Source organism: Sphingomonas sp. MJ1 (PH-R8), assembly GCF_048058635.1.
Taxonomy (GTDB): domain Bacteria; phylum Pseudomonadota; class Alphaproteobacteria; order Sphingomonadales; family Sphingomonadaceae; genus Sphingomonas.
The window spans coordinates 1-56,976 of record NZ_JBBEFX010000004.1 but is presented as its reverse complement, the minus strand read 5'-3'; the positions used below and the strand labels follow the sequence as shown (position 1 = coordinate 56,976).

The window sequence follows — 56,976 nt, the reverse complement described above, 5'->3', positions numbered from 1 at the left end:
GTCGAGGCCAAGGAAATCCATCCGAACCCGAAGGACAGCGACCAGAAGCGGGATGCGTCCGGAACCGCGTCTTCCACCCAGTCCGGCCCCGGCGCCCCGTCCGTGGCCCGCAACGGCTCGATGCATGCCCAGGGTGGCGGCGCGCAGTTTGCGCCTTCGCGCGGCACCTTCGAGGAAACCGACTTCCACCAGCTGGAGGAGGATCGATTTGCCGCAGAGACCGCAGAGATGCTGCGCAAGCGCGCGCTCAGCAACGAGTTCGACAAGCTGATCATCGTTGCGCCGCCCAAGACGCTCGGCGAACTGCGCAAGCATTACCACAAGGAAGTCAGCACCCGCCTGATCGGGGAACTGGACAAGGACCTGACCGGGCATCCGGTGGATCAGATCGAGCGCCTCCTGCTCGACGCCTGACGCGCACGAGCCCCGAAAGAGGAAGGGCCGCGCGAGGCGATCGCGCGGCCTTTTCTATGCGGAGGTTTCGGCCTGCGACTTGCGGGCGAAGCGGCGGCGGCCGACCAGCGCCGCGGCGGCGCCGCCGAACAGCAGCAGCATCGGCGGTGCGGGCACCGGAGCGGGCGGTCCCGGAGGTCCTGGAGGACCGGGCGGATGGCCATGCGAGCTGCCGGAACTGGTCGACGTCGAACTGGACGTCGAGGAGGAACTCGAGGTCGAGGACGAGGTGGACGTCGAGGATCCGCCGCTGCTGGTGGAGGTCGACGATCCGCCGGTGGAGGTCGACGTCGAGGACCCGCCCGTCGAGGTCGAGGAGCCTCCGGTCGACGTCGAGGTGGACGAGCCACCGGTGGAGGTCGACGAGCCCCCCGTAGACGTGGACGAGCCGCCAGTCGAAGTGGAGGATCCCCCCGTTGAGGTTGAGGATCCTCCACTCGACGTCGAGCCCCCGCTCGAACTGGAACTCGTGGTCGAGGAGATGACGATGCCGCTCGACCCGCCGGTGCCCCCGACGAAGCCACCGCCCCCAAAGAAGCCGCCGCCGCCGTAGAAGCCACCACCACCGGTGCCGCCGACGACCACAGGACCGCTGCTCCCGCCGCTCGGCGCGATCGGCACCTCGCCGCTCGAACCCACATAGACGGGGGGCGGGACCGACGGTTCCGGCGCCCCGGCGACCGTCACCACGGGCGGCGGACAGGCGGCAGTTGCGACTACCGGGTTGCGAAGCAGCCGCTTGGTGGGGCGGGGAGTCTCCTGGCGCGCGACTCGCTTCTTCGGGACGATGCGTTTGGTGATGCCGTAGCTGGTCGGATTCTCGGCCACGTGCACGGCGCCGCCTCCGACCAATGCGCCCCCACAGGCGCATGCACAGAGTTTCGCCAAGGCCATACGAACCGACATAGTGCCACTCTTCATCTTTGGCAGGAGTCGCAGCCGTCGGATGACGGCGGCGCTACGCTCGCACGCACCGGGTCCGGCGCACCGTGCGGAGCGAGAGACCATTAACGCATCTATAACCATATAGTGGCGTGCGTTTACAGCCTTCTTGGCGCCGCCGGGGCGCTTGTGTCGTTATGGTACGGACGCGGAAGTGTTCGCAGGTCGGAACATCTGCAAGCTTCCAAGTCATGATCGGCGGTATCCAGAATTTCCCCGAAGTCGATCGGGATAAAAGCTAGTGTTCCTGCGGCTTTGTGGCGCTTGTGATGGCTTGTGCTTGTCAGTATAGGCGCGCCAGGCACAGGCGGTTCCCCCGCCAGTACGTTCGGGCGGGAGACCGGGGTGGAGAGTGGGGATGGCAAGTGTATTTGATTTGACCGGGCAATCTGACACACCGCCCGTTGCGGCCAATGACCAGGTCGCCGATGGCTATCGTCCAAGTTCGGACGAGCCGTTCATGAACCTGCGGCAGCAGGCATATTTTCGACAGAAGCTGCTCGCGTGGAAGGAAGCGATCCACCGCGAGGCACAGGGCACGCTTTCCCAGTTGCAGGTGGACTCGCTTCGCGAAGCGGACCTGACGGACCGTGCATCGAGCGAAACCGACTGGTCGATCGAACTGCGCACCCGCGATCGCCAGCGCAAGCTGATCGCAAAGATCGACGCGGCCCTTCGCCGCATCGAAGATGGCGAATATGGCTATTGCGAAGTGACGGGAGAGCCGATCTCGTTGGGCCGGCTGGAAGCGCGGCCGATCGCCACCATGACCGTCGAGGCGCAGGAGCGACACGAGCGGCAGGAGAAGATCTCTCGCGAGGAGTAGGCCTCACATCGCCGCACCGTTAACTTTTGGGTAAGGAGTTGCTGGTTGAGGTCTGCCGAAGCACGCGTTCGGAGTAGATAGGATCAGCGAGGATATTTCCCCCGACGGCCAGCACAAGCGCGCCCAGGATCGCGACAGCCTCCTGCTCACTGCCACGCTGCGGCGGGTGGGGCGCGGCGATCCGGTGCCGGTGCGGATCAGAAACCTTTCGGCAGGCGGCCTGATGGCAGAGCACGGGCCGGTGCTGCCCGTAGGAGCCGAAGTGGAGATCGATCTGCGAGGCGTGGGCCTGGTGCGCGGGACGGTGGCTTGGTCCACCGAAGGGCGCATCGGTGTCGCCTTTGTCGAAGAGATCGACCCGAAGGCTGCACGCAAGCCGGTCACCGTTCGCAAGCCAGAAGCACAACCGCTCAAGCGTCCGCTTTGATCCTGCAGCTTTGGTGAGGTCCCCGCGCTTTGCGGGCGCAGGGGCATGCGGGGGTCGTGGGGCGCGGATCTTTCGACCCGCCCCCGAAGGCATCACTGCGCCGTCATCTCTTGCTTGATCTGCAACTTGCGCTTCTTGAGCGTGGCGAGCGTCTCCTGATCCGGGGACGGGCGTCGCGACTCGGCCATGATCTGGCTGTCGAGCAGTGCGTGCTTCGCCTCAAGCGCGGCGAGATGGCCAGTCTGCATGGATGCAATCCTCTGCTGTTGGGGTTGGGGGAGGAGCATTAGAACACGCGATTCTCCGCTTGTCTCCGCACTAGCCGTGCGCTTTCGACGCGCCGTGCGGAAAGTGCAGACGGAGCGTTGCACCCTTCCTCGACACAGGCAATGGTTAGCGGATGCACGATCCCGAGATCACGACCCAGCTGGAGCACCTGCGCGTGGAGCATCGCGACCTGGATGATGCGATCGCCGCGTTGGTGGTGCAGGCAAGTCCCAACCAGTTGCAGATCGCCCGGCTCAAGCGGCGCAAGCTGCGCCTGCGCGACGAGATTGCGGCCCTGGAAGACCAGCTGATCCCCGACATCATCGCCTGACCCGTGCGCGTTTCAGAACGGGACCGCATCCTTGTTCTTGATCATATCGCACTGCAACCAGCTGTGGCATCTCCACGGGCCATGGATCGCTTCGCTCCGCCTCCTGCGCTGCATCACCGGCTGATCGGCCCGCTCCACGTCGAGGCGATGCTGCTCGCTGACGAAGCGCGGGCCTATTTCGACCTGGCCGGCAAGCGCGACCGCGGCCGATTGGATCCGATCGCGCGGGTCGCCTTCTCCTGCGAATCGCTGAAGCTGACGACGCGGCTGATGCACGTGACCTCCTGGCTGTTGACCCAGCGGGCTCGGGAGACCGGAGAAGTGGAGGCACGACCCGTTCTCACGAGCAGCCGCGCAATCGGGATCGCGCCGGAGACTGCCGAGGATGTGCTCGCGCTGCTTCCGGAGCCGGCCCGTGTGCTGATCGAGGCCAGCATCGACCTTTACCGGCGGGTGGAGCGGCTGGATGCCGCTCAAGGAGCGGATGCTGCAAGCCCCGCGCGCGTCATGCTCGACAGGCTCTCCGCCAGCTTCTGATCGGGGCCCCGGGCTACAGCAGCCCGGCAACTTGCCCCAGCAGCACGCAGTTCAGCGTGATGACTGCGGCACAAATCGCCCACGCCGCGATCTTCATGACCGGCCCGTTGACGAAGCTGCCCATGCGCCGGCGGTCGCTCGTGATCTGCACCAGCGGATAGACGGCGAACGGAAGCTGAAGGCTGAGCACCACCTGGCTCGCCAGCAGCAGCTGTGCCGTGCCGCTCGCGCCATACCAGGTCGCAACCACCGCCGCCGGCACGATCGCGATCAGCCGGGTGATCATCCGCCGCATCCACACCGGCATCCGCAGGTCCAGGAAACCTTCCATGACGATCTGGCCGGCGAGCGTGCCCGTCAGCGTGGAGTTCTGCCCGGACGCGAGCAGGGCGATGCCGAACAGGATGCTTGCCACGCTCGCGCCCAGCATGGGCGTCAACAAGGCGTAGGCGTCCTGAATCTCGGCAACATCGGTTCGCCCGGCGGTATGGAACGTCGCGGCGGCGAGCACCAGGATCGAGCCATTGATGAAAAGCGCCAGCATGAGTGCGACGGAACTGTCGATGGTGGCGAGCTTCACTGCCTCCTTGCGCCCTTCCAGCGAGCGATCGAAGCGCCGGGTCTGCACGATCGAGGAGTGCAGGTAGAGATTGTGCGGCATCACTGTCGCGCCGAGGATGCCGATGGCGACATAGAGCATGGCCGGGTTGGTGACGATCTCCGGCTTGGGGATCAGCCCGGCGGCGATGCCGGCAAGGCTCGGCTGCGCCAGGAACAGCTCGACGGCAAAGCACCCGGCGATGATGATCAGCAAGGCGACGATGAACGCCTCGAGCTTGCGGAAGCCATATTGCTGGAGAAGCAGGATCAGCATCACGTCGACCGCGGTCAGGCAGACGCCGAGCGCAAGCGGGATGCCGAACAGGAGCTGGAGTGCGATCGCGGTGCCGATCACCTCGGCAAGATCGCAGGCGATGATCGCCAGTTCGCAGAGCACCCAGAGCATCCAGCGGACGGGCGTGGAATATTGCTCGCGGCATGCCTGCGCCAGGTCGAGCTCGGTCACGATGCCGAGCTTTGCCGACAGCGCCTGCAGCACCATCGCCATGATGTTGGAGATCAGGATGACCGACAGCAGCGTGTAGCCGAAGGCCGATCCGCCCGCGAGGTCGGTCGCCCAGTTGCCCGGGTCCATATAGCCGACGGCAACGAGGTAGCCTGGACCTGCGAAGGCGCCCAGTTTTCGCCAGAAGCTGCCGGCGCCTGCAGGCACGCTGATGCTGCGGTTGGCGCCGGGGAGGCTGGGTGCCCGGGGTGCGGCGGCACCCCCGGCGAGCGGTGAAGAACTCGCCGGGGGTGGGGTCATTCTGCCATTCTTCCTCGGTATTCGGTGTTTCGCGCGGGCCTCAGAGCGCCGCGCTGGACTTGAGCAGGCCGTTCACACCCTTCGGGAAAAAGCCGCCGCTGGTTGCGACCTTGTTGCCGAGATAGACGATGTTGAGAACCTGCGTTGGGGTACGCGCGAACGCGATCCCCGTTCCGTCCGAAGGCACGATGTTCGACGCATTGTTCACCAGCCGGACGCCTTGATCCGTGTCGCTGCCGGCGCCGTCGAGCGCGTCGCGCGCATTGGAGATCTTGTCGGTGGCGTCCAGCAGCGACGCCATGTTGACGCCCTTGCGGTAGAGAACGGTACGGACGAGCCCCGCGTGATAGGCTTCCGACGCCTGGATGCCGGCCGTCGCGTCGATGTAGCTGGTGGTGCTCAGATACTGGATGGCGCCGCGATAGGCGGTGACGCCCACGTCCTCGAACAGGAATGCCGCGAGCAGGAAGTTTTCGTCGTTCGCGTACGGATCGAACGTCTGCCCCTGCTGGATCAGGCCTGCGGCGACCGCTGCGCTTGCAAAGGCGCTGGTGGCGGACGTGCCGAGGTCGATCGCCGGCTGCGCGATCACCGGAGTGCCGATCGTCCGGCGGAGGAAGGCGACGTGCGCCTGCTCGTCCGCCGCGATCTCGCGCGCATAGCGCGCCACCAGCGGATCGGTGAAGTTCACCTGGCGTCCACCCGTCGCCTCGCCAGCGGTGCCGGCGCCCGACAGAAGGTTTGACGGCAGGCCCGCACCGGTCGCGGCGAAGGCATAGAACTGCGCCTCGAGATATTCGAGGTTCAGCGCGAAGTTGAGCACGTCCGCTTCGGTGGCCGTGGGCGTCGGCGTCGGCGTTGCGGTTGCCGATCCGGTCGGCGTGGGCGTCGGGGTGGCCGCAGTGGTCACCGTACCCGCGTCGTCGTCATCGTTGCCGCCGCACGCCGACAGCACCGCGGCACCGGCCGCGGCGATGCCGAAGCCGCCTGCATAGCGGAAGAATTCACGGCGCTCGGCGCGACGCTTGTCGCTGGCTTCGAGCACCTGTTGGAGGGGTTCCTGCTGATCCATGGTAAGCTTCCTGCCTGTCGGTGCGTCAGTTGGCGTCGCTGGTCTTGACGGCGCCGTTCACCCCGTTGGGGAAGAAGCCGCCCTTGTCTGCCGCCGCCGCGCTCAAGAAGAGGACGTTCAGCGTCTGCTTGAACGAACGACCCAGCACCAGACCGTCGTCGTTGGTCGGCACGATGTTGCTCGCGTCGCCACGGTTGCTGATCCCCTGGTCCAGGTCGCTGCTGCCGTCATAGCCGTCGCGCGCGTTCGACAGTCCGTCGGCGCGCGTGATCAACTCGGGATTGGTCGAGCCCTTGGTATAGAGCGTCGTGCGGACCATGGCGGCGTGATACGCCTCGGTCGACATGATGCCGCTCGCCACCTGCAGCAGGGTGCTGCTCTTGATGAGGGTTGCCGCACCGCGATAGGCGCTGACCCCCAGGTCCTCGAACAGGAAGGCCGCGAGAAGGAAGTTCTCGTCGCTGGCATAGGGATTGAAGGTCTCGCCGGTGCCGATGATGCCGGCCGCACGGGCAACCACCGAGAAGGCACTGGTGGCACTGACGCTCAGGTCGATGGCAGGCTGGGCGACCGCGGAGGTGCCCAGCGCGCTGCGCATGAACTCGACATGGGCGAGCTGATCCTGCGCGATCTCCCGCGCCATTTGGCCGACGACCTCATCGCTGAAGGTGACTTTCGCGCCACCCGTCACGCTGCCCTGCGTACCCGTACCGCTAAGAAGGGTGCTGGCGATGCCGCTGCCGGTGGTCGCCAGGGCATAGAATTGCGCCTGGAGATACTCGATCTGGAGCAGGAAGTTCAGGATGTCGGCATCGCTGATCCCGCTCGTCGCAGAGGTCGTAGGGGTGGGCGTCGGGGTCGGCGTGGGGCTCGACGAGCCGCCGTCGTCATCGTCGTCGCCGCCACAGGCGCTGACCAACGCCGCACCTGCCGCCGCGACGGTGAAGCCACCCGCATAGCGCAGGAAATCACGCCGGTCGGCGCGGCGCCGCTCCTGCGTGTCCAGAACCTCGTCCAGCCCCGTGTCGTCGCTCATCAACGCCTCCCAATGAACACGTCGGTCCGCCGTTCTGCGGTGTTGCCGCGCCCAGCTCCCGACGGCACGCTCCGTCCATGCCGATCCGGCAAGGATGGTCCGTGTCCGAACCGCTGCTGTTACCGGCGATTGCGTCGATTACCAACTGTCTTTCGGCAGCATGCCAAACGCGAGCCACTACAGGCTGAAGGCCGACCAGCGATGTCGTGATTGGAAGGGGGCAGGCGGGATAGCTCCCGCTCTCCAACACGCACACCTATCCTGCCGTCAGAATGTCATGTTTCTGAGGGAGGAAGGTGGTGGACGCACTTGGGCTCGAACCAAGGACCCGCTGATTAAGAGTCAATAACTGGGTTATAACCTGAGGTCTCAAATCAGCGCATTCGGAAGGTGCCAACACCTTGCAAACCTGTAGAATATCGGCAATGTTACGTCCTGATACTAACGCAGGGTAACAGTGCCAAAATAGGCTCTCGCGTTACCCGTGCGTTACCCGAGGGAGGCGACATGGCGAAGGATTTAACGACGGCGACCGTCAAAAACGCCAAGGCGCGGCCGGCGAAAAGCAATCCATCTGGTCCGTTGGTGCGCACCGAGATACCCGACGGCAAGTGTCGCGGCTTGTTCCTGGTGGTTCAAGTGAACGGCGCGAAAAGCTGGGCGCTGCGATACCGCTTCGACGGCAAGCCGAAGAAATTGACGATCGGACCCGTTCTGGACGGGCGCGAAGTCTCTGTTGCCGATCTGCCTCTTGGCGAACCTCATACGCTTGCCGAGGCGCGCGTTGCTGCTGACCGGGCGCGGCTAGAGGTGGCACATGGGCGCGATCCGACGGCGAATGCTGTTGTGACCGAGCGCGCGCGAATGACGGTCGCCGATGCGGCGGATCGGTATCTTGCATTCCGACGAGCCGAGAAGCGCAATCGCACGGTCGGCGAGACGGAACGGCAATTCAACAGCGACATATTGCCTGTGATCGGCCAACGACCGGTCGCCGACATAACGGACGATGAAGCGCGCGAGCCGGTGAAGCGCGCGACGGCTAAGGGCTCGCCGAAAATGGCGAACCGGCTGCACGCTACCCTATCGAAATTTTTTAAATGGTGCGCGGCGAAGGACCAAAAATTTATCGCGGAATCGCCCTATTCGGGTTTCGATAAGCCGCACGATGAAACTTCGCGTGATCGGGTCCTTTCATGGGACGAACTGGCGGCGGTATGGCGCGCGAGTGCGGAACTAGGGGACGCGTTCGGTCCGATCGTGCGATTGCTCATCCTCACGGGGCAGCGGCGATCCGAAGTGGCTGGCATTCGCGAGGGCGAATTGGATCGCGCGCGCCGATTGTGGACGATACCGCCCGAGCGGGCGAAAAATGGTAAGCGGTCGATCGTCCCTCTGACCGGCCCGGCGCTGGCGGAAATCGACGCCGTAACGCGCCGCATCGGGACGCTGGGGCTGCTTTTCACGCGCACCGGCAAGACACCCGTATCCGGTTTCACCAAGGCGAAGGACCGGCTGGACGAAGCGGCCGGGCTGGGGGAAGCATGGCGGCTTCACGATCTGCGTCGGACGTTTTCGACGGGACTGGAGGTGCTAGGCGTGCCGCTACAGGTTGCCGAGGCGCTGTTGAACCATACGGCCGGATCCAAAGCGGGCGTGGCGGGTGTCTATGCGCGGCACGAATACATGGAAGAAAAGCGGCACGCGATGACTGCATGGGGCCGGTTCGTAATGGACGTGGTGAACGATGACAGCGCGCGCGATGCCTTTTCACGCCTAGAGGACACCCGGCCCGTGCGCGCGGCGATCCACGGCGATGCCGACGGGTGGGAGCAATGTGCGGCGGCGCTACGGGGAGGCGAGGATGGTTGGCGCGACTACCTCCATCCGCCGGTTGAGGTGGCGGCGTGACCATGACCGTGGATACCCGATGGCGCGACGCGATATGGGCGGCAGTGGCGGGACGAGGTGACAACCTTGCCGAGTTGCTGCGGTCGGACATGCCGCTACACGATGGCGAACGGGACATGCTGGCCGATTTGGTATCGGGTCGCCTACGCCCACCCGCCGGCAAACGCCCGCGCCTTTCTTACGCCGAGCAGCGACGTGCGGCGGTCGAATATATCGAGCGCATGGAAGCCGCGCCGGGGCAGTCGGACGCAATCTTGGTGGAACTGGAAGCGCGCACCGGCATGAAGCGCCCGACCATTCTCGGCTGGGTTGATGAGATGCGCGAGGTCGAGCGGATGCTTTTAGCGATGTGGCCTGGCGAGGAACCGGGCGACGCTAAAGAGCGGCAGCGGCGGCTTGCTCTTTATCGTGCTGATATGCTGCGCAGGTCGGAATAATTGTCGGGGTATCCCGACCCGCATTCTTTTGCATCACGTTCTAACGTGTGAGTAATCGTCCGTCGTCCCAACCGAAGGAGGCGACGATGGACACGATGATTACGAGCCGACAAGTCCGCGAAACCTGCGGTCGCGTGTCGGACATGACAATTTGGCGCTGGCTTAAAGACGCCAACTTTCCGCAGCCGGTGAAAGTCAATCGCCGCCGATACTGGCGAGCCGATGACGTTTGCGCATGGTGGGCCAGTCACCGCAACGCCGCCTAACCACATAAAGAAAAACGCAGCCGGTGGACTTGACGGACCCACCGGCTGCGACGGAGTGATTTATGCGACAGAATCTAAATACTACGTCGGCCGTCCCGACGCAACCCGGTGCGCCCGCGGTGCAAGGTCCGGCTGTGCCCCCTCTGCCGACGGTAGCTCCCGCAGTTCCACCGGCCTATCCCCGCTCTAGGCCGGAAGATGAGCAACCTTTCGATCTTTGGGGGAAGTTTGATCCGCCCGCGCTGCGTCGTGGCGTCCTACCCCCCGTTATCGAGACGTGGACATGGGCGTTGTCGGAACAGATGGGTGCGGACCCGGCTGGGCTTGCTATGGCGGGGCTAACTGTTTGTGCCGCCGCGATCCCGGACACGTTGCGGGTCCAGGTTCAACAGCATGATGGACGTTGGAAGGAAAGCGCGCGTATTTGGACAACGTTGGTCGGTCTACCATCCACAAAGAAGTCGCCGATCATCAGCGCCGCCGTTTCACCTCTTGGGAAGAGGGACGCGGAGCGATTTGCGGACTGGCAGCGACAGCACACCGCATGGTCCGCACTCGACAAGGTAGCGAAGGCCGACCAGCCCGAACCACGCCAGCAACGTCACCGGCTGGGGGATACCACAGTCGAGGCTGCGCAAGAGGTTTACCGAGGCACCACCACGGGGCTTCTGGTCTGCGCGGATGAGTTGTCGGGGTGGTTCGGCGCGCTGGACAAGTACGGCGGCGGAAAGGGGGCATCCGCGGATCGCGCCTTCTGGCTGCAAGCATTCAATGGCGGGCAAATGCCCATCAACCGAGTGGGCCGGGGCTCGACACTTTTGCACAACGTCTCTGCGTGCATTCTCGGTGGAATCCAGCCCGACGCGATCAGGCGCATTGCCGCCGACGCTGTGGACGACGGGTTGTTGCAACGGTTTTTCCCCATTGTCCTCCGTCCGTCCGAGTTGCCGCAGGACGCACCTGTGCCGCCAGCCGCGAGCCTTTACGATATGGCCGTGCGGACGCTCACAACAATCCAGCCGCAGACATTGCAGTTTGCCCCGGAAGCGCATGAGGTCCGCTGCGAGTTAGTGCGCCGGCATCACGCGTTCGGCTCCGGTGAAGCCGTCTCAAAGATGCTGGGTGCCCATATCGGTAAGTTAGATGGCCTGTTCGCACGCCTCGCGATAGTGTGGCACGTGTTAAGCAACCCGTGGGCACAACCTGGACCTGTCATTACGGCAAACACTGCGAGCGCCGTGGCGAGGTTCATGAGGACTTTCCTACTGCCGCACGCTGTCTCCTTCTACTCTACTACGCTTGCGCTCAGCGACGATCAGGACCGGCTCGAAGCGATCGCCGGCTACATCTTGGCACACGGAAGTTCGGAAATTGACCACCGAACGGTTCAACGATCCGTTCGGCAGGTCCGCAGATTGACGTTTCGCGACACTCGCCCGTTGTTCGAGACGCTCGCGGCGATGAATTGGCTGATGCCGGTGGCCGACCCGGAGAAGCGGAACGGCGAGCCGAAATGGATCGTCAATCCCTATGTGCACACTCGGTTCGCGGAACGCGCCGAGCGGGAGCATTGCCGCAGGATACAGGCACGCGCGACTATCATGGAACTGTCGGGACAGGGCGAACTGTAGGACTGTGTCGACAAAGTCGCTTGCGCGCGTGTCACAAAAAATGAAATTCGTGCTTCTCTTATATTATCGACGCGCGTGCTACTGGATCGTTTTCTAGCCGTGACACGCGCGCAAGCGACATTGTCGACATACGTGCCACGGCCGATCCCGGTATCCGCGAATGGCTATGAAATGCAGGGGGCGATCTGCTGGCGGACGGTCCGAGCCGACCAGCCATTCCGGGTCCGCATTGTCATCTGATTGCCGGTGATCTGGAGCACTACGGGGGCGTCGCCTGGCAGAACCACCACGTGCCCTTGTGGGCCGTTCGTCACGTTCACGCCGGGCCAGTTCCCAAGGTTCAGTACGAGGCATTGCACGGTCGCATCGATTGGCTGCGTCAATGTCCAAGTGCTCTTTGGTTCATCCTGCATAAGCTTGGGCACCGAGACACAGCCCCCAAGTGCGATGACCCCGACAAGCGTGCAAAAACGATTCATGGCCGATCCCCTCCCGTGATCGACGAGTCTTAACGCGCCACCCGATTATTTCACGCGCCGTGTGGACGTGGAGCAACGCCAGCAGCGCCGAAGGGACGCTGATACGGTCACCATGCAAACACTGTTTATGCGGTTATCGTTGCCGCTGAACGAACTTAACAGCCCCAAATACACGGCACCTATTGCGGGCGATCTGGCGATGCTCGGCTATCGGCAAGAGCGGGAAGCCGGGACAGGCAAGCGACATTACGTTCGTTCGGTATGACAGTGCGTGACGGTTCGTCGTTTAGAGCCGTCACGGTTAAACCATTGATATTCAGTGAATTGTGGCACTGTGACACTCCGTGACACTTAGTCGAGGTGGTGCATAATAGCGGATGCCTATGCCCGTCCTGCTATCTAGCCATAATACGCAGATAAGTGTCACAGAGTGTCACAGTGGAAGGATAGGACCCATTGCATTAAATATATGCAATGCTCCGAGACAGTAACCGTCCAATCGGCAACTGTGATCAACAAGGTTCACGCAGTGGCTTGACTTACTGCTGGTGACGCGCCACCTTGTTGTTATTAGTTGACAAGGAGAGCACGACATGCCGATTACTGAAGCAGACCGCGAAGACCACGTTGCGCTGGGTGTGAACGGCATCTTTGCCGTGGTCCCGAAGGATCGACCTGCGTTTGCGCCGGTGCTGGCGGCGGTTCCGTCGCTGGTCGAAGGATTCAATCGCGATGAAGCGACCTTCAAGCCGGAAGCTTTTGCAGCCGCTCGGGAGCGCCGTTTCGAGCCATTCATCGGCGGCACTAGCGTCGCCCTGTCTGCTGCGACTGGCAACGCCCGCGAGGTCGAGACCGCCCGCCGTACGGCGCTGACACCACCGCCTGCCGTGGCGGAGGATGCTACACGTTACGGGCCCGAGATTCGCGACAGGTTCCGCTCATTGGAAGGGCCTGGTCCGCGCCGTGCATTCATCGAGTCCGCATCGCCTACGGCCATGGCGGCGCTGCTTGTCGCTGATGGTTCGCTTGCCGAACTGTCCGACGATGAAGCGGATCGGGCTCGCGAACTGGCTATGCCTGCGTTCCATGCGATCAGAACGGGCGCGGCCGGCGCGCACCCGAAGCGCCCGACATTGGAAGGCGGACTGATCGTCACCGGCACCGACAATGCCGCAGCGACCGCTCAGGCCGGTGCCGCCATGACCCGCTTCCGTGAGCGTGTGGCAGGTGTGGAGCGGGACGAAGCGGCTCTAAAATCGCTTGTGGCCTTCATCGCGGCGGCACTGGAGGTCGATCAGGGAACGGCGCTTGAGCGCGTCGTCGCGGCCTCGTGAGCCGTCCCGTTCGCCTGCCAGCCGCCGTCACGCTCCCGAGCGCGCACGGCGGCCTAGTGTCTGTCGGGGCTGTGTGGAACGCCATGGGCGTATCCCGCCAGTGGGGAGCCTTGTTACGGAAACGTCACGGGTTCCCCGCGGCATCGTCCGGTGCGGTGGACGTGCGCGCCGTGGGGGCTTGGCTGTCCGATCGAGCGGTGAGGGTCGATTATGTCTGATGCGCTTCCGAAAGCGACAAATAGCGCCGTGCGCGACGATGCGGGCCGGCTGCTGCCGGGGCATGGCATGGGGCGCCCGAAAGGCTCGGTGTCGAAGGATGCAGCGGCGATCCGACAGGCAGTCCGGGACCGTGGTCCAGCGGCGTGGGCGGCGTTAGATAAGGCTTTGGCGGAAGGTTCGTGGAAAGCGATTAGCTGGTGCCTCGACAGGCTTGTGCCCGCTGAACGTGTGCCGCCAATCGGCTCAACCGATCCGGCAGACTTGGCAGAAGCAATTTCGAATGGTGACGTTACGCCATCCGAGGCCGCTAAGCTAGCGGTGGCGTTCAGGGCGGTCGCCGAAGCGGATCAGCTAAAGCAACTGTTCGCACGTCTCGATGAAGTCGAGCGCCTGCTTCAACAGGGAGCGCACAAGCGATGAGACTATCACCCTCGCGCCGTCTGGACCGCGCCCTTGATGCACTGCTGCCGCCGCATAGTACGGCACGCCGGGTTCGCGATCTCCCAGCGCCGCTTAAGATTGCCTATGCTCAGTGGCAGCAGCGATGCAGCCAAGCAGTCGCGCGCTACGCCGATCGGCCGCCGGGATGGCGATACGAGCAGATGCTAGAAACAGGGGAAGACGTAGCGCCACCCCTGCCGCCGAACCTGCGCGAGGCACTTGGTGATGACGTTCGACGGGTCACCGATAGCATGGGCGTCGAAGATGCTTCCGATCTGTACGGTGAGATGCTCCGAGGGGAACGATAATGATTGAACGCATCATGCTGTCCGACCCGCAGGCGATGCTTGTGGTGGACGGGGAAGCACTGTTCCGACCGCTGCGACTATCGGCTTGGCGACGCGAGCAGGGGAGTGCAGCGGCTGTACGGGATGCGCTTAACAGCCCTGGCACGCTGCGGCTTCAGGCGGTCGAGTACGATCCGCACGGAGCGTTCGGTGCTGCAACGGACTGCTTAGGCCGGGAGGTGCTGCGTCTCGATCTAGCAGCGCTGTGGCAGATGATGTCGAACAGGCAGCGGTCACAGTTTCACCTCGAACTATCGATCCAGCGTCGCCGTGGATGGCAACCGAAGCGCCTCAAGGCTTGGCTCCGATCGTTCCTGCGACCCGATGACGCCGGTCGGGTGCTGGATCATTTGACGATGCTGCACCGGCTGGCGAACGGCGAGACGCTAACGAAGGAGGCGGTCGGCATGGAGCGGCTGTTCGACCTGACTGGTAGCGTATCGGATCGCCGGCCGCTTCACTTGATGCACTGAGGCAAGCGGATCGAGAAAGAGCCAGCGGGATAAATCCGCCAGCGGAAAAACCGAGCCGCTGACCAGCAAACAGTGAAGCCAAAAGCGCATAGCGCTGTGTTATCAGCGGGATAGACCGAGATCGAGCGGCGCAGGGTAACGTGCGGGTAACACGTCGCTGTCTGCCGCTGTGAAAGACCCCCCCCCCCGGCCCCCCTTCGCAACGCGATCCTATCCCGGCGGAGAGTTGCTGCGAAGATAACCCGACCACCCGGTTACCCCATTCGTTACCCCGTTACCGAGGAGGTGGCTGGAGAATGCGGCTAAGTCTTTGAAAAAGGTGGTGGACGCACTTGGGCTCGAACCAAGGACCCGCTGATTAAGAGTCAGCTGCTCTACCAACTGAGCTATGCGTCCGTCGCCTTTGGCGAGGGCGGTGGGCTAGGCCCGCCGCGTTGGAGGCGGCCAACTAGCAACGTCCCTCAAGCCTGCCAACCCCAAAAATGCAGTGCAGCGAAGTTTTTTCACCAGCGCTGCTGATCGCGGTTGCTCCGGTCGATCGACATCAGAATGCCGAGCGACAGCAGCACCGTCATCTGGGCCGATCCGCCATAGCTGACGAGCGGCAGGGGAATGCCCACCACGGGTGCCAGGCCCATCACCATCATGAGGTTGATCGCCACATAGAAGAAGATGGTCGTGGCGAGTCCGGCCGCGGCGAGGCGGGCGAAGCGAGTGTTCGAGCGCACGCCCACGTTCACCCCCCAGCGGATGACCAGCAAGAACGCCAGGATCAGCAGCACGCCGCCGATCAGGCCCCATTCCTCGGCCATCGTCGCGAAGACGAAGTCGGTGTGACCTTCGGGGAGGTAGTCGAGGTGGCTCTGGGTGCCCTGGAGGAAGCCCTTGCCGAAGATGCCGCCGGAGCCGATCGCGATCTTGGACTGGCTGATGTGGTAGCCGGCCCCCAGCGGGTCGCTCTCCGGATCCAGGAAGATCAACACCCGGTTGCGTTGGTAGTCGTGCAGCAGGAAGTTGAACGCCACGGGCACGATCACGACGAACGCCAGCGCGCCGCCGATGAACAGTCGCAGCGGTAACCCTGCCAGGAACATGACGGTCAGGCCGCCCGCGGTGATCATCAGCGCGGTTCCAAGGTCGGGCTGCAGCATCACCAGCGCGGCGGGCACGCCGATCAGCGCGAGCGCAGGCCAGATCGCACCGAAGCGTCGGATTTCGGAAGGCGGGAGAAGGTCGTAGAAGCGCGCCAGGGCCAGGACGATGGCAGGCTTCATGAGTTCGGAAGGCTGGAGCCGGATGATGCCGATGTCGAGCCATCGCTGGCTGCCGCCGCGCACGGCCCCCAGCAGTTCCACCAGCAGGAGCAGGACGACGATCACCGCATAGGCGGGAAGGGCGCCTTGCTGCCACACCGAGAGGCGGACGCGCGAGATCACCACCGCCGCGGCGACGAAGACCAGGAAGCGGATGCCTTGGCGGAGCGCCCACGGATTGATGCTGCCGCCGGCGGCGGAGAACAGCACCACCAGCCCGAATCCGCCGATCGCCAGCACCAGCACGAGCAGCCGCCACGGCAGCTGGGCGAGCGCCGACGGAACAAGGCCGAGGCCGATGCCGGAGTTCTTGATGCGCTTCATTCGGGCCGCTTCACTCCGGACTACGGCTGGTGTTGGACTGGGCGACGTCGCCTTCGGGCACGGCCTGGTTGGCGATCGCCGCGTCGACGGCGTTGCCGACCGCCTCCGGCGTGTCGACCGTCGCGGGGGCGGGCGCCACCTGCGCAGCGGCGTTGGCAGCCTGGAAGGCGGCGGCTTCCGCCCGCATGCGCGTGGCGATGTCGCCGCCCCAGGTCGGCTCGAACTCCGCCAGCGATTTCATCGCCCGCTCCTTGTCATAGAGATAGGTGAAGATGTCGCGGGCGATGATCGGCGTGTCCAGGTTCCGGATCAGGTGGGCGTTGTGCTCCAGCACGATGCCCGCCGCGTAGCGCGGGTTGTCCGCCGACGAGAAGCAGATGAACAGCGCGTGGTCGCGCAGCTTGAAGGGCAGCTGGGCGTTGCTGAGCACGCCGGAGCGGCGCTCTGCCATGGTGATGCGGCGCACCTGCGCGCTGCCCGTCTTGCCGGCGATGGTGACGCCCGGCACCTGCATCCGCGCCGCGCCGCCGGTGCCGCCGTCGTTGACCACGGCGAACATCGAGTCCCGTACGATCGCCATCTGCTCGGGCGTTGCCGAGAGCAGCGGTGCGGTGGGAGCGCGGCCGTTCAGCAGCAGCCGAGGCTGAAGCGCGCGACCCGAGGCGAGCCTGGACGCCATCACCGCCAGCTGAAGCGGGTTGGCGAGCACGTACCCCTGGCCGATCGACGCGTTCAGCGAATCCGCCACCGTCCAGGGCTTGCCGTATTTCTTCAGCTTCCACGCCGAATCCGGCATGGTCCCGTAGCGCTGGGAGGAAAACGGCAGGTCGAAGGTCTGGCCGAGCCCAAGCGAGCGGGCGACCTTTGCAAACATGTCGTAGCCGAACCGGCGCGCCATTTCGTAGAAGTAGATGTCGCAGCTCTGCGCCACCGCGCGGCGCATGTTGGTGGGGCCATGGCCGCCGCGCTTGTGACAGTGGAAGACGCCGGTGCCGACGCGCATCGCGCCCGAACAAAACACTGTCTCCTGCGGGTGCACGCCCGCCTGCAGCAGGGCCAGCGCGTTCATCGGCTTGACCGTCGAGCCGGGGGGATACAGCCCCTGGAGCACCTTGTTCATCAAGGGGATGTGGTCGTCTTCCGACAGCATCTTCCATTCCAGCCGGCCGATGCCGTCGGAGAAGCTGTTCGGATCATAGGCCGGCATCGACACCATCGCCAGGATGTCGCCGGTCAAGCAGTCGATGACGACCGCGGCGCCGGAATTGGTGCCCAGGCGGCGGGCCGCATATTCCTGCAGCCCGGCATCGATCGTCAGGCGTACGGTCTGTCCGGGGCGGTCCGGACGGGTGGCCAGCTCACGCACCGGCTCGCCGCGGGCGGTGACCTCCACCCGCTTTTCTCCCGGCACCCCGCGGAGCCGAACTTCCAGCGTCTTTTCAAGGCCATCCTTGCCGAGCTTGAAACCCGGTGTGATGAGCAGGCGGTCCTTGGTCTCCTGATACTGCTCGGCCGACGCGGCTCCCACATAGCCCGTTAGGTGGGCAACGGCCGCGCCCATCGGGTAGTTGCGCGAGAAGCCGCGTGCCGGAACGACCCCCGGGAGGTCGGGCAGGCGAACGCTGAGTGCGGCATAGCGCTCCCACGGCAGGTTCTCGGCGACCTGAACCGGCTGCAGCCCGCGGCTGCGCTTCAGGTCGGTTTCGATCCGCTCCATGTCTTCGGCGGGTAGCGCGAGCAGATCCCGCAGCACCCCCAGAACGCGGGCAGGATCCTCCAGCCGGTCCGGGATGATGTCGACGCGGAAATCGGTGCGGTTGTTGGCGATCGGCGCACCGTTGCGGTCGACGATCCAGCCACGGCGCGGCGGCACCAGCGTCATGTTGACGCGGTTGCTTTCCGCCATCAGTTCGTAGTGCTCGTTCTCGGCGACGGCGAGCCATGCCATCCGCCCGGCGAGCAGCAAGCCCATGCCGCCCTGCATCGCCCCCAGCGCAAAGGCGCGGCGGGAAAAGGTGAAGGCCTGGGTCGCCTCGGTAACCACCCGCGACGGGCGGCTCATCTGCTGGCGCTCCTGCGATATTGCCAGGCGCAGAGGCGGGTCATCGCGGGGAAGAGCAGCCCGGAAAGAGCCGTCTGGATGAGCAAGGGGCCGTCCACATAGGCTGGAAGCATGCCGGCGAAGACCCGGCCAAGCGCCAGGCAAAGCGCCACCGCCGCGGTTGCAATCAGCCAGTCCTGCCAGAAGTCCCGCTGGACGAGGCGGGTGTCGAGCACGTCGAGGGCGATGAGGCACAGCGACCAGAGCAGCATCGCGCTGCCGAGCGGCTGGCCGCTCACGAGATCGTCGAACAAGCCCAGCGGTGCGGCCGCCCAGGCCGGCAAGGCATTCGATCGAAACAGCCGCCACGCGAGCAGGGCCAGCAGCCCGAATGGAGGCAGGAACGGGATGGTCGCGATGATCGGCACGATGGTGATCAGCGATCCGATCAGCACCATCACCACGGCTGGACGCCAATGGCGATAGGGCGGTTCGGGAACCGAAAGCTCGATCGGCACGGGCGTGCTCACGGAGCCGCGTCCGGGGCGGGAGCGGGGGGCGACGACGCGCTCGAAGCCGGAAAGGCGGGGGGCGGCGGCAACGGCGGCAAGAAAGTTTGCAAGACCAGCGCATAGTCCGCGCGATCGGGCTGGGCGAAGACCCGCGAGGTCGCGGTGTCGCGCGCATTCTGGAGCACGCGGGCAACTGGGATCCCGGGCGGGTAGATGCCGCCGATCCCCGACGTCACGAAGATGTCCCCCGCGAGGAACGGCGCGTTCGCGATGTTTGCGGACCGCACGTCCACGAACCCGTCGCCACGGCCGCTTGCGATCGCGGGCAGCCCGTCGCGGGTACGGCGAACGGGGATGACGCTGTCCGGGTCGGTCAGCAGAACCACGCGTGCGGTATTGGCGCTGGTCTCGACCACACGGCCCAGCAACCCTTCCGGCCCACGTACCGGCTGGCCGGAGCGCACGCCTTGGCTGTAGCCGGCGGCAAGCACGGCGTAGCGCCGCGTGCTCGACGCGCTCGAGCTCACGAGCCGAGCAGTAGCCACGGCCTGGATGGGCAGTTCCCGCACCTCGAGAAGCCGCCGCAGGCGCGCATTCTCGCGCGCCAGCAGGCGCGCGCGCTGCACCAGGGTTGCGTCCTGCTTCAGCGTGGCGCGCAGTCGACGGTTCTCACTCGCCGTCCGAAAATGCTCCGCGACGGCCGCCGGGCCGCTCGCGAGGAAGTCGCGGACGTGGCGCAGCCCCAGCGAAACGGGTGCCGTCCCCTCGCGCACGACGCCGCGGGCGGCTGCGAACGCAGCGGGGTGGAACGTCGACAGCAGCAGCAGGGCAGCCGCGATCAGCGCCCCTGCCGCCGCCGCGACATAGCCCAGGAACAATCCATATTGCGCCCGGCGCGAAAAGCCCGGACGCCGGTCGCGTTGCGGCGCCATGGCCGGCAACCCCCCATCAGACGGCGAGCAGAACGCCCCGGTAGATCTCGTCCTCGAGCGCACGGCCGGTGCCCAGCGCCACGCAGGTCAGCGGATCTTCCGCAACCGAAACGGGCAGGCCGGTCTCGTCGCGCAACACCTCGTCCAGCCCGTGCAGCAGGGCGCCGCCGCCGGTGAGCACGATGCCCTGGTCGACGATGTCGGCGGCCAGCTCGGGCGCGGTGTTCTCCAAGGCGATGCGAACGCCCTCGACGATGGTGTTGACCGGCTCCGCCAGTGCCTCGGCGATCTGGCCCTGGTTGATCTGGATTTCCTTGGGCACGCCGTTCACGAGGTCGCGGCCCTTGATGTGGATCACCTTGCCGATGCCGTCCACGGGCGGCTTGGCGGTGCCGACTTCCTGCTTGATGCGCTCGGCCGTGGCCTCGCCGATCAGCAGGTTGTGGTTGCGGCGGACGTAGCTGACGATCGCCTCGTCCATCTTGTCGCCGCCGACGCGCACCGAAGTGGAGTAGGCGAGGCCGCGCAGCGAGAGCACCGCGACTTCCGTGGTGCCGCCGCCGATGTCGACGACCATCGAGCCGATCGGCTCGGTCACGGGCATGTCGGCGCCGATTGCGGCTGCCATCGGCTCCTCGATCAGGAACACCTGGCTCGCGCCGGCATTGGAGGCAGCGTCGCGGATCGCGCGGCGCTCGACCGAGGTCGAGCCCGATGGCACGCAGATCACGATCTGCGGCCAGCGCACGAAGCGACGCTTACCGTGCACCTTCTCGATGAAGTGCTTGATCATCTGCTCGGCGACATCGATGTCGGCGATCACGCCGTCGCGAAGCGGGCGAATCGCCTCGATCGAGCCCGGCGTCTTGCCCATCATCAGCTTGGCGTCGTCGCCGACCGCCTTCACTTTCTTGACGCCGTTGAGCGTTTCCACGGCCACCACCGACGGCTCGTTCAGCACGACACCGCGACCGCGCAGATAGACCACCGTGTTCGCGGTGCCGAGGTCGATCGCCATGTCGTGCGACATGAATTTGAAGAAGCGGGAGAAGAGCGCCATCAGTTGTTCCGTCTATCGCCGCGTCGCCCCCGTCGCGGCAGTTCGCACCTGTTCCGGACCCCATCGACTGGATCTCTCCGGCCGATTTACGTGGCGGATGCGGGTCGCGGGATGGCGCCGCTTGGGCTAGAGCGGCACCCATGTCAATACGACGCCTGCCCGAGCATCTCGTCAACCGCATCGCCGCCGGTGAAGTGGTGGAACGCCCCGCCAGCGCGCTGAAAGAACTGGTCGAAAATGCGATCGACGCCGGCGCCACGCGGATCGCCGTCCGCATCGCGGGCGGAGGCATCGACCTGATCGAAGTGACCGACGATGGATGCGGCATGTCGCCCAGCGACATGGCCCTGGCGCTGGAGCGGCACGCGACCTCCAAGCTGCCCGACGAGCGCATCGAGGCGGTGGAAACGCTAGGCTTCCGCGGCGAGGCGCTGCCCTCGATCGCGAGCGTCGCCAGGCTGACGATGGAAAGCCGTCCGCGCGGCAGCGTCGGATGGATGCGGACGGTCGACAACGGCCGGGTCGAGGCGGAAGGACCGGCGGCGATCCCGCCGGGCACCCGCATCCGCGTGGAGGGGCTGTTCGCGCGGGTGCCCGCCCGTCGCAAGTTCCTGCGCACGCCACGGGCCGAGTTCGGCGCCTGCCTGGACGCGGTCCGCCGCCTGGCGATGGCGCGGCCGGACATCGCCTTTTCGCTGGAGCATGAGGGCAGGCGCGCCCTGTCGGTCCAGGGCGGCGAGACCCAGCCCGAACGGGTGGCCGGGCTGGTCGATCGGGCGCTCGCCGAGAACAGCGTCGCGATCGACTATGTGCGCGAGGGAATGCGGCTGGGCGGCGTCGCGGGGCTCCCGACCTTCAACCGCGGCATCGCCGACCACCAATATCTGTTCGTCAACGGCCGGCCCGTGAAGGATCGGCTGCTCGCCGGCGCCGTTCGGGGCGCCTATGGCGAGATGCTGGCACGGGACCGCCATGCGGTGGTGGCGCTGTTCCTCGACGTGCCGCCGGACCAGATCGACGTCAACGTCCACCCGGCCAAGACCGAGGTCCGCTTCCGCGACCCGGCGCTCGCACGCGGGCTGATCGTGGGCGGCTTGCGGCGTTCCCTGGACGCTGCCGGGCACCGCGTGGTCCAGCGCCCGCAGGCGGATGCGCTCGCGGCGTGGCAGCAGGAGCCGCTCGCGCCGGCAATGCCCGAGGGGGCACTGTTCGCAGCCGCGGCGGCGGCAGCAGGGCAGGGGACGACATCCTATGTACCGGTGCCGAGCTTTCACGAGCCGCGCACCAGCTTCTTCACGCCGCCTCCTCTCCAGGCGCGGGCCGAGGTCGCGGAGGCGCCGGTACCCGCAACCGGTTCGCACCCGCTGGGGGTCGCGCGCGGGCAGGTGGCCAGGACCTACATCGTCGCCGAGGCGGAGGATGGATTGGTGCTGGTCGACCAGCATGCCGCGCACGAGCGGCTCGTGCTCGAACGGATGCGTCGCGCACTCGCGCAGGGCGGCGTCGCCGCGCAGGCGCTGCTGCTGCCCGAGGTGGTCGAACTCGACGAGCCCGCTTGCGACCGGTTGGAGGAGCGCAGCGCCGAACTCGCCGAGTTCGGGCTGGAACTGGAGCGTTTCGGTCCCCGCGCGATGCTGGTGCGCGCAACTCCGGCGATGCTGGGCAAGAGCGACATCGCCGGGCTGGTCACCGACCTGGCGGACGAACTGGCCGCGCACGAGACGGCGTTCAGCCTGAAGGAGCGGATCGACCATGTCGCCGCCACCATGGCCTGCCACGGATCGGTGCGGGCCGGGCGGGTGCTCTCGGTCGCGGAGATGAACGCGCTGCTCCGCGAAATGGAGGTGACGCCGCATTCCGGCCAGTGCAACCACGGTCGACCGACGTGGGTAAAGCTGTCCATGACGGACGTGGAGAAGCTGTTCGGGAGAAAGTAGCCCCGGAAGGGCGGTTCAGAAGTGGCGATCGCAGAACTTCTTCTGCTCGGCAGGGTGAAGGCTATTCCATTGCCGCACGATGAAGTCGGCCGCCGCGAAGCATTGTCGGTAGAAGTCTCTCCCGTTTTCTTCCGCCGTTTGCGCGGAGGCGAGGCAAAGACGCGCCGTCTCCTCGCCCGAGAAGATCGCCGAGACATAGGGACCGGGCACGCCCCTGCTGGGGAGCGCAACCAGCAGGTCCGATTTGAAGCGCTCGACACCAGACGCATCTTTCGCCCACGATGGCACCGCGGCGATCTGCTTCGGTGCCGGGCGTTGCGCGCTCGGTTGCGCTACGGGAGCCGTAGGTGCTGGCTGTCCGTCCTGGGGCGCTCTGTCCGTCCAAGCTCTCAGCACGAGGGCGCCGACCACGGGAAGGAACGACAAGCCGTAGGTCGGGATGGCGAGCAGAAGCGCGACGAATAGCAACATCCACACGGTTGACGGCCCCCTGTCGGCGAGCAGCCCTCCGTCGACGCACCCCCATGTGCCGGATCAGCTGATTGCCACTTCCCGCTCCTAGCGCGAGAACCCTAACAATCGGTAGCCAACGCGCGCGCCCGGGGCGCCGTGAGCCGTAGCGGCCCAGCGGAGCCCCGGATCGAAAACCGGCGCTACGCTGCCGCCCGCCGCCGCTCCGCCATCTCCGCGTTCAGCATCTCGGCGAGCAGGAAGGCCAGCTCCAGGCTCTGCCCGGCGTTCAGGCGCGGATCGCAATAGGTGTGGTAGCGATCGGCAAGCGCCTGCTCGGTCACCGCGACCGCACCGCCGGTGCATTCGGTGACGTTCTGGCCGGTCATTTCCGCATGAATGCCGCCGGCAAAGCTGCCCTCCGCGCGATGCACGGCAAAGAAGCCGCGGACCTCAGCGAGGATCCGGTCGAAGGGGCGCGTCTTGTAGCCGTTCGCCGCCTTGATGACGTTGCCGTGCATCGGGTCGCAGCTCCACACCACCGGATGACCTTCGCGCTGGACGGCGCGGACCAGCGTCGGCAGGTGCTTCTCAATCTTGTCATGCCCGTAGCGGGTGATGAGTGTCATGCGCCCCGGCACCCGGCCCGGGTTGAGCACGTCGAGCAGGCGCAGCAGTGCGTCCGGCTCCAGGCTCGGCCCGCACTTCATGCCGATCGGGTTGCGAATGCCGCGCAGGTATTCGACGTGCGCCGACCCTTCGAAGCGGGTGCGGTCACCAATCCACAGGAAGTGGGCCGAGGTGTCGTACCAGTCGCCGGTCAGCGAATCCTGCCGGGTCAGCGCCTGCTCGTACGGAAGCAGCAGCGCCTCGTGGCTGGTGTAGAAGCTCGTTGCCTTCAGCTGCGGCACGCTGTCGGCGTCGATGCCGCATGCGGACATGAAGTCCAATGCCTCGCTGATGCGATCGGCGATGTCGGCATATTTCTGCGCGAGCGGCCCGCGGCCCATGAAGTCGTGCGTCCAGCGATGCACCTGGTGCAGGTTCGCGTAGCCGCCGGTCGCGAACGCGCGCAGCAGGTTGAGCGTCGCTGCCGACTGCGAATAGCCGCGGATCATCCGCTGCGGATCGGGAATGCGGGATTCCGGGGTGAAGGCGATGTCGTTGATGATGTCGCCGCGGTAGCTCGGCAACTCCACGCCATCCTGCGCCTCCAGCGGCGCGGACCGCGGCTTGGCGAACTGGCCCGCCATGCGGCCGAGCTTCACCGTTGGCAGCTTGGACGCGAAGGTCAGCACCACCGCCATCTGCAGCAGCACGCGGAAGGTGTCGCGGATGTTGTTGGCGCTGTGCTCCGCGAAGCTCTCGGCGCAATCCCCGCCCTGGAGCAGGAACGCGCGGCCGGCCGCAACTTCCGCCAGCTCCGCAGTCAGGTTGCGCGCCTCACCCGCGAACACCAGCGGCGGGAAGCTCGCGAGCTGTGCGGTGGCGGCGTCGAGCGCGTCGGCGTCGGGATAGTCGGGCATCTGGCGGGCCTCGGCCCGTTTCCAGCTGTCGGGGGCCCAGTTCGCGGCCATGGCATTCTCCAGCGAGGAAGCCGGGATGAACCAGTCGGCGTGGTGCGCGATGCCGTTCGCGGCGATCTGGTTGACCACCTTGGCATTGGCGCGCTTGCCGTCTTCTTCCCAGCCTTGGACGGTGCTGCCAGGCGTGTCGTACCATGCGCCGAAGCCCGCGCGGGTCAGCGCGCGTTCTTCGCGGAAACGTCGGATCTTGGCACCGGCTAGCGTCGTCATGCGCCGGCGTTACCCGAACAGGGTAAGGCTCTGCAACCCGCTTTGTGGCGCCAAACCTTTTATCGGAGATGGCGCCGTTGGATCAGCGGCGGCCGTCCTCGCGCCGCTCCTGCTCGCGGTCGGAGGTCGCGTGCGGCGTCGCCTGCGCCCTGGGATTGGTCGAAACTGCCCGGTCGCCGCGCTGGTTGGCGGTCGGCTCCGTACGCCTCGGAGCCTCGGGCGCGGCTGCCGTGCGGGTCGGGGTAGGAGTGGGGCGCGCGGTACCGGTGTCGCGGCTCCGGTGCTCGGTCGGGGCGGAGGCTTGCGTGCGGCCACTGCCTGTGGCGGTCGGCCGCGGCGAGCGCGACGCCTGCTGCCTGGCCTCGTCACGCTGGTTGCGCGCCGTCCGGGCGACCTGTTCCGCCTCGCGGGTGCGGGTCGCGTCCGGCCTTTCCGACCTGCCGTTGCGATTGACGACGCCGCGAACCTTGCCGCCTTCATAGGTATAGCCGCGGTCGTCGCGCTGGACGAAATAGGGCGCATCCTCGCCGTTGCGGAAATAGGCGACCTGCTTGCCGTCACGCGAGGCGGTGCGGACGATCTGGCCGTTGCGCATCCACGCCCAGCCATCCCCGTGGCGAACGCGGGTGATGCCCGTGTCGGCCGCGATCGCTGCCGCCGTCGCCGCTGCGGCCGCCACCGCCGTGGCGTCTGCCGACGACGTGCTGCTGGTCACGGCCGGAACGGCTTCCACTTCCACGTCCTCGATGGTCGCCTCGTCAACGACATCCTCGTCGACGCCATTCTCGTCGAGGACTCCGTCGTTGAGGGCCGCTTCGCTGTTCTCGGCGGCAGGCTCGCTGGGGCTGTTGCAGGCGCCCAGCGCCAGCAGCGCCGCGAGCGCGCCAGCGGAAGCGAGCGTCCGAGCGCGTCGAGGAGGGAAGCCATAAGCCATACACGGTCCTTTCATGCTGCCGCCGACCGGGCCATGGCCCACGTCGGAACGGCTGCTTGAATGATCCTGCGCCGCGGCCGGTTCCGTTACGAACCCGAAAGGATTGCTGCGCTGCCAGTCTACAGCGCCGGTTTCCAGTCCCAGCCCAGCGGATCGCCGTCCATGACCTCGATCTGTGCTGCCGAGAGTTCGTCGCGGATCGCGTCCGAGCGCGCGAAGTCCTTGTCGGCGCGAGCCTGCTTGCGCTCCGCCAGCCGTGCCTCGACGGCTTCGGCGGTCAGCATGGCTACGGCCGGGCGCACCCGCAGGGTGGTACGCTCCAGGTGCAGCAGGTCGAGGCCGAGCACCGCGTCGAACTGCGCGAGGGCTGCCAGGCGATCAGCGGGCGACAGCTTCTTGTCGGCGAGGAGGTCATCGAGCACCGGCAGGGCGCGCGGGGTAGCAAGATCGTCGGACACCGCTTCGTCCAGCCGCGCGAGATAGGCTCCTGCCTCCCCCGCGTCGCCTTCCGCATCGCCCGCGCGCGCCTTGAGCGCGGAGACCGTCATCACCAGTCGCTTCAGCCGGGTGAGGGCAGCGAGCAGGTTCTCGCCCGAGAACTCCAGCTCGGAACGATAATGGGCCGAAAGGCACATCAGCCGATAGGCGAGCGGGTGGACGCCCGCATCGATTAGCGTCTGGAGCGTGGTGAAGCCGCCCTTGGACTTGGACATCTTGCCCGATCGTTCGACCAGGAAGTTGTTGTGCATCCAGAAGCGCGCGCCGGTGAAATCCGGGTCAGCGTCGGTGCAGCCGCAATAGGCCTGGTTCTGCGCAATCTCGTTGGGGTGGTGGATCTCGCGGTGGTCGATGCCGCCGGTGTGGATGTCGAACGGCTCGGGCCCGAGATACTTCAGGCTCATTACCGAGCATTCGAGATGCCAGCCCGGCGCGCCCTTGCCCCAGGGCGAGTCCCATTCCATCTGGCGCTGCTCGCCCGGCGGCGACTTGCGCCAGATCGCGAAGTCCTGCGGGTGGCGCTTGCCGGCCACCGGATCGATGCGCCCCGCGGCCGCGTCATCCTGGCCACCGGCGAGGCGACCATAGTTCGGTACGCTGCTGCTGTCGAAATAGAGGCCGCTTTCGAGTTCGTAGCAGTGATCGGGCGCGATCTTTTCGGCAAAGGCGATCATCTCGGCGATATGGTCGGTCGCGACCGACCAGCGCGTGGGATCGGCGATGTTGAGATCGGCGAGGTTCTGCTTGAACGCGGCGGTGTAGTGGGCGGCGATGTCCCAGATGCTCTGCGCCTGGGCGCGCGCGGCGGCCTCCATCTTGTCGTCGCCGGCATCCGCATCCGACGTCAGGTGGCCGACGTCGGTGATGTTGATGACGTGGGTGAGGGAATAGCCCTTCCACTTGAGCACGCGCGCCAGCGTGTCGGTGAAGACGTAGGCGCGCAGGTTGCCGATGTGCGCATAGTTGTAGACCGTCGGACCGCAGGAATAGACTCGCACGCCGCGCTCGGGATCGGCGGGCGCGAAGCGCTCCAGCGAACGGGTCAGCGAATTGTAGAGCGTGAGCGGTGCGGTCGACATGCTGCGCGCATAGCTCTTGCGTGCGGCGCTGCCAACGCGCGTCCGGACGACTTTCGCGACGCTCGGCGGAACGGGCGCGCGCGCTGTCGGTTGGCAGCACAAGGCGATTTCCGAAACGCCGCGAAGCAGAAACAGCCCAGGAGCGATGCGATGAGCGATGAGGCGAGGGACGACGCGCCCGACATCCTTGCGAAAGACGCCGAGGTACGGCGCAGTGACACGCCCGGGGGCCAATCCTCGGTGAGCGGCGTCGCGGTCACGATCAACAAGCCCCGCCAGGAACTCTATGCCTATTGGCGTGACTTCTCGAACCTCGCCGGGGTCATGGAGAACGTCGAGTCGATCGAGGTCCTCGATCGCAACCGCTCCCACTGGAAGGTGAAGGGTCCGAACGGCGTCTACGAGTGGGACGCGATCGTCACCGAGGACGTCGAGGGCGAGCGCATCGCCTGGAAGTCGGCCGAGGGCGCCGATGTCGAGAACAGCGGCTGGGTGGCGTTCAGCGATGCCAACCCCGGGCGCGGAACGGTCGTGACCGCGGCCATTGCCTATGAGCCGCCGGGCGGCCTCATCGGCAAGGTGGTGGCCAAGCTCACCCAGAAGGAACCGCGCATTCAGGCGCGACGGGACTTGCGGCGGCTGAAGCAGCTGCTGGAGACGGGCGAGATCGCGACGAGCTCGCCGCCCAACCCTGCGCCCAAGGCCTGATCCCCTCTTTTCTCAAGGAAAACCAGATGCGAGCGCTCACCTGGCACGGCAAGCACGACGTCCGCGTGGATACGGTTCCCGATCCCGAGATCCTCAACCCACGGGACGCGATCCTCAAGATCACCTCGACCGCGATCTGCGGATCCGACCTGCACCTTTACGACGGCTATATCCCGACCATGAAGGCGGGCGACATCCTGGGCCATGAGTTCATGGGCGAGGTGGTCGAGACCGGCCCCAAGTCCACGCTCAAGAAGGGCCAGCGCGTCGTCGTCCCCTTCGTGATCGCGTGCGGCGAATGCTATTTTTGCGGCAAGCAGCAATATTCGGCCTGCGACAACTCGAACCCGGCCGACAACCAGGACATCGCCCCCAATCTGTGGGGCGCGGCACCCGCGGGGCTGTTCGGATACAGCCACATGACCGGCGGCTACCCCGGCGGCCAGGCGGAATATGTCCGCGTGCCTTTTTCGGACGTTGGCCCGATCGTGATCCCGGACGGGATCGAGGACGAAAAGGTGCTGTTCCTGTCGGACATCCTGCCCACCGGCTGGATGGCGGCGGAAAATTGCGACATCGAACCCGGCGACACGGTCGCGGTGTGGGGCTGCGGCCCGGTCGGACTGTTCGGCATCCAATCCGCGTTCGTGCTGGGTGCGCATCGGGTGATCGCGATCGACCATTTCCCCCACCGGCTGGAGCTGGCGAAGCAGATGGGCGCGGAGGTCATCAACTTCGAGCAGACCGACGTCTATGATGCGCTGATGACGATGACCGGCGGTATCGGGCCCGACGCGGTGATGGACGCGGTCGGGCTGGAGAGCCACGGGCTCTACCTCGACAACGTGGTCGACCAGATCAAGGCGTCGACCTTCCTCGGCACCGATCGGCCGCATGCACTGCGCCAGGCGATCATGGCCTGCCGCAAGGGCGGCCGGGTGTCGGTGCCCGGCGTCTACGGCGGCTTCGTCGACAAGTTCCCGTTCGGCGCGGTGATGGAGAAGGGACTGACGCTCAAGACGGGGCAGACGCACGTCCAGCGCTATCTCCCTGGGCTGCTGCAGGCGATCCTGGAGGAGAAGCTCGACACGACCTTCCTGATCTCGGACCGGATGAGCCTGGAGGAAGCCCCCAAGGGCTATGCCAAGTTCAAGAACGAGCAGAACGAATGCACCAAGGTGGTGCTGAAGCCGGACTGGGCGAAGGCCACGGCCTGAACGCCGGAGAGGAACTCGAAGCATGGCAGAAAAGCTTGCAGTGATTACCGGTGCCTCGACGGGCATTGGGTATGAGATCGCGAAGATTGCGGCAGGGGAGGGCTTCGACCTGATCCTGGTCGCCGACGAGCCCCAGATCGAAACGGCTGCGGCCACGCTGGTCGGGACTGGCGTGACGGTGGAAACGGTGCAGGCCGACCTCGCGACCTTCGAAGGCAACGACCAGTTGCTGGCGAAGATCGGCGAGCGGCCGGTGGACGTGCTCGTCGCCAACGCCGGACGCGGGCTGGGTCACGCCTTCGTCGAGCAGGACGTGGCGGCGTGGCGCAAGGTGATCGACACCAACGTCACCGGCACCACCTATCTGCTGCAGAAGATGCTGCAGCGGATGAAGGCGCGCGATGCCGGCCAGGTGCTGATCACCGGTTCGATCGCCGGGCTGATGCCGGGTGCCTACCAGGCGGTGTACAACGGCACCAAGGCGTATCTCGACAGCTTCGCCTATGCCTTGCGCAACGAGCTGAAGGACACGGGCGTGTCGATCACCGTGCTGATGCCGGGGCCGACGGAGACCGAGTTCTTCAAGCGCGCCAACATGATGGACACGCCGGTCGGCACCCAGGACAAGGACGATGCCGCGATGGTCGCGCGCACCGGCTGGGACGCGATGCAGAAGGGCACGGCGCATGTCGTCGCCGGCACCAAGAACAAGATCCAGGCGGCGGTCAGCCACGTCGTCCCGGACACCCTGCTGGCTCGCATGCACGAGAACATGGCCAAGCCCGACGGGGAGTGACCGCCTCTCTGGGCTTCCGTCGCGGCGGGAGCCCAGGGGCGGCGCACGCCTGCTGCAGAGGGTGGGCGCCTCTTGGGAGTGCTCAAGGAAAGGGGGAGCGTGGCTCCCCCTTTTCTACGTCAGCCGGCGAGCGGGGTCGGTATCGCGGCCGGCGCGGCACGTGGCTTTTCGCCCAGTGCCGCGCGGACCATCGTGTCCCAGATCTCGGCGGCGTCGGCGGTTCCCAGCGCATTGCCTGCGGTCACCATCTCCTGGCTGGGTTCGCGCAGCGCGCGCAGGATCGCTGCGGCACGCGGCAATTCGTCCGCAAGCCGGTCGTTGACCTCGGCGCTGACGACCTCGTCCGGCTCGGCATCGCCGCGGCCGTTGGGGCTGAGCGCGTGCGCCACCAGCACGCGCGCGATGCGCTCGATCGGGGAGGTGGCGGCGATATGGGTCATGGGGCTCTCCTTTGGCCGATCGAACGCGCCTGCGCGCCGCTGCGTTCCGCCGGTGGCCGTGGTTGACAAGCGCACCCCGGAAGGCACGGGGTGCGCGTGATGAACTCCCTCCAAGCTCCTGCCCCGGCCGACCGGACGGCGAGTCCGGCGAAGCCTTCGCTCGGCCGGATCGCCCTTTTTGCGACCGGCGATTTCGCCTGCAATCTCTACTGGCAGAGCCTCAGCTTCTTTCTGCTGTTCTTCTACACCGATGCGCTGCGGCTCTCGCCTGCGGTGGCGGGCATCGTGCTGCTGATCGGATCGGTGTGGGACGGGATCGCGGACCTGCTGGTCGGCATTCACGCCGAGCGCTCCCGCCGCGACTATCGCTGGTTCCTGAGCGCGGGGGCGGTGCCGCTGGGGCTGGGGTTCGTGCTGCTGTATGTGGCGCCGCCGCTGGACGGCGCTGCCTTGGTGGTGACGGTGCTGGCGATGCACCTTCTGTTCCGGGCGCTCTATGCCTTTGTGAACATCCCCTATTCGGCGATGACCGCGCGGATCACGGGGGACAGCGGGCAGCGGGCGCTGATCTCCGGTCTGCGCATGCTCTTCGGCACGGCGGCTGCTCTGGTGGTGGCGCTGGGGACCGAACGGATTGCGGCGATCCGGCCGGGAGGCTTGGGAGGGACGGAGGGGTATCTGACGGCGGCGCTGCTGTTCGGGCTCGTCGGCGCCGCGCTGCTGGTCGTCGTCGGTCGCGGATCGCCCGCCGCCTATGGCCAGGGGCAGGCGCGCGTCTCCATCCTCGCCGCGATGCGGGTGCTCGCCCGCAATCGCGCCTTCGTGACGCTCAACCTGGCGATGGCGGCGGTCGGCATGGCCGCGACGGCGCTCACCCGGTCGGTACTCTATTATTTCAGCTACGTCGTGGGCGACAGCGCAGGCGGCCCGGCAGCGCTGGCGATGATGGGCTTTGCGGGCGCGCTCTTCGTACCGATGTGGATGGCGCTCGGCGTGCGGACCGGGATGCGTGGACTCTGGTTCGCTTCTGCGGTGCTCGGGAGCGCTGCGGTCGGTGTATTTGCGGGAGCCGGTGGGTCGGATGCCTGGACGGCGCAACTGTTCCTGGTGGTGATGCAGGCGGCGCTAGTGGGCTTCAACCTCGTGTTCTGGGCCATGCTGCCGGACACGGTGGAATATGGCGAGCACCGCGCCGGGGTGCGGGTGGAGGCGCTGGGTTTCGGCGTGTCGGCGCTGGTCCAGAAATTCGCGCTGGGGCTGGCCGCCGCCCTGATGGGGCTCATCTACCAGCTGGTCGGCTATCATCCCGGCGCCGTGCAGACGGCGGAGACGGTGACGGGCATCCGGTGGGTGATGCTGGTCATGCCCGCCCTGTGCTTCGGCGCCTCGGCCGTCGTGATGTGGGCGAACCCGCTCCGGCGCGGCGCGCATGCGAAGATCGTCGCGGATCTTGCGGCACGCTCGAAGGAGAGGTGAGGCACCGTGCCCCTGCTGGCGCAGGAGCACGGTGCCGGTGGCGCGCCTCAGCCCTTGGTGAGGGTGAAGCCGCCTGAAACGCCTTCCGCTTCGGCGGAGGGTGCCACCCACAGGCGGAACAGCCCCGCCTCGACGGTGGGGCGGCCGTCGAGTCCCAGGAACTGGAGGTCGGCGCGGGTGAGGGTGAAGCGCACCTCCTGCGACTGGCCGGGTTCGAGCTTGATCTTGCGATAGCCCTTCAACTCGCGGATCGGACGGGTGAGGCTGGCGGTCTGGTCGTGGATGTAGAGTTGGACCACTTCCTCGGCGGTACGCGTGCCGCGGTTGGTGATCGTCGCCCGCACCGTCAACGTGCCGTTCCAGGAAAGCGTGCCGCCGCCCAGGTCGAGGTCCGAATATTCGATCCGGCCGTAAGTGAGCCCGTGGCCGAACGGGAAGCGGGCTGCGTTGGACGCCTCGCGGTAGTGCGTCTTGTACGGCTGGAGCGGCCCCGCTGGATTGGGGCGCCCGGTGCGCTTGTGCGCGTAGTAATAAGGCACCTGTCCCGGCACCTGCGGGAAGCTGACCGGAAGGCGTGCGGAAGGACCCTCGCGCCCGAACAGGATGTCGGCGGTGGCGGGGCCGCTCTCGGAGCCCAGGAACCAGGTCACCAGGATCGCGGGGGCGGCGAGCACTGCCCCTTCGAGCGCAAGCGCGCGGCCGTTCTTGAGCAGCACCACGATCGGCTTGCCGGTCTTGGCGACGGCTTCGGCCAGGGCCTGTTGCGCCGGCGGGATCACCACCAGGTTGCGCGACTGCGCCTCGCCCGACATGTCCTGGCTCTCGCCGATCGCGAGCACGACGATGTCGGCGGCATTCGCGGCGGCGATCGCAGCCTCGATGCCGCCTGGCAGCGGCGCGGTCACTCCGGAGCCTGCCGTTGCCGTCACCAGCGAGGGATCCGCCATCGCCTGGCGCACGCCGGTCAGCAGGTCGACCGCCTCGGCGTCGGAGCCATAGACGTTCCACGGGCCGATCAGGTCGTGCTTTCCTTGTGCGAACGGGCCGATCAGCGCGATCCGCTTGCCGGAACGGGGCAGGGGGAGCAGGTCACCCTCGTTCTTCAAGAGCACGATCGAGCGGCGCGCAGCCTGCCGCGCCACGGCCAGATTTCCGGCGCTCCGCACCCGCGCCTTTTCGCGGCGCGGGTCGATGCGACGGAACGGGTCGTCGAACAGGCCAAGACGAACCTTGAGTGCGAGCACGCGGCGGACCGCCTGGTCGAGCCGCGCCATCGGCACCTCGCCCGCGGCGACCAGCGACGGCAGGTGCTGCATGTAGAAGCCGCTCTGCATGCTCATGTCGACCCCGGCCAGGAAGGCGAGCTTCGTCGCCTCCCGGGCATCGGCGGCAAAGCCGTGGTCGATCAATTCCATGTCGCCGGTGTAGTCGGACACCACCAGCCCGTCGAAACCCCACTCCTTGCGCAACACGTCGTCGAGCAGCCAGGGATTGGCGGTTGCCGGAACGCCGGACAGTTCGTTGAACGAGGCCATGACCGTGCCGGAGCCCGCGTCGAAGGCGGCCTGGAAGGGCGGGAAGTAGATCTCGCGCAACGTACGCTCGGAGACGTCGACCGCTCCGTAGTCGAGCCCGGCCTCCGCTGCGCCATAGGCGGCGAAATGCTTGGCGCACGACATCACGGAATCATTGGCCCACAAGGATTTCCCCTGGAAACCGCGCACGCGCGCCGTCGCCATGTCGCGGCCGAGCCGCACGTCTTCGCCGGAACCCTCGACTCCGCGGCCCCAGCGGGCGTCGCGGGCGACGTCGACCATCGGCGCGAAGGTCCAGTCGATGCCGGCGGCGGCCGCCTCGATGGCTGCGACCCGTGCCGCCTTCTCCACCAGCTCCGGCTCGAAGCTTGCCGCCTCGGCGAGCGGCACCGGGAAGACGGTGCGAAAGCCGTGGATGACGTCTGCCGCGAACAGCAGCGGGATCTTCAGGCGGGATTCGCGAACCGCCACGCGCTGCATCTGGCGCGCCATTTCGGCACCATTGCCGTTGAAGACGCCGCCCAGCCGCCCCGCCCGGGTCTGGGCGAGCTGGGCATCGAAGGTGCCGTTGGACGCCGCGGGATTGAGCGCGTTGGCCGCGCCGCCGGCCCAGGCCGCAGCCATCAGCGTCAGCTGCCCGGCCTTCTCCTCGACCGTCATCTTTCCGATCAGAGCCTCGATGAAAGCGGGGAGCCCCTGGCTCTCGTCCGCGACCGTCCGCAGCAGTGCATGCGCGGGACTCGCGCGCCAAGCGGTCAACGCAGCCGCTCCCATCACCATCGCACGCCTGGAAATGCGCAGGTCGTTCATCAGAAATCCTCCCGGAAAATGGCGTTCCAATGCGGCTGTGGCCCGGCTTGTTTCGCCTTCTTGCCCACCGCGTCAAATTGATGTAACCGGTTACACATACAGTGATCAGCGGCGCAACAGCAAGTCGTTGGCGGGACCGGAAGTGCCGGTCTGGGTTTTGGAAGGACGTCGGGAAGGGCAATGGCGCACGCCACCATCCGTGATGTGGCTCGGGAGGCGGACGTCTCCGTTGCCTCCGTTTCGCGCGTCCTCAACGGACACAGCAACGTCCGGCCGGCGGTACGCGAGCGCGTGCAGGCCGTTGCGGCGGCCCTCGGCTACGTCCCGCACGCGGGCGCCCGTAACCTCAGCCTGGCCCGCACGAACGCCATCGGCGTCATGCTCCCGGATCTTCACGGCGAATTCTTCTCCGAGACTGCGCGCGGCATCGACAGCGAGGCGTCGACGCGCGGGCTGCAACTGCTGCTCTCCAATGCGCATACGAACCCCGCGCGTGCGATCGAGACGCTGCGTACGATGCGCGGGCGCGTCGATGGCGTCATCATCATGGCGCCGGACCTCGATCCCGAGCAGTTGTTCGAGCATCTGCCGCCGAGCCTTCCCGCCGTGCTGATCAACTGCCCGGGGAATGTTGAGGGCCGCGCCGAGCTGCGGGTGGACAATGTCGCCGGCGCCGAGGCGATGGTGGACCATCTAGTGTCCACGGGACGCCGCCGGATCGTCCACCTGTCGGGGCCGGAAGGGAACTCCGAGGCGCAGGCGCGTATCGCCGGCTATCGGGCGGCGATGGCGCGCCATGGGCTCGTGCCGCGGATCCTGCCCGGCGACTTCTTCGAGGAGGCGGGTACTGCCGCTGCGGAAGCGCTGCTCGGCGAACTCGATGGCCCGGAGGCGCCCGACGCGCTGTTCGCGGCCAATGACATGATGGCGATCGGCGCGATGATGCGCCTTCGCCGCGCCGGGGTCGCCGTACCCGGGCGCATCGCAATTGCCGGCTTCGACGATGTGCCGCTCGCGCGGCTGATCTCGCCGGCTCTCACCACCATGCGCGTCGGCATCGCCGGAATCGGCGCGCGTGCGGTCGTCCGGCTGGCAGCACTGATCGCGGGAGGGCTCGACCATGCGGTCGAGCCGCGAACTCCCGAACTGATCGTGCGCGAAACCAGCGGGCCGGCCATCAACACAGAACAACCGGCAGGCAGGGAATAAGGGCAAAATCATGAGTAGGACCAAGGCTTTGCGGCTAGCGCTCGCGGGCGCGACGATGCTGGCAGCCAGCACGGCAGTGATCACGCCGGCAGCGGCACAGGTCGGGCAGGCATCGCTGCGCGGTACCATCATCGCCCCCGCGGACAATCCCGTGGTGGAGGTCACCGTCGTCGAGGTCTCGACCGGCTTCCGGCGGACCGTGGTCGCGGGCGCGGACGGCAGCTACAACTTCGCGTCGCTGCGGGCGGGCACCTACCGGCTCGAGATCAAGCTGCAGAACGGCACCCGCAACTCCGACAACTTCACCCTCAACGTCGGCCAGAACGCAGGCCTGGACCTCGACCTGAGCGCCGACCAGGGCGCCGGGGCTCCGGCAGCCGAGCAGCCGCAGGATGGCGGCCAGGCGGCCGATACCGCGGATACCAGCGGGGACGTGATCGTGACGGGCAGCCGCCTGCGCTCGCTGACCGGCGGGCAGGTGGGCATCAACATCACCACCCGGCTGATCGAGCAGCTGCCGCAGAACAGCCGCAACTTCCTCGCCTTCGCCGATCTGGCGCCGGGCGTCCGCTTCATCGAGGGGTCGGACGGCTCCTCGCGCATCCAGGGCGGCGCGCAGGGCAGCAACTCCGTCAACGTGTTCATCGACGGCGTCAGCCAGAAGGACTATGTCCTGCGTGGCGGCCTGACGGGCCAGGACTCGTCGCCGGGCAATCCGTTCCCGCAGCTCGCGATCGGCGAGTATCAGGTGATCTCCTCCAACTACAAGGCGGAGTTCGACCAGGTCGGGTCGGTGGCGATCACCGCCACGACCAAGTCGGGTACCAACGAGTTCCACGGCGAAGGCTTCTTCGACTACACCGACGAGAGCCTGCGCGACCGTCGCCCGACCGAAATCTATCCGACCAAGATCGACAAGGTGAAGACGACCGACAAGCAGTTCGGCGTCGCGCTGGGCGGTCCGATCGTGAAGGATCTCGCGCACTTCTTCGTGAGCTACGAAGGCAAGCGGCGTGAAGTGCCGGTCGACGTTCTGCCTGCAAACGGCATCTCGGTCGACAGCCTGCCGGAGCAGTATCGCGACCAGTTCGGTACCTACAGCTCCACCTTCAAGCAGGATCTGTATTTCGGCAAGATCGACATCACGCCGACCGACAGCGACCTGATCGAGTTCACGGGCAAGTACCGCAACGAATCCGGCCTGCAGATCAGCAACGGCATCGCGGCCTATTCGACCGCGACGCTCAGCAAGGTCGAGGAAATCCGCGGCACCGCCCGTTGGCAGCATACTGCGGACAACTGGATCAACGACTTCCGCGTCGGCTACGAGGATGTGAGCTGGGCGCCCCGGCCGGCGACGGACGGCATCAGCCAGCAGTTCCGCCGTTCCGAGGTGAACGGCAGCTCGATCAACACCTACAACCTGTTCCGCATCGGTGCGGGCCTGAACTTCCAGGACAAGGGCCAGACCGGCTGGACCGTCCAGAACGACTTCACCTGGACCGGCTTCGACGGCCACACGATCAAGGCCGGCGTGAAGAGCAAGTGGGTCAAGCTCAATACGCTTGAGCAGAACCTCCTCAACCCGCTCTACAGCTACGACCTTAACCTTCCGGTCGCGGATGGCTTCAACGACGACATCCCGTACCAGCTTCAGTTCGGTGCGGTCGGTTCGCTCGGCGACCCTCGCATCCGTTCGAAGAACTGGCAGCTCGGCTTGTACCTTCAGGACGACTGGGACGTCACCGACCGGCTGACGCTGAACCTGGGCCTGCGCTGGGACTACGAGCGGACGCCGGCGTTCCTCAACTATGTCACCCCGGACGAGGATCTGACGGCGATCTCGCCGGAGAACTACCCGAACCTCATCAACGCCGACTACGACATCAACGATTATATCTCGAACGGGAACAATCGTAAGGCGTTCAAGGGCGCCTGGCAGCCGCGCGTGGGCTTTACCTACCGCTTCGACGAGGCGGGTCGCTTCTCGGTGTTCGGCGGCTACGGCCGGTCGTACGACCGTAACCAGTTCGACTTCCTGCAGCAGGAGCTGGCCACCGGCCGCTTCCAGCGTCGCACCTTCCTGTTCCAGGGTGCCGACACGCAGAACCCGTGCCTGCCGACCAACCCGGTCTGCATCGCCTGGGATCCGGCATATCTGACGGAAGAAGGCCGTCAGCAGCTGGCAGCGCGCGGCACGGCGGGCGGGCGCGAGTTCCGCTTCATCAACAACGACCTGAAGGTTCCGTACTCGGATCAGTTCAGCCTCGGTCTGCGCGGCCGGTTTCAGCCGGTCGAGCTGGAAGTCGGCTACACCCGCATCGTCAGCAAGGACGGCTTCGTCTACCTGCAGGGCAATCGTCGCCCCGACGGCTCGTTCTTCGCACCGTCGCCGACCACGGGCGCGCCGCAGGGCCCGGGCAACTTCTCGCCGGCCGGCTACGGGTCGATCATTATCGGCGACAACGGGCTCGAGACGAAGGCAGACTCGGCATATTTCAAGCTGACCAAGGTCTATTCGGCTGAGTCGCCGTGGAGCCTGGATGCGACCTACACCTACACCGAGGCGGAGGATAACCGCCCGAACGGGGACCAGGCCGCATACTTCCTGCTCGATTTCCCGAGTGCGGCCGATTACCCGTTCGTTCGCTCCGGTGCCGTGCCGCGGCATCGCTTCGTGGTGGCGGGCAGCGTGGATCTGCCGATCGACATGTCGATCTCCGCGAAGTTTCAGATCGAATCGCCGACCTACCTGCGGGCGCTGGTCGATCGGGCGGATCCGTACGAGCGCGTGATCGTCGGTGCAGAGGCGCTCGGCTCGGGCGATCGTTGGGGCCGTCGCCAGCTCGACCTGGCGATCACCAAGTACGTGCCGCTCAACTTCCTCTATGATCAGGCGCGTCTTCGCTTCCGGCTCGACATCATCAACCTGATGAACGACCGCAACTATGTCGACTTCAACAACAGCCCAGACGACACGACGCGGACCCCCGGTTCGCCGAGCGTCTATCGGGAGCGTTCCACCTACAGCATCGGCGGGAACCCGCCGCGCACGGTGAAGCTCTCCGCGGGCTTCTCCTTCTAACTCTCCCTGCTCTGGCGGGCGGTGCTGTCGCGCCGCCCGCCAGTTTTGTTGTTCTGCGTTTTTGAAAGGGGTCCCATGCTCGACCGGCGACAGCTTCTTCTGGCCGGGGCGAGTGGTGCGACAGGCCTGCTGGCGGGCTGTGCGCAGACGGAGCGCCTGCTGAGCGCGGCGCTGGGGCCGCTTCCGACGCCCGTGCCCGAGGACGGCGTCGAACTGCCGAGGCTGGTTGCCGAAATCCAGCAGCGCACCTTCCGATATTTCTGGGAAACCACCGATCCGAAGACCGGTCTTGCGCCGGATCGCTGGCCGACCCCCTCGTTTGCGTCGATCGCGGCAGTGGGCTTTGCGCTGACCGCCTATCCGATCGGCGTCGTGCATGGCTGGGTGACGCGAGCCGCGGCGCGGACGCGCACGCTGGCGACGCTCGAGTTCTTTGCCAACGCGCCGCAAGGACCGGGTGAAACCGGCTTCAGCGGCTACAAGGGCTTCTTCTACCACTTCCTGGGCGTGACCAGGGGGCATCGCTTCGCCCGAGCAGAGCTTTCGACCGTCGACACGGCGCTGCTGCTGGGCGGCATTCTCTTCGCTCAAAGCTGGTTCGACGGCGATCATCCCGACGAAGTGCGCATCCGCGCGCTCGCAGACCAAATCTATGCCGCGGTCGAGTGGAACTGGATCACCCCGCGGGCACCGTTCCTGTCGATGGGCTGGCACCCTGAGAGCGGGTTCATCCGCCACGACTGGGAAATCTACAACGAGGGCATGCTCCTCTATGTGCTGGCGCTGGGCTCCCCCACCCATGCGTTGCCGGCGGAGACCTGGGATGCATGGTCGCAACAGTTCGAACCCAGTTGGACAGGGCGCTTCGGCGGCGATCCCTATCTGCATTTCGCCCCCATGTTCGGGCACCAGTACAGCCACGTCTGGATCGACTTTCGCGGCATCCGCGACACCTACATGACGGGCAAGGACCTCGACTATTTCGAGAACAGCCGCCGGGCGACCTATGCGCAGCGCGCCTACGCTGCCGACAACCCCGCCGGCTGGACCGGCTATAGCGCGGACGTGTGGGGGCTGACCGCCTGCGACGGCCCGGGTGATTTCAAGGTGCGCCTCGGCGGACGGGAGCGGGAGTTCTTCAGCTATTCCGCTCGCGGTCCCGGCGACCGGGACGACGGTACGCTGGCGCCAACGGCCGCGCTGGGATCGATCGCTTTCGCGCCCGAGATCGTCGTGCCCGCGGTGGAGGCGATGCACGCCCGCTATGGCGCAGCCATCTATGGGAAGTACGGCTTCCTCGATGCGTTCAACCCGACGATGACCGCGCCGGAGGTGGGACTGAAGCACGGCAAGGTCGTGCCCGGCGTCGGCTGGGTCGATGTCGACTATCTCGGCATCGACCAGGGGCCGATCGTCTGCATGATCGAGAATTGGCGTTCCGGCCTCATCTGGAAGACCATGCAGAAGAACCCGCACATCCGCCGCGGGCTTGAGCGGGCGGGCTTCACCGGCGGCTGGCTCGCCGCAGCCGGAAACGCCGGCGCCTAGCTTGTCCTGGAGGCACCGGCGGAGCGGGCTAGTTCTTGGTCGCCCCCACCTTGGTGTAGGGGACGAACTCGCTCAGGCCGATCGAGCCGGACGAGAAGCGGCTGGTCCGGCTCACCAACTGGACGATGTCGATGTTGCACAACTGCGACGTGAACGTCTTGGTGACGAGGATGTCGTCGTTGTCGAGGGTCGAGGCGCCGGAGGGACGATTGACGTACAAAGTACCGTTGTTCATCCGATACAGGATCGCAGTCCGGTCGATGATCTCGGTCGAGCGGATGTCGCGCAGGTTGATGCACTTGACGGGTTCTCCCGCCGTGCGCCCTTCGAGCGCCTTGGCGAGTTTGGCCTCGTAGCGGCTGTTGTCCTGGGGCGCGGCAGAGGCGGTGCCACCGGCAAGCAGCGCGGCGGCGAGAAGAGCGAAACGGAGACGCATCGCGGATACCTTTCGTTGATTGCTACGCAAATGCCACAGCGGTGCTGAACGATCGATGAGCAAGATTGTCCCGCGGCTTCATCCGGGCTAGTTGAAACAAAATTACAGGCAGACGGCCACCAGACGCCGCGCCTGCGAGGAGAGAGAGCCGATGCGTTTCATCGACCATGTCGTTGCGCGAGCCGACGACGCGCCAGCCGGCGGCCGCACGGGCCGCGTGTTCGATCCCAACAGCGGCCAGGTGCAGGCGGAGGTGCGGCTGGGGTCGCGGGCCGACCTCGACCGGGCGGTAGCCGCAGCCGAGGCGGCGCAGCCCGGCTGGGCCGCGACCAACCCGCAGCGCCGGGCTCGCGTCATGTTCCGCTTCAAGGAACTGGTCGAGGCGGAGATGGACAGCCTCGCACGGCTGCTGTCCTCCGAACATGGCAAGGTGCTGGCGGATTCGCGCGGCGACATCCAACGGGGCCTCGAGGTGGTGGAGTTCGCCTGCGGCATCCCCCACGCGCTGAAGGGCGAGTATAGTCTGGGGGCAGGGCCGGGGATCGACGTCTTCTCCATGCGCCAGCCGATCGGCATCGGCGCCGGCATCACCCCGTTCAACTTCCCCGCGATGATCCCGATGTGGATGTTCGGCATCGCGATCGCCTGCGGCAACGCCTTCATCCTCAAACCCAGCGAGCGCGATCCGAGCGTACCGGTGCGCCTGGCCGAACTGATGCTGGAGGCGGGCGCGCCGGAGGGCATTTTGCAGGTCGTGCACGGGGACAAGGAGATGGTCGACGCGATCCTCGACCATCCCGCCATTGCCGGCGTCAGCTTCGTCGGCAGCTCCGACATCGCGCACTACGTGTACCGCCGCGGGGCCGAGGCGGGGAAGCGCGTCCAGGCAATGGGCGGGGCCAAGAACCACGGCGTGGTGCTGCCCGATGCCGACCTCGACCAGGTGGTCGCCGACCTGGCGGGGGCGGCGTTCGGTTCGGCGGGCGAGCGCTGCATGGCGCTGCCGGTGGTGGTGCCGGTTGGCGATCGTACCGCGGAAGCGCTGCGGGAGAAGCTGATCCCGGCGATCGAGGCGCTTCGCGTCGGGGTCTCGACGGACCCGGAGGCGCATTACGGGCCGGTGGTCACGGCCGAGCACCGCGCGCGGATCGAGGGCTGGATCCAGCGAGGCGTCGAAGAGGGTGCCGAACTCGTAGTCGACGGCCGCGGCTTCTCGCTGCAAGGGCACGAGCAGGGCTTCTTCATCGGCCCCTCGCTGTTCGACCGCGTAACGCCGGACATGGCGAGCTATCGCGAGGAGATCTTCGGCCCGGTACTCCAGATCGTCCGCGCGCCCGATTTCGAGACGGCGTTGAAACTCCCCTCGCGGCATCAATACGGCAACGGCGTGGCGATCTTCACCCGCAACGGCCACGCCGCGCGCGAATTCGCCGCGCGGGTCAACGTCGGCATGGTGGGCATCAACGTGCCGATCCCCGTGCCGGTCGCCTACCACAGCTTTGGCGGGTGGAAGCGCTCGGGCTTCGGCGACTCCAACCAGCACGGCATGGAGGGCGTCCGCTTCTGGACGAAGGTGAAGACAGTCACCCAGCGCTGGCCGGATGGGTCGGCGCTGCCGACCGGAAGCGAGGATGGCGGGCCCAGCCGCGTGCAGGACGCCTTCGTCATCCCGACGATGGGGTGATCTGCCCATCCAGCCGTAAGGCCGATCGACCGGAACGACACAGACGAGTTGTACCCTGAACATGACAAACCAGTTCGCCCTCACCGAAGACCAGCGCGAGATCCAGGATCTGGCGCGGCGGTTCACCGCCGATCGCATCACGCCGCATGCAGGCGAGTGGGACGAGAAGCACATCTTCCCGCGCAACACGATCAAGGCGGCCGCCGAGCTCGGCTTCGCCGCCATCTACGTGTCGGAGGAGCAAGGAGGCATCGGCCTCGGCCGGCTGGAGGCGGCGCTGATCATGGAGGCGATGGCTTATGGCTGTCCCTCCACCAGCGCGTTTATCTCCATCCATAACATGGCGTCGTGGATGCTCGACCGGTTCGGGTCGGACGCGCTCAAGGCCAAGTACCTGCCGGACCTCGTCACGATGGAGCGGATGGCGAGCTATTGCCTGACCGAGCCGTCATCCGGCTCCGACGCGGCGGCGCTGCGAACGCGGGCCGTGCGCGAGGGCGACGACTATGTGCTGACCGGCACCAAGCAGTTCATCTCCGGCGCGGGCGAGAACGACGTCTACCTCGTCATGGCACGGACCGGTGAGGAGGGGCCGCGCGGCATCTCCTGCTTCGTGGTGGAAAAGGAGATGCCGGGCGTCTCCTTTGGCGCGCAGGAGCGCAAGCTCGGGTGGCACTCCCAGCCGACCGCGCAGGTGAACCTGGACGGCGTGCGCGTGCCGGCCGAGAACCTGGTGGGACAGGAGGGCGAGGGGTTCCGCTTCGCGATGATGGGGCTCGACGGGGGGCGACTGAACATCGGCGCCTGTTCGCTGGGGGGCGCGCAGCGCTGCCTGGACGAGGCGATCCGCTACACCCGCGATCGCAAGCAGTTCGGCCGTGCCATCGCCGACTTCCAGAACACCCAGTTCACGCTCGCCGACATGGATACCGAGCTGCAAGCGGCTCGGGCGCTTCTCTATACCGCGGCGGCCAAGGTCACTGCCGAGGCGCCGGACAAGACGCGCTTTGCCGCGATGGCCAAACGCTTCGCCACGGACACGGGATCGTCCGTGGTCGATCGTGCGCTCCAGCTTCATGGCGGCTACGGCTATCTGATGGACTATCCGATCGAACGTTTTTGGCGCGACCTGCGCGTCCATTCGATCCTGGAGGGGACGAACCAGGTGATGCGCATGATTGTGGGCCGGGAACTGGTGCGCGAATGAGCGGCGAGGTCCTGACGGCAGTAGAGGGCAAGGCCGGACGTATCCGGCTCAACCGACCGCGGGCGCTCCACGCGCTGAACGAGGCGATGTGCGCCACCATGCTGGAGGCGATCGAAGCTTGGCGCGGGGACGCGGGCGTGGAGATCGTGCTGATCGACCACGCGGAGGGTCGCGGATTCTGCGCCGGGGGCGACGTGCGGCGCGCCGCGGAGAGCGGCAAGGGCGACGGCGTCGAGGCGCGGGCGTTCTTCGCGACCGAATACCGGCTCAACCATCGGCTCTTCACCTATGCCAAGCCGGTCGTCGCGTTCATGGACGGGGTGGTGATGGGCGGCGGCGTCGGTATCTCGCAGCCGGCGCGCTTCCGGATCGCGACCGAGAACACGCTGTTCGCCATGCCCGAGACCGCAATCGGCCTGTTCCCCGACGTGGGCGGCGGCTGGTATCTGTCGCGCTTGCCGGGCAGGATCGGCCAGTATCTCGCGCTGACCGGCGCCCGCATCCGCGGTGCCGAATGCCACGCGCTGGGCCTCGCCACCCACTATATCCCTGCCGATCGGCTGGAGACCGCCAAGGCGCGGCTGAGCGAGGCGCCGCAGGAAGCCGCTGGCATTCTCGACGCACTCTCGGATGAGCCCCCGTCCGCGGCGATCCTGGAGCATCGGGAGGCGATCGATCGCCTGTTCGCGTCGGATCGACTGGAGGACATCCTGGCGGCGTTGGAGGCGGATGGCGGCGACTGGGCAACCGAGCAACTGTCGGTGCTGCGCAGCCGATCGCCGCTGTCGATGAAGGTCTCGCTCAAGCTGCTGCTCGAAGGTGCGACCATGCCGACCTTCGAAGACGAGATGCGCCAGGAATATGCGGTGGCTGCCCACATCGTGCAGCGCCCCGACTTTGCCGAAGGGGTGCGCGCGGTGCTGGTCGACAAGGACAATGCGCCCCGCTGGGACCCGGCGACGCCCGAAGGCGTGACCGACCACATGATCGACCGAATCTTCGCACCCCTGGACGCGGAGAGCGAATGGAGCCCCGAGGGCTGAAGGAGACCTGCATTGGCTGAATATGGGACCATCCTGGTCGAGCAGCGCGAGGCGGTGACGCTGATCACGCTCAACCGGCCAAAGGCGCTCAACGCGCTCAATGCGCAGGTGCTCGCCGACCTGATCGCCGCGCTTGCCGCCTTCGACGCGGATGCCTCGCAGGGTTGCGCGGTCATCACCGGCAGCGAGAAGGCGTTCGCCGCGGGCGCCGACATCAAGGAAATGGCGGAGATGGGCTTTGCCGACATGTACGGCACCAACCATTTCGCCGGGTACGAGCGGATCACCGCCACCCGCAAGCCGGTGATCGCGGCGGTCGCGGGCTATGCGCTGGGCGGCGGCTGCGAACTGGCGATGATGTGCGACTTCATCCTTGCCGCCGACACCGCGAAGTTCGGCCAGCCCGAGATCAAGCTCGGCGTTTCGCCGGGCATGGGCGGGTCGCAGCGGCTGGTGCGCGCCGTCGGCAAGGCCAAGGCGATGGAGATGTGCCTGACCGGCCGGATGATGGATGCCGAGGAAGCGGAGCGGGCCGGGCTGGTCAGCCGCGTCGTGCCTGCCGCCGAACTGGTGGAGGAGGCGGTGAAGACCGCCGCCACCATCGGCAGCATGGCGCCACTGGCGGTCAAGGCGAACAAGGAGATGGTGAACGCCGCCTTCGAGACCGGGCTTGCCCAAGGCATCCAGTTCGAGCGCCGGCTGTTCCACGGGCTCTTCGCCACCGCAGACCAGAAGGAAGGCATGGCCGCCTTCGTCGAGAAGCGGCCGGGCAATTGGACGGGCCGCTGAGGCAGGCGGGGAGAGGGTAGCATATGGCACGGATCGGCTTCATCGGCCTGGGCAACATGGGCGGCGGCATGGCCGCGAACCTGGCGAAGGCAGGGCACGACGTCCGCGCCTTCGACCTTTCGCAAGAGGCGCTGGAGCGTGCCCGCAAGGCTGGATGCCTGCCGACGGAGAGCGCGCGGGCGGCTGCCGAGGGCGCGGAGGCGGTGGTGACGATGCTCCCGGCAGGGCGGCACGTCGCACAAGTCTATGAGGAAGCCGTGTTCGGCGCGGCCGCGCCTGGGGCGGTGCTGATCGACAGCTCCACCATCGACGTCGCGACCGCGCGCCAGCTGGCCGAGGCGGCGACGGCCAAGGGGCTGCTCGCCGTCGATGCGCCGGTCTCCGGCGGGATCGCCGGCGCGGCGGCCGGCACGCTGACCTTCATGGTCGGCGGAAGCGAGGAGGCATTCGCGGCCGCCCAGCCGCTGTTACAGGCGATGGGCAAGGCGGTGATCCATGCAGGCGGGGCGGGAGCCGGGCAGGCGGCCAAGGCCTGCAACAACATGCTGCTGGGCGCGACCATGATCGCCACCTGCGAGGCGTTCGTCCTGGCCGAGCGGCTGGGGCTCGACCCGCAGACCTTCTACGACATCAGCTCGGCAAGTTCCGGGCAGAGCTGGTCGATGACGACCTATTGCCCCGTGCCGGGCGTGGGTCCCGAGACGCCGGCAGATCACGACTACCAGGGCGGGTTCGCCGCCGCGCTGATGCTCAAGGACCTGCGGCTGGCGCTGGACGCGGCGAGCGGCGCCAATGTCGACACGCCGATGGGCGCGCGGGCAGCGGAGCTCTATGGCAGCTTCGTGGCGCAAGGGGGTGCCGCCACCGATTTTTCCGGCATCATCCGGATGCTCGGCCGGCAGAGCTGAGGGCAAGCGCCGCCAAGCAGTGCTTGGCGGCGCAGCTTGTTTTTTGACTTGGCTTCCCGGGCACCGGGCGACAGGAGCTGGTCTTCCAACACGGTGGACCGATGCGCCTTCTCTTTGCTCCCATTCTTGCCGGTGCGAACCTACCGGATCGCCTGCTCGCCTGCCTGGGCGGGGTGCTCGGGATCGCGCTCACCAGTGCGATCAGCTTCTGGGCGCTCGGCGACGCGACGTCACTGCCGCTGCTCGTTGCGCCCATGGGCGCGGCGGCCGTGCTGGTGTTCGCGGTGCCGGCAAGCCCGCTCGCCCAGCCCTGGTCCGTCGTCGGCGGCAACATCGTTTCGGCGCTGGTGGGGGTGACGGCGGCGAAGTTGGTGCCGGTGCCGCACCTGGCGGCGGGGATCGCGGTGGGCGGCGCGATCCTGGCAATGTCACTGCTGCGCTGCCTCCACCCGCCCGGCGGCGCCGCGGCATTGACGGCGGTGGTGGGAGGCCCTGCGGTGCTGTCGGCCGGCTATGGTTTCGCGTTCGTGCCCGTGGGCATCAATGCCGTGCTGCTGATGGTGGCGGGCGTCCTGTTCCACCGCTTTTCCGGGCACTCCTACCCGCACCGGCCGGTGCCGGTCGCGCCACGTGCGCCCTTGCCCGTCGAAAGCGTCCCGCACCCGGAGGATCTGGACCGCGCGCTGGAGGACCTCGGCGAGACGTTCGACGTCAGCAAGGAAGACCTCGACCTGCTGTTCCAGCGGGTGGAGCATCATGCGAACGAGAGGCGCGCGCGCAAGCGATCCTAAGCGCGCTCCGTGCTCCCGTGTTCGCTGATCAATCGCGACCGGCGATCGTCGCGCCGACATGCTCCTGGCCGCGGGCCTCGGCGAGCTTCTCCTGCCGTTGCCGCTCGGCATAACGGGCGCGATCCTCGTCGCTGCGCTGGTGGAAGCAGGCGGGGCAGCTGACGCCTTCCTCGAAGAGCGGTGACGCCCGATCGGCGACGCTCACCGGCATGCGGCAGGCATGGCACAATGCGTGGCTGCCTGGCGCCAGGCCATGACCCACCGCGACCCGCTGGTCGAAGACGAAGCACTCGCCGTTCCATCGGCTGTCCGTTTCCGGCACCGTCTCCAGATATTTCAGGATGCCGCCCTTGAGGTGATAGACCTCGTCCACGCCCTCCGCCCGCAGCAGCGCCGTCGCCTTTTCGCAGCGGATGCCGCCGGTGCAGAACATCGCGACCTTGCTCTTGCCCGCCAGCAGTTCGTCGCGGTGCTCGCGGAACCAGCGCGGGAAGTCGCGGAAGCTCTCCGTGTGCGGATCGACGGCCCCTTCGAAGGTGCCGACCGCCACCTCATAGGCGTTGCGCGTGTCGATCAGCACCACCTCCGGATCGGCGATCAGGTCGTTCCATTCCTCGGGCGCGACATAGGCGCCGACCTGGCCGACGGGATCGATCTCCGGCTCGCCCATGGTAACGATCTCCTGCTTCAGCCGCACCTTCATGCGGTGGAAGGGCATAGTCGCCGCGCGCGACTCCTTGTGCTCCAGTTCCGCGCAGCCCGGCAGCGCGCGGATAGCGGCGAGCGCCCCCTCGATAGCCGCATCCGTGCCCGCGATCGTGCCGTTGATCCCCTCCGGCGCGAGCAGCAGCGTGCCTTTCACGCCGAGGCTGCAGCACGTCTGGGTGAGGGGCCCCCGCAACGCGGCCGGGTCGGCGAAGGAGGTAAAGCGGTACAGCGCGACGACGCGGATCGGCAACGGATCGGACACGGTGGTTCTCGGGAAGATGGGGATTGCCGCTGCTCTAGAGGATCACGTCGTCGCCCGCCAGCGGCGCCGCAGCGCTTTTCGGCTGTTTCACGCACGCGCAACTTTCGTTCGCGAAAACGCGTGCTACACTCGGGCAAAACAGAACGAATGGAGAGGCCATTTGACCCCGGACTTCGACTTCGCGCTCGGCGAGATGGCCGACGCGATCCGCGAGACCACACGCCGCTTCTCTGCGGACCGGATCGCGCCCCTTGCCGCGCGGGTGGATGCGGAAGACTGGTTCCCGCGCGACCTGTGGCCCGAGATGGGTGCGCTCGGCCTGCACGGCATCACCGTGGAGGAAGAGTTCGGCGGGCTGGGCCTTGGCTATCTCGAGCATGTCGTCGCGGTCGAGGAAGTCAGCCGCGCCTCCGCCTCGGTCGGGCTGAGCTATGGCGCGCACTCCAACCTGTGCGTCAACCAGATCCGCCGCTGGGGCAATGTCGAGCAGAAGGCGAAGTACCTGCCCAAGCTGGTGTCGGGCGAGCATGTCGGCAGCCTGGCGATGTCCGAGGCGGGCGCCGGCTCCGACGTGGTGTCGATGAAGCTGCGCGCGGAGGCGGTCGATGGCGGATTTCGCCTCAACGGCACGAAGTTCTGGATCACCAATGCGGCCTATGCCGACACGCTGGTGGTCTATGTCAAGACCGGCGAGGGAAGCCGCGGCATCACCGCCTTCCTGATCGAGAAGGACATGGCCGGCTTCTCGATCGGGCAGAAGATCGACAAGATGGGCATGCGCGGCAGCCCCACTGCGGAACTAGTGTTCAACGACTGTTTCGTGCCGGCCGAGAATGTGATGGGGCCGCTCAATGGCGGCGTCGGCGTGCTGATGTCGGGACTCGATTACGAGCGGGCGGTGCTGGCCGGTATCCAGCTCGGCATCATGCAGGCGTGCCTGGACGTGGTGATCCCGTTTGTACGCGAGCGGCGCCAGTTCGGCCGTCCAATTGGCGAGTTCCAGCTGATGCAGGCCAAGGTCGCCGACATGTACGTCGCGCTCAATTCGGCCCGGGCGTATGTGTATGCGGTGGCGCGCAGCTGCGATGCGGGGCGGACGACGCGCTTCGACGCGGCCGGCGCGATCCTGCTGGCGAGCGAGAATGCGGTGAAGGTCGCACTGGAGGCGATCCAGGCGCTCGGCGGGGCGGGCTATACCAAGGACTGGCCAGTCGAGCGCTTCCTGCGCGACGCCAAGCTGCTGGACATCGGCGCGGGGACGAACGAGATCCGGCGGATGCTGATTGGGCGGGAATTGATCGGCCACAACCCGACGGTGGCGCAGTGATCCTCCCCGGCACGGCGAGGGGGACCGCCGGCGCAGCCGCTGGTCGAGGGGGCATGCCGCATCCGCCTCGCTTGCCGCACGCCCCCTCCACCAGCCTGCGGCTGGTCCCCCTCCCCGCGAACGGGGAGGAGCTGTCGTGAGCGCACCCGTCCTATCCACCAACGTCGCGCCGGATAGCGAGACGTTCAAAGCCAACTCCGCGCACAACCGCGCGCTGGCCGAGCGGCTGCGCGCCGACGTCGCTGCGGCCGCGCAAGGCGGCGGCGAGCGCGCCCGCGAGCGCCACACCGCGCGCGGCAAGCTGCTGCCGCGGGAGCGCGTCGAGCGGCTGCTCGATCCCGGCTCGCCCTTCCTGGAGATCGGCCAGCTCGCCGCACACGACCTCTACGGCGGCGAGGTGCCGGGCGCCGGGGTGATCGCTGGCATCGGCCGCGTCTCCGGCCGGCAGGTGATGATCGTCTGCAACGACGCGACGGTGAAAGGCGGGACCTATTACCCGCTCACCGTCAAGAAGCACTTGCGCGCGCAGGAGATCGCCGAGGCCAACCGGCTGCCGTGCATCTATCTGGTCGACAGCGGCGGCGCGAACCTGCCGCACCAGGCCGAGGTGTTTCCGGATCGCGACCACTTCGGCCGCATCTTCTTCAACCAGGCCAACATGTCGGCGCTCGGCATTCCGCAGATCGCCTGCGTGATGGGTAGTTGCACCGCGGGCGGCGCCTATGTGCCCGCCATGTCGGACGAGAGCGTGATCGTGCGCAATCAGGGCACGATCTTCCTCGCCGGCCCGCCGCTGGTGAAGGCGGCGACGGGCGAGGAGATCAGCGCCGAGGAACTGGGCGGGGCGGAGACCCACGGCCGCACCTCCGGCGTGGTCGATCATGTCGCCGAGAACGACGAGCACGCGCTGACGATCGTGCGCGACATCGTCTCGACGCTGCCGCCGCCCGCGCAAGCGAGCGTCAACCGCCAGCCGCCGCGCCCGCCCAGGCTCGATCCGCAGGAGCTCTACGGCATCGTGCCGCAGGACGTGCGCGCGCCCTATGACGTGCACGAGGTGATCGCACGACTGGTCGACGGCAGCGAGTTTCACGCGTTCAAGCCGCTCTATGGCAGCAGCCTGGTGTGCGGCTTCGCGCACATCTGGGGGCAGCCGGTCGCGATCCTCGCCAACAACGGCGTGCTGTTCAGCGAAAGCGCGGTCAAGGGCGCGCACTTCATCGAGCTCGCCTGCCAGCGCCGCGTGCCGCTGCTGTTCCTCCAGAACATCTCGGGCTTCATGGTCGGCGGCAAATATGAGGCGGAAGGAATCGCCAAGCACGGCGCCAAGCTGGTGACCGCGGTCGCGACCGCCTCGGTGCCCAAGATCACGGTGCTGATCGGCGGCAGCTTCGGCGCCGGCAACTACGGCATGTGCGGGCGGGCCTATAGCCCGCGCTTCCTGTTCAGCTGGCCCAACAGCCGCATCAGCGTGATGGGCGGCGAGCAGGCAGCGAGCGTGCTCGCCACCGTCCACCGCGATGCTGCCACCTGGTCGCCGGAGGAAGCGGAGGCGTTCAAGGCGCCGGTTCGTCAGAAGTACGAGGACGAGGGCAACCCCTGGCACGCCACCGCCCGGCTGTGGGATGATGGCATCATCGATCCGGTGCAGACCCGCGACGTGCTGGGGCTCGCGCTGGCGGCGACGCTGGAAGCGCCGATCCCGGAGACGCCGCGCTTCGGCGTGTTCCGGATGTGAGGGGCGCGGTCGGATCGGTTCCTCCCCGGAACGGGGAGGGGGACCAGCCGCAGGCTGGTGGAGGGGGAGCGCCGCGCACACTCCGTCCGGAAGTTGCGCAGGCGCGCTCGTTGCGCCGGCAAATGACCCTTCCGGAGGTACTGCTGTGGCAGCAACTCAGGGGCAGCCAGCTTGGGGTGCGTTTCCGCCGACAGCATCCTGTAGGCCCATATGTTACCGACTTCTTCTGCGCGTCTGCGTCTTTAGCGGTAGAAGTTGATGGCACCGCGCACAGCCACGGGGACAGACCGGCGCGCGACGCGGAGCGTGACCGCTTCCTCAGCGACAACGGTGTCGATGTGCTGCGCCTCTGTGCTTCCGCCGTATCGCGCGATGTTGGTTCTGCCGTCGCCGCTATTGCCGCGCGTGTGGCGCGCCCCCTCCACCAGCCTTCGGCTGGTCCCCCTCCCCGTGCCGGGGAGGAACAGGAGTTCCTATGATCACCTCCCTTCTCATCGCCAACCGGGGCGAGATCGCGTGCCGGATCATCGGCACGGCGCGGCGGTTGGGGATCCGCACTATCGCCGTCTATTCGGAGGCCGATGCGAACGCGCGGCACGTGCGGCTGGCAGACGCGGCGGTGGCGATCGGGCCGGCGGCGGCGCGCGAGAGCTATCTGGTGGGCGAGCGCATCCTCGCCGCCGCGCGCGAGAGCGGGGCGGAGGCGATCCATCCGGGCTATGGCTTCCTGTCCGAGAATGCCGACTTCGCCGAGGCGGTGGTCGCCGCCGGGCTGGTGTGGGTCGGGCCGGACGCGGCGAGCATCCGCGCGATGGGTCTGAAGGACGCCGCCAAGCAGCGGATGATCGACGCCGGCGTGCCGGTGACGCCGGGCTATCTGGGCGAGGACCAGAGCCCCGAGCGGCTGGCGACCGAGGCGCAGGCGATCGGCTATCCGGTGCTGATCAAGGCGGTGGCCGGCGGCGGCGGCAAGGGAATGCGGCGCGTCGACGATGCCGCGCAGTTCGCCGAACTGCTCCAGTCGTGCCGGCGCGAGGCGGCATCGGCGTTCGGCGACGACCGCGTACTGATCGAGAAATACATCGCCCGCCCGCGCCACATCGAGGTGCAGGTGTTCGGCGACACCCACGGCAATGTCGTCCACCTGTTCGAACGCGACTGTTCGCTCCAGCGTCGCCACCAGAAGGTCATCGAGGAAGCGCCGGCGCCCGGCATGGACCCGGTCACGCGCGAGGCGCTATGCGCGGCCGCGGTGCGCGCGGCCAAAGCCGTCGACTATGTCGGTGCCGGCACCATCGAGTTCATCGCCGACGGATCGGAAGGCCTGCGCGCCGACCGCATCTGGTTCATGGAAATGAACACCCGGCTGCAGGTCGAGCACCCGGTGACTGAGGAGATCACTGGCCAGGACTTGGTCGAGTGGCAGCTGCGGGTGGCGTCGGGCGAGCCGCTGCCCAAGCGGCAGGAGGAACTGAGCATCGACGGTTGGGCGATGGAGGCGCGGCTCTATGCCGAGGACCCCGCTCAGGACTTTCTGCCAAGCGTAGGCACACTCGAGTATTTTCGTCTCCCGAAGCTGTATGGCGGTAAGCGGTATCGGATCGAAACCGGTGTAGAGCAGGGTGACGAAGTCTCACCCTTTTACGATCCGATGATTGCGAAGTTGGTGACGAAAGGGGTTAATCGGCAGGAGGCAATCAGTAATTTAAAAGAGCTGACCGCGGACGTGCGCTGCTGGCCCGTTAAAACAAACGCCGGTTTCTTACACCTTCTTCTTTGGGACGGTGCGTTCGATGCGGGTGACATGGACACCGGTTTGATCGCACGCGAAGGGGAAGACTTGATCCCAGATGCACAAGCACCTGAAGCCGTATTGCAGGCTGTTGCGCACCTTGTAGTGGATAATGCTCTCGGGGGCACGGCAACCGACATCAGGGAGACGTGGCTTAACGTCGACCGTGGTCCACGGAGCCTTCAAGGGTTCCGCCTCAATCAAGCTCCCGCCCCAACCTTACTCCGTTTGGACGAAAGCAAACGAACATACGACGTCGTGTTTTCGGATCGAAATATTGACCATTGTCCGTGGGTTGAAAGCCGGAACGGTGGGTGGGTTGTTACTGAAGATGGCGTAACGTGGCTCTTCCGCGAACATCGTTCTTCTGGAATTGCGGCCGGAGCTGCTGCCGACGGAGCGATCCTCAGCCCGATGCCGGGTCGCGTGACTTCAGTCGAGGTCACGAACGGAGCTGTCGTCACGAAGGGCCAGCGGCTCGTGACGCTGGAGGCGATGAAGATGGAGCACGGGCTGGTCGCGCCCTTCGATGGCACGGTGGTTGAGCTACCTGCGGCGGCGGGCGCACAGGTGCGCGAGGGATTGCTGCTCGTGCGCGTGGAGCGGGAGGAAGGCTGATGGCAGGACGCTTCTACGACCAGTGGCAGGTGGGCGACCGCCTGGTCCACGACATCCGCCGCACCGTGACCGAGACCGACAATCTGCTGTTCTCGACCATGACCCATAATCCGCAGCCGCTGCACCTCGATGCGGAGGCGGCGCGGGCGTCGGAGTTCGGGCAGATCCTGGTCAACGGCACCTTCACCTTCGCGCTGATGGTGGGGCTGTCGGTGGGCGACACGACGCTCGGCACGCTGGTCGCGAACCTGGGCTACGACAAGCTGGTCCATCCGCAGCCGGTGTTCCTGGGCGACACGCTGCGCGCCGAAACCGAAGTGGTGGAACTGCGCGACAGCCGCTCGCGGCCCGATGCCGGAATCGCCACCTTCCGCCACCAGCTGTTCAACCAGCGCGACGTGGTGGTGTGCGACTGCCTGCGAACCGCGCTGCTGCGGCGGAGCGCGGCATGAGGCTGCGATCGCTGCTGTTCGTGCCTGCCGACCGGCCCGAACGCTTCACCAAGGCGGCAGCGAGCGGGGCGGATGCGATCATCCTTGACCTGGAGGATTCGGTGCATCCGGCCGCCAAGGATGTGGCGGCGCGAGAGGTGGCGATGTTCCTGGGACAGCCGGCGGACGGTGTCCTACGACTGGTGCGCATCAATCCGTTGGATGCAGGGCGCCTCGATGCCGACCTTGCCGCCGCGCGGTGTGCCGACGGCATCGTGCTGCCCAAGGCGGAGGGCGCGGCGAGCCTCCGCCGGCTCGTGGATCGGCTCGGAGGCGAAGGTCCTCCGGTTCTTCCGATCGCGACGGAGACACCTGCCGCGGTCTTCGCACTCGGCAGCTATTCGGAGGTCGCGGACCATCTGCTCGGGATCAGCTGGGGTGCGGAGGACCTGCCGGCAGCGATCGGCGCCGCGACCTCCCGCGAGGAGGACGGGCGCTACACGCCTCCCTATGAGATGGTACGCGCGCTCGCCTTGTTCGGCGCCCACGCGGCCGGTGTGGCTGCAATCGACACCGTCTATCCGGCGCTGGCCGATCAAGACGGACTGGCGCGCTATGCAGCGCGCGCCGCGCGGGACGGGTTTACGGGCATGCTCGCGCTCCACCCGGCGCAGGTGCCCGTCATCAACGCCGCCTTCACGCCGACGCCCGATCAGCTTGAGGAAGCGCGGGCGGTGATCGCCGCCTTCGCCGCTGCGCCGGACGCGGGGGTGCTGCGCTACAAGGGGCGCATGCTCGACGCGCCACACCTGAAGCAGGCGCAGCGCCTGATTGCCCGAGCTTAGGCTCCGACCTCCGGCACCAGCTCTACCCCCAACGACGCCAGCGCGTCCCAATAGCCGGGGTAGGTTTTCGCAACGCACCCCGGATCGAGGATACGGATCCCGCCGATCTTCAGACCCGCCAGGGAGAAGGCCATCGCGATGCGGTGATCGGCGTAGGTCTCGATCGCGGTCGGCAGCGTCTGACCGGCAAGTTCTGGATCGCCATGGACCAGCAGGTCGTCCCCCTGTTCCTCGGCGAGGCCGCTGCGAATGCGGTTCAGCTCGGTCGAAAGCGCGCGGACGCGATCGCATTCCTTGACGCGCAGGTTGGCGATGCCCGTGAAGCGGACGGGCCGCGCATTGAACGCGGCCAGCACGGCGAGCGTCGGTATCGCATCCTGCATCTGCGAACCGTCGATCACGCCCGGCATCTGGGGAAAGGCGGCGATCAGCGCCTGCGCCTTGGCGTCGGGTTGGCTGAAGCGATCCGGAGCCAGGCCGATGTCGATCTTGCCCCCGGTCAGGACCTCTGCCGCCCAGAGATACGTGGCTGCCGAGGCATCCGGCTCCACCATGGCGTCTGCCGCCTGATAGCCTGTGGCGGCGACCCTCCAGCCTGTCTGGCCCACGGGCATGACTTGGCCCCCGAAAGTCTCCATCGCAGCGAGCGTCAGGTCGATATAGCCGCGGGCGCCGATGTCGCCCCCGGCCAGCACGACCTCGACCGGACCTTTCGCGCAGGCTGCTGCGATCAGCAGTGCCGAGACATACTGGCTGGAAAGCCCCGCGTCGACGATCACCCGCCCGCCCGGGATCCCGGATCCTTCTACATGGACTGGCGGGCAACCGCTGGGCGCGTCGATCATAACCCCCATGCGGCGCAGCGCCTCCACCAGCGGCGCGATCGGCCGTTTGCGCATATGGGCATCGCCATCCAGGATCGTGGTCCCCTGGATGGTGGCGGCAGCGGCGGTCAGGAAGCGCATCGCCGTTCCCGCGTTGCCCAGGAACAGCGGCTCGGCAGAAGGGCGCAAGGTGCCGGAAGCGGTCACCACGAAGCTGGTCGCGTCGGGCTCTTCGACTTCCACCCCCAACTTGCGCAGCGCTGCTGCCATATGTTTCGTGTCATCGCTCTTGAGCGCGCCGGTCAGCCGACTGGTGCCGTGCGCCAGCGCGGCGATCAACAGCATCCGATTGGTGATCGACTTCGATCCCGGCAACGCCACGCGCCCGCTGAGCGGCGTCTGGGGCGGAACGATCGTCAATGCGGAAGCGGGCTTGGTCATGGATCGCCTTACTCGTGCGCGAGGAATGAGAGGCAGATCACGCGCGGAGAGCCGATAGGCAAGGGGACAGACGGTTCGGAAATGACCCGGGAGGGCGGCGATTCGGCCGGACGAGCGCTTTCAACAAGCTAGGGAGCGGCAAAAAACGCGCCGGTTTCCGCGGCTTAACGCGAAAAATGCAACATTTTTGAAAAATGGGTTTGACGGGTTTGGGTGATGCCTCTAGAGACCCGTTCACCGCAGCGGCGCACCGAACGGAGCGCTTGCTGGGGTCGCAAAAAACCTGGTGCTGAGCGCCTCTTGAAAGAGGGGTTTGCTGGAGCGCCGGCGTTTTGTTCTTTGACATTGTTGGTTTAGATGAAGGGACATGTGGGCGGCGGCTCCGGTCTGCCACGTTTTCAAGGCGTGGTGTGGTCGGTTAAAGCTAAGCCAGTTCATGTGTCCTATTACATATCCACAGTATATGTGATGTGCAGGAATTGGCTCCTTGAAGTGAGCTGCTTGATCCTTGTTATTCCGCGGGGATTGGGTGGAACATCAAACTTGAGAGTTTGATCCTGGCTCAGAACGAACGCTGGCGGCATGCCTAACACATGCAAGTCGAACGAGACCTTCGGGTCTAGTGGCGCACGGGTGC

The 56,976-nt window shown here is 66.6% G+C and carries 51 protein-coding genes, 1 tRNA gene and 1 rRNA gene (1 of these 53 only partly in view); 34 read left to right on the top strand and 19 right to left on the bottom strand.

Annotated elements, in window-relative coordinates; genetic code table 11:
• The 4 genes from VPH46_RS04820 to VPH46_RS04805 form a co-directional block, all read left to right on the top strand.
• Nucleotides 1-414, top strand: partial view of a host attachment family protein gene (locus tag VPH46_RS04820; RefSeq protein WP_125960507.1) — the 3' portion only. Its footprint begins 96 nt before the window's first position; 414 of the gene's 510 nt are visible here — the last part of the coding sequence; the start codon falls outside the window, past its left edge; its stop codon occupies nt 412-414.
• 79 nt (nt 415-493) lie between these two features.
• Nucleotides 494-1,006: a hypothetical protein gene (locus VPH46_RS04815; protein WP_204991342.1), complete on the top strand. Its 513-nt coding sequence runs from the start codon at nt 494-496 to the stop codon at nt 1,004-1,006.
• 747 nt (nt 1,007-1,753) lie between these two features.
• Complete coding sequence (gene dksA, locus VPH46_RS04810; RefSeq protein ID WP_125960506.1) at nt 1,754-2,221, top strand: RNA polymerase-binding protein DksA; 468 nt, start codon at nt 1,754-1,756, stop codon at nt 2,219-2,221.
• 52 nt (nt 2,222-2,273) lie between these two features.
• Nucleotides 2,274-2,648: a PilZ domain-containing protein gene (locus VPH46_RS04805; RefSeq protein WP_274611244.1), complete on the top strand. Its 375-nt coding sequence runs from the start codon at nt 2,274-2,276 to the stop codon at nt 2,646-2,648.
• A gap of 92 nt (nt 2,649-2,740) precedes the next feature.
• On the opposite strand, the gene VPH46_RS04800 is transcribed toward VPH46_RS04805, so the two are convergent.
• Nucleotides 2,741-2,896, bottom strand: a complete 156-nt coding sequence (locus VPH46_RS04800; RefSeq protein ID WP_132882804.1) for a YdcH family protein — start codon at nt 2,894-2,896, stop codon at nt 2,741-2,743.
• A 152-nt stretch (nt 2,897-3,048) separates the two neighbouring features.
• Between VPH46_RS04800 and VPH46_RS04795 the strand changes: the two genes are divergently transcribed.
• The gene (locus tag VPH46_RS04795) at nt 3,049-3,246 is read left to right on the top strand and encodes a YdcH family protein (protein ID WP_132882805.1); all 198 of its coding nucleotides are present in this window, start codon (nt 3,049-3,051) and stop codon (nt 3,244-3,246) included.
• An 81-nt stretch (nt 3,247-3,327) separates the two neighbouring features.
• A complete protein-coding gene (locus VPH46_RS04790) occupies nt 3,328-3,783 on the top strand; it encodes a DUF1465 family protein (protein WP_132882806.1) in 456 nt (151 codons plus the stop codon).
• Between the two features lie 13 nt (nt 3,784-3,796).
• Here the strand turns inward: VPH46_RS04790 and VPH46_RS04785 are convergent, their stop codons facing one another.
• The 3 genes from VPH46_RS04785 to VPH46_RS04775 are packed head-to-tail and all read right to left on the bottom strand — an operon-like array spanning nt 3,797 to nt 7,257.
• Nucleotides 3,797-5,149: an Nramp family divalent metal transporter gene (locus tag VPH46_RS04785; RefSeq protein ID WP_132882807.1), complete on the bottom strand. Its 1,353-nt coding sequence runs from the start codon at nt 5,147-5,149 to the stop codon at nt 3,797-3,799.
• A 40-nt stretch (nt 5,150-5,189) separates the two neighbouring features.
• Complete coding sequence (locus tag VPH46_RS04780; protein WP_125960500.1) at nt 5,190-6,221, bottom strand: ferritin-like domain-containing protein; 1,032 nt, start codon at nt 6,219-6,221, stop codon at nt 5,190-5,192.
• Nucleotides 6,222-6,246: 25 nt separating this feature from the next.
• On the bottom strand, nt 6,247-7,257 hold the full coding sequence (locus VPH46_RS04775) for a ferritin-like domain-containing protein (RefSeq protein WP_416609367.1): 1,011 nt from the start codon (nt 7,255-7,257) through the stop codon (nt 6,247-6,249).
• A 507-nt stretch (nt 7,258-7,764) separates the two neighbouring features.
• Here VPH46_RS04775 and VPH46_RS04770 point away from each other — a divergent pair.
• The 7 genes from VPH46_RS04770 (at nt 7,765) to VPH46_RS04740 (ending at nt 14,795) form a co-directional block, all read left to right on the top strand.
• Nucleotides 7,765-9,168 carry a tyrosine-type recombinase/integrase gene (locus VPH46_RS04770; RefSeq protein ID WP_416609365.1) on the top strand — a complete coding sequence of 468 codons (1,404 nt, stop codon included), beginning with the start codon at nt 7,765-7,767 and terminating at the stop codon, nt 9,166-9,168.
• On the top strand, nt 9,165-9,605 hold the full coding sequence (locus VPH46_RS04765; RefSeq protein ID WP_416609363.1) for a hypothetical protein: 441 nt from the start codon (nt 9,165-9,167) through the stop codon (nt 9,603-9,605). The genes VPH46_RS04770 and VPH46_RS04765 overlap by 4 nt, the downstream gene beginning before the upstream one ends.
• Before the next feature lie 86 nt (nt 9,606-9,691).
• On the top strand, nt 9,692-9,871 hold the full coding sequence (locus VPH46_RS04760; RefSeq protein ID WP_416609362.1) for a helix-turn-helix transcriptional regulator: 180 nt from the start codon (nt 9,692-9,694) through the stop codon (nt 9,869-9,871).
• Nucleotides 9,872-10,161: 290 nt separating this feature from the next.
• Nucleotides 10,162-11,502: a DUF3987 domain-containing protein gene (locus VPH46_RS04755; RefSeq protein ID WP_416609360.1), complete on the top strand. Its 1,341-nt coding sequence runs from the start codon at nt 10,162-10,164 to the stop codon at nt 11,500-11,502.
• 1,072 nt (nt 11,503-12,574) lie between these two features.
• Nucleotides 12,575-13,315: a hypothetical protein gene (locus VPH46_RS04750; protein ID WP_416609358.1), complete on the top strand. Its 741-nt coding sequence runs from the start codon at nt 12,575-12,577 to the stop codon at nt 13,313-13,315.
• Nucleotides 13,316-13,525: 210 nt separating this feature from the next.
• Nucleotides 13,526-13,954: a hypothetical protein gene (locus VPH46_RS04745; protein WP_416609357.1), complete on the top strand. Its 429-nt coding sequence runs from the start codon at nt 13,526-13,528 to the stop codon at nt 13,952-13,954.
• 328 nt (nt 13,955-14,282) lie between these two features.
• Nucleotides 14,283-14,795, top strand: coding sequence for a hypothetical protein (locus VPH46_RS04740; protein WP_416609355.1), 513 nt, complete (start codon nt 14,283-14,285; stop codon nt 14,793-14,795).
• A 320-nt stretch (nt 14,796-15,115) separates the two neighbouring features.
• Here the strand turns inward: VPH46_RS04740 and VPH46_RS04735 are convergent.
• The 6 genes from VPH46_RS04735 to VPH46_RS04710 all read right to left on the bottom strand — a co-directional run bounded on the left by VPH46_RS04735 (nt 15,116) and on the right by VPH46_RS04710 (nt 20,977).
• Nucleotides 15,116-15,191 (bottom strand) — tRNA-Lys (locus VPH46_RS04735).
• A 107-nt stretch (nt 15,192-15,298) separates the two neighbouring features.
• Nucleotides 15,299-16,432, bottom strand: a complete 1,134-nt coding sequence (gene rodA / locus VPH46_RS04730; protein WP_416609353.1) for a rod shape-determining protein RodA — start codon at nt 16,430-16,432, stop codon at nt 15,299-15,301.
• A gap of 10 nt (nt 16,433-16,442) precedes the next feature.
• Nucleotides 16,443-18,494, bottom strand: coding sequence for a penicillin-binding protein 2 (gene mrdA, locus VPH46_RS04725; RefSeq protein WP_125960497.1), 2,052 nt, complete (start codon nt 18,492-18,494; stop codon nt 16,443-16,445).
• Nucleotides 18,491-19,003 (bottom strand): rod shape-determining protein MreD, encoded by a 513-nt coding sequence (mreD, locus tag VPH46_RS04720; protein ID WP_416609351.1) that lies wholly within the window; start codon nt 19,001-19,003, stop codon nt 18,491-18,493. Before mreD ends, mrdA begins: the two co-directional genes overlap by 4 nt.
• Complete coding sequence (gene mreC / locus VPH46_RS04715) at nt 19,000-19,917, bottom strand: rod shape-determining protein MreC (protein WP_416609349.1); 918 nt, start codon at nt 19,915-19,917, stop codon at nt 19,000-19,002. The genes mreD and mreC overlap by 4 nt, the downstream gene beginning before the upstream one ends.
• Before the next feature lie 16 nt (nt 19,918-19,933).
• Nucleotides 19,934-20,977: a rod shape-determining protein gene (locus VPH46_RS04710; RefSeq protein ID WP_125960494.1), complete on the bottom strand. Its 1,044-nt coding sequence runs from the start codon at nt 20,975-20,977 to the stop codon at nt 19,934-19,936.
• A gap of 140 nt (nt 20,978-21,117) precedes the next feature.
• On the opposite strand from VPH46_RS04710, the gene mutL reads away from it, so the two are divergent.
• A complete protein-coding gene (mutL, locus tag VPH46_RS04705; protein WP_416609346.1) occupies nt 21,118-22,914 on the top strand; it encodes a DNA mismatch repair endonuclease MutL in 1,797 nt (598 codons plus the stop codon).
• 15 nt (nt 22,915-22,929) lie between these two features.
• Here mutL and VPH46_RS04700 read toward each other — a convergent pair whose 3' ends face one another.
• From VPH46_RS04700 to cysS, 4 genes are all read right to left on the bottom strand, one after another.
• Complete coding sequence (locus tag VPH46_RS04700) at nt 22,930-23,385, bottom strand: hypothetical protein (protein ID WP_416609344.1); 456 nt, start codon at nt 23,383-23,385, stop codon at nt 22,930-22,932.
• A 182-nt stretch (nt 23,386-23,567) separates the two neighbouring features.
• A complete protein-coding gene (locus tag VPH46_RS04695; RefSeq protein ID WP_204991437.1) occupies nt 23,568-24,941 on the bottom strand; it encodes a class II 3-deoxy-7-phosphoheptulonate synthase in 1,374 nt (457 codons plus the stop codon).
• Between the two features lie 301 nt (nt 24,942-25,242).
• The gene (locus tag VPH46_RS04690) at nt 25,243-26,094 is read right to left on the bottom strand and encodes a hypothetical protein (protein ID WP_416609342.1); all 852 of its coding nucleotides are present in this window, start codon (nt 26,092-26,094) and stop codon (nt 25,243-25,245) included.
• A gap of 119 nt (nt 26,095-26,213) precedes the next feature.
• A complete protein-coding gene (gene cysS / locus VPH46_RS04685; protein ID WP_416609340.1) occupies nt 26,214-27,671 on the bottom strand; it encodes a cysteine--tRNA ligase in 1,458 nt (485 codons plus the stop codon).
• Nucleotides 27,672-27,821: 150 nt separating this feature from the next.
• Between cysS and VPH46_RS04680 the strand changes: the two genes are divergently transcribed.
• From VPH46_RS04680 to VPH46_RS04670, 3 genes are read left to right on the top strand one after another with little or no spacing between them, the layout of a single operon-like run.
• A complete protein-coding gene (locus VPH46_RS04680; RefSeq protein WP_132882816.1) occupies nt 27,822-28,379 on the top strand; it encodes an SRPBCC family protein in 558 nt (185 codons plus the stop codon).
• Between the two features lie 26 nt (nt 28,380-28,405).
• Nucleotides 28,406-29,596: a zinc-dependent alcohol dehydrogenase gene (locus tag VPH46_RS04675; protein ID WP_129342394.1), complete on the top strand. Its 1,191-nt coding sequence runs from the start codon at nt 28,406-28,408 to the stop codon at nt 29,594-29,596.
• A 22-nt stretch (nt 29,597-29,618) separates the two neighbouring features.
• Complete coding sequence (locus tag VPH46_RS04670; RefSeq protein ID WP_132882818.1) at nt 29,619-30,392, top strand: SDR family NAD(P)-dependent oxidoreductase; 774 nt, start codon at nt 29,619-29,621, stop codon at nt 30,390-30,392.
• A 119-nt stretch (nt 30,393-30,511) separates the two neighbouring features.
• Here the strand turns inward: VPH46_RS04670 and VPH46_RS04665 are convergent, their stop codons facing one another.
• A complete protein-coding gene (locus VPH46_RS04665; RefSeq protein WP_416609337.1) occupies nt 30,512-30,832 on the bottom strand; it encodes a hypothetical protein in 321 nt (106 codons plus the stop codon).
• A gap of 99 nt (nt 30,833-30,931) precedes the next feature.
• Between VPH46_RS04665 and VPH46_RS04660 the strand changes: the two genes are divergently transcribed.
• Nucleotides 30,932-32,308, top strand: coding sequence for an MFS transporter (locus VPH46_RS04660; protein WP_416609335.1), 1,377 nt, complete (start codon nt 30,932-30,934; stop codon nt 32,306-32,308).
• Nucleotides 32,309-32,355: 47 nt separating this feature from the next.
• On the opposite strand, the gene VPH46_RS04655 is transcribed toward VPH46_RS04660, so the two are convergent.
• Nucleotides 32,356-34,653: a glycoside hydrolase family 3 N-terminal domain-containing protein gene (locus VPH46_RS04655; protein WP_416609332.1), complete on the bottom strand. Its 2,298-nt coding sequence runs from the start codon at nt 34,651-34,653 to the stop codon at nt 32,356-32,358.
• Between the two features lie 180 nt (nt 34,654-34,833).
• On the opposite strand from VPH46_RS04655, the gene VPH46_RS04650 reads away from it, so the two are divergent.
• The 3 genes from VPH46_RS04650 (at nt 34,834) to VPH46_RS04640 (ending at nt 40,495) form a co-directional block, all read left to right on the top strand.
• Nucleotides 34,834-35,862, top strand: coding sequence for a LacI family DNA-binding transcriptional regulator (locus tag VPH46_RS04650; RefSeq protein WP_416609330.1), 1,029 nt, complete (start codon nt 34,834-34,836; stop codon nt 35,860-35,862).
• Nucleotides 35,863-35,872: 10 nt separating this feature from the next.
• Nucleotides 35,873-38,947, top strand: coding sequence for a TonB-dependent receptor (locus VPH46_RS04645; protein ID WP_416609328.1), 3,075 nt, complete (start codon nt 35,873-35,875; stop codon nt 38,945-38,947).
• Nucleotides 38,948-39,022: 75 nt separating this feature from the next.
• On the top strand, nt 39,023-40,495 hold the full coding sequence (locus VPH46_RS04640) for a glucoamylase family protein (protein WP_416609327.1): 1,473 nt from the start codon (nt 39,023-39,025) through the stop codon (nt 40,493-40,495).
• A 28-nt stretch (nt 40,496-40,523) separates the two neighbouring features.
• Here VPH46_RS04640 and VPH46_RS04635 read toward each other — a convergent pair whose 3' ends face one another.
• Nucleotides 40,524-40,931 (bottom strand): hypothetical protein, encoded by a 408-nt coding sequence (locus VPH46_RS04635; protein WP_416609325.1) that lies wholly within the window; start codon nt 40,929-40,931, stop codon nt 40,524-40,526.
• 151 nt (nt 40,932-41,082) lie between these two features.
• Here VPH46_RS04635 and VPH46_RS04630 point away from each other — a divergent pair, with 151 nt between their 5' ends.
• The 6 genes from VPH46_RS04630 to VPH46_RS04605 all read left to right on the top strand — a co-directional run bounded on the left by VPH46_RS04630 (nt 41,083) and on the right by VPH46_RS04605 (nt 47,353).
• Nucleotides 41,083-42,615, top strand: coding sequence for a CoA-acylating methylmalonate-semialdehyde dehydrogenase (locus VPH46_RS04630; protein ID WP_416609323.1), 1,533 nt, complete (start codon nt 41,083-41,085; stop codon nt 42,613-42,615).
• Nucleotides 42,616-42,676: 61 nt separating this feature from the next.
• Nucleotides 42,677-43,822: an acyl-CoA dehydrogenase family protein gene (locus tag VPH46_RS04625; RefSeq protein WP_416609321.1), complete on the top strand. Its 1,146-nt coding sequence runs from the start codon at nt 42,677-42,679 to the stop codon at nt 43,820-43,822.
• Nucleotides 43,819-44,865: an enoyl-CoA hydratase/isomerase family protein gene (locus VPH46_RS04620; RefSeq protein WP_416609319.1), complete on the top strand. Its 1,047-nt coding sequence runs from the start codon at nt 43,819-43,821 to the stop codon at nt 44,863-44,865. The genes VPH46_RS04625 and VPH46_RS04620 overlap by 4 nt, the downstream gene beginning before the upstream one ends.
• Before the next feature lie 12 nt (nt 44,866-44,877).
• Complete coding sequence (locus VPH46_RS04615) at nt 44,878-45,654, top strand: enoyl-CoA hydratase (protein WP_416609316.1); 777 nt, start codon at nt 44,878-44,880, stop codon at nt 45,652-45,654.
• A 23-nt stretch (nt 45,655-45,677) separates the two neighbouring features.
• Nucleotides 45,678-46,562, top strand: a complete 885-nt coding sequence (mmsB, locus tag VPH46_RS04610) for a 3-hydroxyisobutyrate dehydrogenase (protein ID WP_416609314.1) — start codon at nt 45,678-45,680, stop codon at nt 46,560-46,562.
• A 101-nt stretch (nt 46,563-46,663) separates the two neighbouring features.
• Nucleotides 46,664-47,353: an HPP family protein gene (locus VPH46_RS04605; RefSeq protein ID WP_416609312.1), complete on the top strand. Its 690-nt coding sequence runs from the start codon at nt 46,664-46,666 to the stop codon at nt 47,351-47,353.
• Between the two features lie 28 nt (nt 47,354-47,381).
• Here VPH46_RS04605 and VPH46_RS04600 read toward each other — a convergent pair whose 3' ends face one another.
• Nucleotides 47,382-48,323: a rhodanese-related sulfurtransferase gene (locus tag VPH46_RS04600; RefSeq protein ID WP_416609310.1), complete on the bottom strand. Its 942-nt coding sequence runs from the start codon at nt 48,321-48,323 to the stop codon at nt 47,382-47,384.
• Nucleotides 48,324-48,516: 193 nt separating this feature from the next.
• Here VPH46_RS04600 and VPH46_RS04595 point away from each other — a divergent pair, with 193 nt between their 5' ends.
• The 6 genes from VPH46_RS04595 (at nt 48,517) to VPH46_RS04570 (ending at nt 55,074) form a co-directional block, all read left to right on the top strand.
• The gene (locus tag VPH46_RS04595; protein ID WP_416609639.1) at nt 48,517-49,650 is read left to right on the top strand and encodes an isovaleryl-CoA dehydrogenase; all 1,134 of its coding nucleotides are present in this window, start codon (nt 48,517-48,519) and stop codon (nt 49,648-49,650) included.
• Nucleotides 49,651-49,786: 136 nt separating this feature from the next.
• Nucleotides 49,787-51,388 (top strand): carboxyl transferase domain-containing protein, encoded by a 1,602-nt coding sequence (locus tag VPH46_RS04590; protein WP_416609308.1) that lies wholly within the window; start codon nt 49,787-49,789, stop codon nt 51,386-51,388.
• On the top strand, nt 51,385-51,867 hold the full coding sequence (locus tag VPH46_RS04585; protein ID WP_416609306.1) for an endonuclease domain-containing protein: 483 nt from the start codon (nt 51,385-51,387) through the stop codon (nt 51,865-51,867). Before VPH46_RS04590 ends, VPH46_RS04585 begins: the two co-directional genes overlap by 4 nt.
• Nucleotides 51,864-53,798, top strand: coding sequence for an acetyl/propionyl/methylcrotonyl-CoA carboxylase subunit alpha (locus VPH46_RS04580; RefSeq protein ID WP_416609304.1), 1,935 nt, complete (start codon nt 51,864-51,866; stop codon nt 53,796-53,798). Before VPH46_RS04585 ends, VPH46_RS04580 begins: the two co-directional genes overlap by 4 nt.
• Entirely contained in the window at nt 53,798-54,250 is a 453-nt protein-coding gene (locus VPH46_RS04575; protein ID WP_416609302.1) for a MaoC family dehydratase, read from the top strand. Before VPH46_RS04580 ends, VPH46_RS04575 begins: the two co-directional genes overlap by 1 nt.
• On the top strand, nt 54,247-55,074 hold the full coding sequence (locus tag VPH46_RS04570) for an HpcH/HpaI aldolase/citrate lyase family protein (RefSeq protein ID WP_416609300.1): 828 nt from the start codon (nt 54,247-54,249) through the stop codon (nt 55,072-55,074). The genes VPH46_RS04575 and VPH46_RS04570 overlap by 4 nt, the downstream gene beginning before the upstream one ends.
• Here the strand turns inward: VPH46_RS04570 and VPH46_RS04565 are convergent.
• Entirely contained in the window at nt 55,071-56,339 is a 1,269-nt protein-coding gene (locus VPH46_RS04565) for a 3-phosphoshikimate 1-carboxyvinyltransferase (RefSeq protein ID WP_416609298.1), read from the bottom strand. The two genes, VPH46_RS04570 and VPH46_RS04565, sit on opposite strands and share 4 nt — an antisense overlap.
• 539 nt (nt 56,340-56,878) lie before the next feature.
• Here VPH46_RS04565 and VPH46_RS04560 point away from each other — a divergent pair.
• Nucleotides 56,879-56,976: ribosomal RNA gene (locus VPH46_RS04560) — 16S ribosomal RNA — on the top strand; the annotation flags it as partial.

Coding starts and splice junctions, on each gene's coding strand:
- mrdA (WP_125960497.1), bottom strand. CDS start 18,494: ATGAGCCGCCCGTCGCGGGTGGTTACCGAGGCGACCCAGGCCTTCACC.
- mreC (WP_416609349.1), bottom strand. CDS start 19,917: ATGGCGCCGCAACGCGACCGGCGTCCGGGCTTTTCGCGCCGGGCGCAA.
- cysS (WP_416609340.1), bottom strand. CDS start 27,671: ATGTCGACCGCACCGCTCACGCTCTACAATTCGCTGACCCGTTCGCTG.
- VPH46_RS04575 (WP_416609302.1), top strand. CDS start 53,798: ATGGCAGGACGCTTCTACGACCAGTGGCAGGTGGGCGACCGCCTGGTC.
- VPH46_RS04665 (WP_416609337.1), bottom strand. CDS start 30,832: ATGACCCATATCGCCGCCACCTCCCCGATCGAGCGCATCGCGCGCGTG.
- VPH46_RS04605 (WP_416609312.1), top strand. CDS start 46,664: ATGCGCCTTCTCTTTGCTCCCATTCTTGCCGGTGCGAACCTACCGGAT.
- VPH46_RS04570 (WP_416609300.1), top strand. CDS start 54,247: ATGAGGCTGCGATCGCTGCTGTTCGTGCCTGCCGACCGGCCCGAACGC.
- VPH46_RS04785 (WP_132882807.1), bottom strand. CDS start 5,149: ATGACCCCACCCCCGGCGAGTTCTTCACCGCTCGCCGGGGGTGCCGCC.
- VPH46_RS04640 (WP_416609327.1), top strand. CDS start 39,023: ATGCTCGACCGGCGACAGCTTCTTCTGGCCGGGGCGAGTGGTGCGACA.
- rodA (WP_416609353.1), bottom strand. CDS start 16,432: ATGAAGCGCATCAAGAACTCCGGCATCGGCCTCGGCCTTGTTCCGTCG.
- VPH46_RS04690 (WP_416609342.1), bottom strand. CDS start 26,094: ATGGCTTATGGCTTCCCTCCTCGACGCGCTCGGACGCTCGCTTCCGCT.
- VPH46_RS04670 (WP_132882818.1), top strand. CDS start 29,619: ATGGCAGAAAAGCTTGCAGTGATTACCGGTGCCTCGACGGGCATTGGG.
- VPH46_RS04770 (WP_416609365.1), top strand. CDS start 7,765: ATGGCGAAGGATTTAACGACGGCGACCGTCAAAAACGCCAAGGCGCGG.
- VPH46_RS04580 (WP_416609304.1), top strand. CDS start 51,864: ATGATCACCTCCCTTCTCATCGCCAACCGGGGCGAGATCGCGTGCCGG.
- VPH46_RS04625 (WP_416609321.1), top strand. CDS start 42,677: ATGACAAACCAGTTCGCCCTCACCGAAGACCAGCGCGAGATCCAGGAT.
- dksA (WP_125960506.1), top strand. CDS start 1,754: ATGGCAAGTGTATTTGATTTGACCGGGCAATCTGACACACCGCCCGTT.
- VPH46_RS04700 (WP_416609344.1), bottom strand. CDS start 23,385: ATGTTGCTATTCGTCGCGCTTCTGCTCGCCATCCCGACCTACGGCTTG.
- mmsB (WP_416609314.1), top strand. CDS start 45,678: ATGGCACGGATCGGCTTCATCGGCCTGGGCAACATGGGCGGCGGCATG.
- VPH46_RS04620 (WP_416609319.1), top strand. CDS start 43,819: ATGAGCGGCGAGGTCCTGACGGCAGTAGAGGGCAAGGCCGGACGTATC.
- VPH46_RS04595 (WP_416609639.1), top strand. CDS start 48,517: ATGGCCGACGCGATCCGCGAGACCACACGCCGCTTCTCTGCGGACCGG.
- VPH46_RS04650 (WP_416609330.1), top strand. CDS start 34,834: ATGGCGCACGCCACCATCCGTGATGTGGCTCGGGAGGCGGACGTCTCC.
- VPH46_RS04655 (WP_416609332.1), bottom strand. CDS start 34,653: ATGAACGACCTGCGCATTTCCAGGCGTGCGATGGTGATGGGAGCGGCT.
- VPH46_RS04800 (WP_132882804.1), bottom strand. CDS start 2,896: ATGCAGACTGGCCATCTCGCCGCGCTTGAGGCGAAGCACGCACTGCTC.
- VPH46_RS04645 (WP_416609328.1), top strand. CDS start 35,873: ATGAGTAGGACCAAGGCTTTGCGGCTAGCGCTCGCGGGCGCGACGATG.
- VPH46_RS04635 (WP_416609325.1), bottom strand. CDS start 40,931: ATGCGTCTCCGTTTCGCTCTTCTCGCCGCCGCGCTGCTTGCCGGTGGC.
- VPH46_RS04710 (WP_125960494.1), bottom strand. CDS start 20,977: ATGGCGCTCTTCTCCCGCTTCTTCAAATTCATGTCGCACGACATGGCG.
- VPH46_RS04750 (WP_416609358.1), top strand. CDS start 12,575: ATGCCGATTACTGAAGCAGACCGCGAAGACCACGTTGCGCTGGGTGTG.
- VPH46_RS04630 (WP_416609323.1), top strand. CDS start 41,083: ATGCGTTTCATCGACCATGTCGTTGCGCGAGCCGACGACGCGCCAGCC.
- VPH46_RS04745 (WP_416609357.1), top strand. CDS start 13,526: ATGTCTGATGCGCTTCCGAAAGCGACAAATAGCGCCGTGCGCGACGAT.
- mutL (WP_416609346.1), top strand. CDS start 21,118: ATGTCAATACGACGCCTGCCCGAGCATCTCGTCAACCGCATCGCCGCC.
- VPH46_RS04695 (WP_204991437.1), bottom strand. CDS start 24,941: ATGGCCGCGAACTGGGCCCCCGACAGCTGGAAACGGGCCGAGGCCCGC.
- VPH46_RS04675 (WP_129342394.1), top strand. CDS start 28,406: ATGCGAGCGCTCACCTGGCACGGCAAGCACGACGTCCGCGTGGATACG.
- VPH46_RS04660 (WP_416609335.1), top strand. CDS start 30,932: ATGAACTCCCTCCAAGCTCCTGCCCCGGCCGACCGGACGGCGAGTCCG.
- VPH46_RS04565 (WP_416609298.1), bottom strand. CDS start 56,339: ATGACCAAGCCCGCTTCCGCATTGACGATCGTTCCGCCCCAGACGCCG.
- VPH46_RS04680 (WP_132882816.1), top strand. CDS start 27,822: ATGAGCGATGAGGCGAGGGACGACGCGCCCGACATCCTTGCGAAAGAC.
- VPH46_RS04795 (WP_132882805.1), top strand. CDS start 3,049: ATGCACGATCCCGAGATCACGACCCAGCTGGAGCACCTGCGCGTGGAG.
- VPH46_RS04760 (WP_416609362.1), top strand. CDS start 9,692: ATGGACACGATGATTACGAGCCGACAAGTCCGCGAAACCTGCGGTCGC.
- VPH46_RS04790 (WP_132882806.1), top strand. CDS start 3,328: ATGGATCGCTTCGCTCCGCCTCCTGCGCTGCATCACCGGCTGATCGGC.
- VPH46_RS04775 (WP_416609367.1), bottom strand. CDS start 7,257: ATGAGCGACGACACGGGGCTGGACGAGGTTCTGGACACGCAGGAGCGG.
- VPH46_RS04780 (WP_125960500.1), bottom strand. CDS start 6,221: ATGGATCAGCAGGAACCCCTCCAACAGGTGCTCGAAGCCAGCGACAAG.
- VPH46_RS04740 (WP_416609355.1), top strand. CDS start 14,283: ATGATTGAACGCATCATGCTGTCCGACCCGCAGGCGATGCTTGTGGTG.